Annotated in this window: 54 protein-coding genes and 3 pseudogenes (1 of these 57 running past the window's edge); 25 read left to right on the top strand and 32 right to left on the bottom strand. The window is 57.9% G+C overall.

Going from position 1 to position 57011, the window contains the following annotated elements; genetic code table 11:
• The first annotated feature begins 382 nt into the window (after positions 1 to 382).
• Complete coding sequence (rssB, locus tag VC35_RS04605; protein ID WP_046038062.1) at positions 383 to 1564, top strand: two-component system response regulator RssB; 1182 nt, start codon at positions 383 to 385, stop codon at positions 1562 to 1564.
• Positions 1564 to 2046, top strand: coding sequence for an anti-sigma factor antagonist RssC (gene rssC / locus VC35_RS04610; protein WP_046038063.1), 483 nt, complete (start codon positions 1564 to 1566; stop codon positions 2044 to 2046). Before rssB ends, rssC begins: the two co-directional genes overlap by 1 nt.
• Before the next feature lie 229 nt (positions 2047 to 2275).
• Here the strand turns inward: rssC and tal are convergent, their stop codons facing one another.
• Together tal and VC35_RS04620 are read right to left on the bottom strand one after the other, a co-directional pair.
• On the bottom strand, positions 2276 to 3202 hold the full coding sequence (gene tal, locus VC35_RS04615) for a transaldolase (RefSeq protein ID WP_046038065.1): 927 nt from the start codon (positions 3200 to 3202) through the stop codon (positions 2276 to 2278).
• A 201-nt stretch (positions 3203 to 3403) separates the two neighbouring features.
• Positions 3404 to 4369 carry a glycosyl hydrolase family 5 gene (locus VC35_RS04620; protein WP_046038067.1) on the bottom strand — a complete coding sequence of 322 codons (966 nt, stop codon included), beginning with the start codon at positions 4367 to 4369 and terminating at the stop codon, positions 3404 to 3406.
• Between the two features lie 291 nt (positions 4370 to 4660).
• On the opposite strand from VC35_RS04620, the gene VC35_RS04625 reads away from it, so the two are divergent.
• The 8 genes from VC35_RS04625 to VC35_RS04660 are packed head-to-tail and all read left to right on the top strand — an operon-like array spanning position 4661 to position 14184.
• Entirely contained in the window at positions 4661 to 5101 is a 441-nt protein-coding gene (locus VC35_RS04625) for a low molecular weight protein-tyrosine-phosphatase (RefSeq protein WP_046038070.1), read from the top strand.
• A 39-nt stretch (positions 5102 to 5140) separates the two neighbouring features.
• Entirely contained in the window at positions 5141 to 7369 is a 2229-nt protein-coding gene (locus VC35_RS04630; protein ID WP_046038072.1) for a polysaccharide biosynthesis tyrosine autokinase, read from the top strand.
• Positions 7370 to 7409: 40 nt separating this feature from the next.
• The gene (locus VC35_RS04635; protein WP_046038073.1) at positions 7410 to 8492 is read left to right on the top strand and encodes a glycosyltransferase; all 1083 of its coding nucleotides are present in this window, start codon (positions 7410 to 7412) and stop codon (positions 8490 to 8492) included.
• A gap of 15 nt (positions 8493 to 8507) precedes the next feature.
• Positions 8508 to 9620, top strand: coding sequence for a polysaccharide pyruvyl transferase family protein (locus VC35_RS04640; RefSeq protein ID WP_046038076.1), 1113 nt, complete (start codon positions 8508 to 8510; stop codon positions 9618 to 9620).
• Positions 9617 to 10846, top strand: coding sequence for an MATE family efflux transporter (locus VC35_RS04645; RefSeq protein WP_046038078.1), 1230 nt, complete (start codon positions 9617 to 9619; stop codon positions 10844 to 10846). The genes VC35_RS04640 and VC35_RS04645 overlap by 4 nt, the downstream gene beginning before the upstream one ends.
• Entirely contained in the window at positions 10837 to 11940 is a 1104-nt protein-coding gene (locus VC35_RS04650) for a hypothetical protein (protein ID WP_046038080.1), read from the top strand. The genes VC35_RS04645 and VC35_RS04650 overlap by 10 nt, the downstream gene beginning before the upstream one ends.
• 12 nt (positions 11941 to 11952) lie before the next feature.
• Entirely contained in the window at positions 11953 to 12990 is a 1038-nt protein-coding gene (locus tag VC35_RS04655; protein ID WP_046038082.1) for an acyltransferase family protein, read from the top strand.
• Between the two features lie 27 nt (positions 12991 to 13017).
• The gene (locus tag VC35_RS04660) at positions 13018 to 14184 is read left to right on the top strand and encodes an SGNH/GDSL hydrolase family protein (RefSeq protein WP_046038083.1); all 1167 of its coding nucleotides are present in this window, start codon (positions 13018 to 13020) and stop codon (positions 14182 to 14184) included.
• A 56-nt stretch (positions 14185 to 14240) separates the two neighbouring features.
• Here the strand turns inward: VC35_RS04660 and VC35_RS04665 are convergent, their stop codons facing one another.
• Together VC35_RS04665 and galU are read right to left on the bottom strand one after the other, a co-directional pair.
• Complete coding sequence (locus VC35_RS04665) at positions 14241 to 14657, bottom strand: mannose-1-phosphate guanylyltransferase (protein WP_046038085.1); 417 nt, start codon at positions 14655 to 14657, stop codon at positions 14241 to 14243.
• Positions 14658 to 14705: 48 nt separating this feature from the next.
• On the bottom strand, positions 14706 to 15539 hold the full coding sequence (gene galU / locus VC35_RS04670; protein ID WP_046038087.1) for a UTP--glucose-1-phosphate uridylyltransferase GalU: 834 nt from the start codon (positions 15537 to 15539) through the stop codon (positions 14706 to 14708).
• 392 nt (positions 15540 to 15931) lie between these two features.
• Here galU and galE point away from each other — a divergent pair, with 392 nt between their 5' ends.
• The 6 genes from galE (at position 15932) to VC35_RS04700 (ending at position 22136) form a co-directional block, all read left to right on the top strand.
• Positions 15932 to 16948, top strand: coding sequence for a UDP-glucose 4-epimerase GalE (galE, locus tag VC35_RS04675; RefSeq protein WP_046038089.1), 1017 nt, complete (start codon positions 15932 to 15934; stop codon positions 16946 to 16948).
• Between the two features lie 232 nt (positions 16949 to 17180).
• Positions 17181 to 17417, top strand: coding sequence for a hypothetical protein (locus VC35_RS04680; protein WP_046038091.1), 237 nt, complete (start codon positions 17181 to 17183; stop codon positions 17415 to 17417).
• Between the two features lie 90 nt (positions 17418 to 17507).
• The gene (locus VC35_RS04685; RefSeq protein WP_472978131.1) at positions 17508 to 18623 is read left to right on the top strand and encodes a polysaccharide biosynthesis/export family protein; all 1116 of its coding nucleotides are present in this window, start codon (positions 17508 to 17510) and stop codon (positions 18621 to 18623) included.
• A 14-nt stretch (positions 18624 to 18637) separates the two neighbouring features.
• Entirely contained in the window at positions 18638 to 19303 is a 666-nt protein-coding gene (locus VC35_RS04690) for a YjbF family lipoprotein (RefSeq protein WP_080925255.1), read from the top strand.
• Positions 19300 to 20061 carry a capsule biosynthesis GfcC family protein gene (locus VC35_RS04695; protein ID WP_046038095.1) on the top strand — a complete coding sequence of 254 codons (762 nt, stop codon included), beginning with the start codon at positions 19300 to 19302 and terminating at the stop codon, positions 20059 to 20061. The genes VC35_RS04690 and VC35_RS04695 overlap by 4 nt, the downstream gene beginning before the upstream one ends.
• Entirely contained in the window at positions 20058 to 22136 is a 2079-nt protein-coding gene (locus VC35_RS04700) for a YjbH domain-containing protein (protein ID WP_046038096.1), read from the top strand. Before VC35_RS04695 ends, VC35_RS04700 begins: the two co-directional genes overlap by 4 nt.
• 329 nt (positions 22137 to 22465) lie before the next feature.
• Here VC35_RS04700 and VC35_RS04705 read toward each other — a convergent pair whose 3' ends face one another.
• From VC35_RS04705 to VC35_RS04715, 3 genes are all read right to left on the bottom strand, one after another.
• A complete protein-coding gene (locus tag VC35_RS04705; RefSeq protein ID WP_046038098.1) occupies positions 22466 to 23860 on the bottom strand; it encodes an undecaprenyl-phosphate glucose phosphotransferase in 1395 nt (464 codons plus the stop codon).
• 392 nt (positions 23861 to 24252) lie between these two features.
• A complete protein-coding gene (locus VC35_RS04710; RefSeq protein WP_046038100.1) occupies positions 24253 to 24912 on the bottom strand; it encodes a winged helix-turn-helix domain-containing protein in 660 nt (219 codons plus the stop codon).
• Between the two features lie 270 nt (positions 24913 to 25182).
• Complete coding sequence (locus VC35_RS04715) at positions 25183 to 25947, bottom strand: winged helix-turn-helix domain-containing protein (protein ID WP_046038102.1); 765 nt, start codon at positions 25945 to 25947, stop codon at positions 25183 to 25185.
• Between the two features lie 558 nt (positions 25948 to 26505).
• On the opposite strand from VC35_RS04715, the gene VC35_RS04720 reads away from it, so the two are divergent.
• Positions 26506 to 27339, top strand: a complete 834-nt coding sequence (locus VC35_RS04720; protein WP_046038104.1) for an undecaprenyl-diphosphate phosphatase — start codon at positions 26506 to 26508, stop codon at positions 27337 to 27339.
• A gap of 55 nt (positions 27340 to 27394) precedes the next feature.
• Here VC35_RS04720 and dusA read toward each other — a convergent pair whose 3' ends face one another.
• Positions 27395 to 28399 carry a tRNA dihydrouridine(20/20a) synthase DusA gene (dusA, locus tag VC35_RS04725; protein WP_080925261.1) on the bottom strand — a complete coding sequence of 335 codons (1005 nt, stop codon included), beginning with the start codon at positions 28397 to 28399 and terminating at the stop codon, positions 27395 to 27397.
• 107 nt (positions 28400 to 28506) lie between these two features.
• On the opposite strand from dusA, the pseudogene VC35_RS04730 reads away from it, so the two are divergent.
• A pseudogene (locus tag VC35_RS04730) lies at positions 28507 to 28734 on the top strand (site-specific integrase); the annotation flags it as partial.
• A pseudogene (locus VC35_RS29445) lies at positions 28728 to 28934 on the top strand (transposase); the annotation flags it as partial. The pseudogenes VC35_RS04730 and VC35_RS29445, both read left to right, overlap by 7 nt.
• A 316-nt stretch (positions 28935 to 29250) precedes the next feature.
• On the opposite strand, the gene VC35_RS04735 reads toward VC35_RS29445, so the two are convergent.
• From VC35_RS04735 to VC35_RS04770, 8 genes are all read right to left on the bottom strand, one after another.
• Positions 29251 to 30894 (bottom strand): hypothetical protein, encoded by a 1644-nt coding sequence (locus VC35_RS04735; RefSeq protein WP_046038107.1) that lies wholly within the window; start codon positions 30892 to 30894, stop codon positions 29251 to 29253.
• A gap of 383 nt (positions 30895 to 31277) precedes the next feature.
• Positions 31278 to 32417 carry a dTDP-4-amino-4,6-dideoxygalactose transaminase gene (gene rffA, locus VC35_RS04740; RefSeq protein WP_080925257.1) on the bottom strand — a complete coding sequence of 380 codons (1140 nt, stop codon included), beginning with the start codon at positions 32415 to 32417 and terminating at the stop codon, positions 31278 to 31280.
• Positions 32418 to 32431: 14 nt separating this feature from the next.
• A complete protein-coding gene (locus VC35_RS04745) occupies positions 32432 to 33184 on the bottom strand; it encodes a class I SAM-dependent methyltransferase (RefSeq protein WP_046038109.1) in 753 nt (250 codons plus the stop codon).
• A 17-nt stretch (positions 33185 to 33201) separates the two neighbouring features.
• On the bottom strand, positions 33202 to 34164 hold the full coding sequence (locus tag VC35_RS04750; protein ID WP_046038110.1) for a lysylphosphatidylglycerol synthase transmembrane domain-containing protein: 963 nt from the start codon (positions 34162 to 34164) through the stop codon (positions 33202 to 33204).
• Between the two features lie 133 nt (positions 34165 to 34297).
• Positions 34298 to 34534, bottom strand: a complete 237-nt coding sequence (locus tag VC35_RS04755; protein ID WP_052960539.1) for an acyl carrier protein — start codon at positions 34532 to 34534, stop codon at positions 34298 to 34300.
• 294 nt (positions 34535 to 34828) lie between these two features.
• Entirely contained in the window at positions 34829 to 35455 is a 627-nt protein-coding gene (locus tag VC35_RS04760; protein ID WP_046038112.1) for a hypothetical protein, read from the bottom strand.
• Positions 35455 to 36351, bottom strand: coding sequence for a DapH/DapD/GlmU-related protein (locus tag VC35_RS04765; RefSeq protein WP_046038113.1), 897 nt, complete (start codon positions 36349 to 36351; stop codon positions 35455 to 35457). The genes VC35_RS04760 and VC35_RS04765 overlap by 1 nt, the downstream gene beginning before the upstream one ends.
• Before the next feature lie 2 nt (positions 36352 to 36353).
• Entirely contained in the window at positions 36354 to 37304 is a 951-nt protein-coding gene (locus tag VC35_RS04770) for a glycosyltransferase family 2 protein (protein WP_185754737.1), read from the bottom strand.
• A gap of 424 nt (positions 37305 to 37728) precedes the next feature.
• Here VC35_RS04770 and VC35_RS29890 point away from each other — a divergent pair.
• A pseudogene (locus VC35_RS29890) lies at positions 37729 to 37848 on the top strand (DUF6124 family protein); the annotation flags it as partial.
• A 107-nt stretch (positions 37849 to 37955) separates the two neighbouring features.
• Positions 37956 to 38174, top strand: coding sequence for a hypothetical protein (locus VC35_RS04775; RefSeq protein WP_046038115.1), 219 nt, complete (start codon positions 37956 to 37958; stop codon positions 38172 to 38174).
• A 67-nt stretch (positions 38175 to 38241) separates the two neighbouring features.
• Here VC35_RS04775 and VC35_RS04780 read toward each other — a convergent pair whose 3' ends face one another.
• The 6 genes from VC35_RS04780 to VC35_RS04805 all read right to left on the bottom strand — a co-directional run bounded on the left by VC35_RS04780 (position 38242) and on the right by VC35_RS04805 (position 43920).
• Positions 38242 to 39003: a transporter substrate-binding domain-containing protein gene (locus VC35_RS04780; RefSeq protein WP_404942344.1), complete on the bottom strand. Its 762-nt coding sequence runs from the start codon at positions 39001 to 39003 to the stop codon at positions 38242 to 38244.
• Positions 39004 to 39119: 116 nt separating this feature from the next.
• Positions 39120 to 40043: a copper homeostasis membrane protein CopD gene (gene copD, locus VC35_RS04785; RefSeq protein ID WP_046038117.1), complete on the bottom strand. Its 924-nt coding sequence runs from the start codon at positions 40041 to 40043 to the stop codon at positions 39120 to 39122.
• 3 nt (positions 40044 to 40046) lie between these two features.
• Positions 40047 to 40430, bottom strand: a complete 384-nt coding sequence (gene copC, locus VC35_RS04790) for a copper homeostasis periplasmic binding protein CopC (RefSeq protein ID WP_046038119.1) — start codon at positions 40428 to 40430, stop codon at positions 40047 to 40049.
• 52 nt (positions 40431 to 40482) lie between these two features.
• Positions 40483 to 41394: a copper resistance protein B gene (locus VC35_RS04795; RefSeq protein WP_046038121.1), complete on the bottom strand. Its 912-nt coding sequence runs from the start codon at positions 41392 to 41394 to the stop codon at positions 40483 to 40485.
• Positions 41395 to 41404: 10 nt separating this feature from the next.
• The gene (locus VC35_RS04800; protein ID WP_046038123.1) at positions 41405 to 43111 is read right to left on the bottom strand and encodes a copper resistance system multicopper oxidase; all 1707 of its coding nucleotides are present in this window, start codon (positions 43109 to 43111) and stop codon (positions 41405 to 41407) included.
• Positions 43112 to 43191: 80 nt separating this feature from the next.
• Positions 43192 to 43920, bottom strand: coding sequence for a murein L,D-transpeptidase catalytic domain family protein (locus VC35_RS04805; protein ID WP_046038125.1), 729 nt, complete (start codon positions 43918 to 43920; stop codon positions 43192 to 43194).
• Between the two features lie 81 nt (positions 43921 to 44001).
• Here VC35_RS04805 and VC35_RS04810 point away from each other — a divergent pair, with 81 nt between their 5' ends.
• The gene (locus VC35_RS04810; RefSeq protein ID WP_046038127.1) at positions 44002 to 45759 is read left to right on the top strand and encodes a L,D-transpeptidase family protein; all 1758 of its coding nucleotides are present in this window, start codon (positions 44002 to 44004) and stop codon (positions 45757 to 45759) included.
• Between the two features lie 143 nt (positions 45760 to 45902).
• Here VC35_RS04810 and VC35_RS04815 read toward each other — a convergent pair whose 3' ends face one another.
• Positions 45903 to 46370, bottom strand: coding sequence for a hypothetical protein (locus VC35_RS04815; RefSeq protein WP_046038129.1), 468 nt, complete (start codon positions 46368 to 46370; stop codon positions 45903 to 45905).
• A 212-nt stretch (positions 46371 to 46582) separates the two neighbouring features.
• Here VC35_RS04815 and VC35_RS04820 point away from each other — a divergent pair, with 212 nt between their 5' ends.
• Complete coding sequence (locus VC35_RS04820; RefSeq protein WP_046038130.1) at positions 46583 to 48154, top strand: sensor domain-containing diguanylate cyclase; 1572 nt, start codon at positions 46583 to 46585, stop codon at positions 48152 to 48154.
• Between the two features lie 163 nt (positions 48155 to 48317).
• Here VC35_RS04820 and VC35_RS04825 read toward each other — a convergent pair whose 3' ends face one another.
• Positions 48318 to 48644 (bottom strand): hypothetical protein, encoded by a 327-nt coding sequence (locus tag VC35_RS04825; protein WP_046038132.1) that lies wholly within the window; start codon positions 48642 to 48644, stop codon positions 48318 to 48320.
• Between the two features lie 361 nt (positions 48645 to 49005).
• Here VC35_RS04825 and VC35_RS04830 point away from each other — a divergent pair, with 361 nt between their 5' ends.
• Entirely contained in the window at positions 49006 to 49836 is an 831-nt protein-coding gene (locus VC35_RS04830) for an arylamine N-acetyltransferase family protein (RefSeq protein WP_046038133.1), read from the top strand.
• Positions 49837 to 49891: 55 nt separating this feature from the next.
• On the opposite strand, the gene VC35_RS04835 is transcribed toward VC35_RS04830, so the two are convergent.
• Together VC35_RS04835 and VC35_RS04840 are read right to left on the bottom strand one after the other, a co-directional pair.
• Positions 49892 to 50197, bottom strand: coding sequence for a BrnA antitoxin family protein (locus tag VC35_RS04835; protein ID WP_046038134.1), 306 nt, complete (start codon positions 50195 to 50197; stop codon positions 49892 to 49894).
• 3 nt (positions 50198 to 50200) lie between these two features.
• A complete protein-coding gene (locus VC35_RS04840; RefSeq protein WP_046038135.1) occupies positions 50201 to 50482 on the bottom strand; it encodes a BrnT family toxin in 282 nt (93 codons plus the stop codon).
• 254 nt (positions 50483 to 50736) lie between these two features.
• Between VC35_RS04840 and VC35_RS04845 the strand changes: the two genes are divergently transcribed.
• A complete protein-coding gene (locus tag VC35_RS04845; protein ID WP_046038137.1) occupies positions 50737 to 52254 on the top strand; it encodes a nucleobase:cation symporter-2 family protein in 1518 nt (505 codons plus the stop codon).
• 68 nt (positions 52255 to 52322) lie between these two features.
• Here the strand turns inward: VC35_RS04845 and VC35_RS04850 are convergent, their stop codons facing one another.
• The 6 genes in view from VC35_RS04850 to VC35_RS04875 are tightly spaced (at most 27 nt apart) and all read right to left on the bottom strand, a layout consistent with a single transcriptional unit that may run on beyond the window.
• Complete coding sequence (locus VC35_RS04850) at positions 52323 to 53555, bottom strand: dienelactone hydrolase family protein (RefSeq protein WP_046038139.1); 1233 nt, start codon at positions 53553 to 53555, stop codon at positions 52323 to 52325.
• Between the two features lie 27 nt (positions 53556 to 53582).
• Entirely contained in the window at positions 53583 to 54371 is a 789-nt protein-coding gene (locus VC35_RS04855; protein WP_046038141.1) for an SDR family oxidoreductase, read from the bottom strand.
• A complete protein-coding gene (locus VC35_RS04860) occupies positions 54368 to 54961 on the bottom strand; it encodes a cysteine hydrolase family protein (protein ID WP_046038143.1) in 594 nt (197 codons plus the stop codon). Before VC35_RS04860 ends, VC35_RS04855 begins: the two co-directional genes overlap by 4 nt.
• Complete coding sequence (locus tag VC35_RS04865; RefSeq protein WP_046038145.1) at positions 54961 to 55494, bottom strand: aromatic-ring-hydroxylating dioxygenase subunit beta; 534 nt, start codon at positions 55492 to 55494, stop codon at positions 54961 to 54963. Before VC35_RS04865 ends, VC35_RS04860 begins: the two co-directional genes overlap by 1 nt.
• Complete coding sequence (locus tag VC35_RS04870) at positions 55484 to 56815, bottom strand: aromatic ring-hydroxylating dioxygenase subunit alpha (protein ID WP_046038147.1); 1332 nt, start codon at positions 56813 to 56815, stop codon at positions 55484 to 55486. The genes VC35_RS04865 and VC35_RS04870 overlap by 11 nt, the downstream gene beginning before the upstream one ends.
• 17 nt (positions 56816 to 56832) lie before the next feature.
• Positions 56833 to 57011 carry the 3' end of a PDR/VanB family oxidoreductase gene (locus VC35_RS04875; RefSeq protein ID WP_046038148.1) on the bottom strand. 766 nt of this gene lie beyond the right edge of the window, so 179 of the gene's 945 nt are visible here — the last part of the coding sequence; the start codon falls outside the window, past its right edge — the gene reads right to left on this strand; it ends in the stop codon at positions 56833 to 56835.

The following is a 57011-nucleotide window of genomic DNA, read 5'->3' on the forward strand; positions in this document are numbered from 1 at the left end:
CTTAACTGACTGGCATTAGGCATCAAGGCCGCCTTTTTTTGTCTGCGAAGACCCGCATGCGCATGAAATCACGCTTTTCGCTGTAGTCCCGAGCGGTTTGACTGATGGGTTCGAACCTTCCATTGGGTTACGGATTTGTCTGTTCTTATAACTCTCGGTGATTTGACAAATAAAGACCTCAAGCGACCATCGGCGTGAGCTTGAAACGCCCCGCGGATGGGAGTACCGTCTGCGCCTTAGAAGGGCACCTCTGGTGTACATGTGTGTAGGGCAAATGCCCGAAAGCGGTGCGACAGAGAGGCTAGAAAGCGAATCCAGTAGTCAGTGCCGGGCCAAAGTCCCCGCCTGCTACGCCAACCTAATTCTGGCGCCGTTTGCCCACATGCCAAAAACCAGTGCCACGCTGCTGATAATCGATGATGACGAAGTAGTGCGCGCGAGCCTCGCCGCCTATTTGGAAGACAGTGGTTTCAGCGTCTTGCAGGCCAGCAATGGTCAGCAGGGTCTTCAGGTATTCGAGCAAGACAAGCCCGACTTGGTCATCTGCGATCTGCGCATGCCGCAGATGGGCGGACTCGAACTCATTCGCCAGGTGACCGAACGTTCGCCGCAAACGCCGGTGATCGTGGTGTCGGGTGCGGGCGTGATGAACGACGCGGTCGAAGCCCTGCGCCTGGGCGCAGCGGACTACCTGATCAAGCCTCTCGAAGATCTGGCCGTGCTCGAGCACTCCGTGCGCCGGGCCCTGGATCGTGCGCGTCTGTTGCTGGAGAACCAGCGCTACCGCGAGAAGCTGGAGAAGGCCAACCGCGAGCTCGAAGCCAGCCTGAACCTGCTCCAGGAGGACCAGAACGCCGGTCGCCAGGTGCAGATGAACATGCTGCCGGTCAGCCCCTGGACCATCGACGAATTCAAGTTTGCTCACCAGATCATCCCGTCGCTGTACCTGTCGGGTGATTTCGTCGACTACTTCCGGGTCGACGAGCGCCGGGTCGCCTTTTACCTGGCTGACGTTTCCGGTCATGGCGCCTCTTCAGCCTTCGTCACCGTGCTGTTGAAGTTCATGACCACGCGCCTGCTGTTCGAATCCAAGCGCAGTGGCACCTTGCCGGAGTTCATGCCTTCAGAGGTCCTTGGTCATATCAACCGGGGCCTGATCAGTTGTAAGCTGGGTAAACACGTCACAATGGTCGGTGGAGTCATCGACGAGGAGACCGGTTTGTTGACCTATAGCATCGGCGGTCATCTGCCGTTGCCAGTGTTGTACACGCCAGACAGTGTTCGTTATCTGGAAGGGCGTGGTCTGCCCGTGGGCCTCTTCAACGAAGCCACCTACGAAGACCACGTGCTGGAACTGCCACCGACGTTCAGCCTGACGCTGATGTCTGATGGCATTCTGGATCTTTTGCCAGAACCCACACTCAAAGAAAAAGAGGCGGCGTTGCCCCAACGGGTCAAGGCTGCGGGCGGCACCCTGGATGGGTTGCGGCAGGTTTTTGGATTGGCCACGCTAGGGGAGATGCCGGATGATATCGCCCTGTTGGTGTTGAGCAGGAATCTTTGATGAGTACCGGTAGAATCCAGTTCGCCGAGCAGGATGGCACCTTCGTCCTGAAGTTCGTCGGTGAAGTTCGCCTGACCCTGTGTTCGGCGTTGGATGCGACTATTGAGCGGATCTTCAGCGCGTTGAATTTCAACACGATCGTGATCGATCTGACCGAAACCCGCAGCATCGACAGCACCACGCTTGGCCTGCTGGCCAAGCTGTCGATCCTGTCGCGGCAGAAGGTCGGCCTGCTGCCGACCGTCGTCACCACCCACGAAGACATCACGCGTCTGTTGCAGTCCATGGGCTTCGAGCAGGTGTTCAACATCGTTGATAAGCCGGTGCCGTGCCCGGAATGCCTGGATGACCTGCCAGACCAGGATCAGTCCGAAGAAGTGGTGCGGATCAAGGTGCTCGAAGCGCACAAGATCCTCATGGGCCTGAACGACACCAATCGTGAAGCCTTTCATGACCTGGTGAATGCGCTCGAACGCCATTGATTGAGATAAACCTGTGGCGAGGGAGCTTGCTCCCGCTGGGCTGCGAAGTGGCCCCAAGGCCACAAATTTCTTAGTGTCAGAACTATCTCGTTAGCAGAATTTACGACTGCTGCGCAGCCGGACGGGAGCAAGCTCCCTCGCCACAAATGATCATTTGATACTCAAGAAACACCCACAAAAAAGGGCGAACCCACCAAGGTTCGCCCTTTTTGCATTACACCCACTCAGGTCACAGCTTGGCCTGCAACAGCGCCTCGAGCTTCTCCTGGTCCCGCGCGAACTGACGAATGCCTTCAGCCAGTTTCTCGGTCGCCATCGCATCTTCGTTGGACAGCCAGCGGAATTGCGATTCGCTGAGGCTCAGGCGCGCTTCACCGGCCTGGCCTGGCGCCAGTTTACGCTCCAGCTTGCCGGTATCCGCGGCCAGCTTGTCGATCAGGTCCGGGCTGATGGTCAGGCGGTCGCAGCCGGCCAGTTGCTCGATCTGGCCCAGGTTGCGGAAGCTCGCCCCCATGACCACGGTCTTGTAGTCATTGGCCTTGTAGTAGTTGTAGATGCGCGTCACCGACTGCACGCCCGGATCATCCGCGCCGGTGTAGTCGTTGCCGTTGGCTTTCTTGTACCAGTCGTAGATACGGCCCACGAACGGCGAAATCAGGAACACCCCGGCGTCGGCGCAGGCGGCTGCCTGGGCAAAGGAGAACAGCAGGGTCAGGTTGGTCTGGATGCCTTCCTTTTCCAGGATCTCTGCAGCGCGGATGCCTTCCCAGGTGGAGGCGATCTTGATCAGCACGCGGTCGCGGCCAATACCGGCCTTGTCGTACAACTCGATCAGGCGATGCGCACGCTTGAGCATGGCATCGGTGTCGAATGACAGGCGCGCATCCACTTCGGTGGAAATGCGGCCCGGGATCACCTTCAGGATTTCTTGCCCCACGGCCACGCCAAAACGGTCGCTGGCCAGGCCCACATCGCCCTTGCAGTCATTGACGCTGGCGTTCAGCAGCTCGGCATACGCAGGAATGGCCGCGGCCTTGAGCAACAGGGAAGGGTTGGTGGTGGCGTCCACGGGTTTAACGCGAGCGATAGCTTCGAAGTCGCCGGTGTCGGCAACCACGGTAGTCATTTGTTTGAGTTGTTCCAGCTTGGAAGTCATGGGCGTGCTCTGTCCTATGGGTCTGATGACATTACCCGAGCGCTGACAGCCACTCAAGGGTGTGTACGTGTATCGACGGCCCCTGCGGCAACAACCTGAAAACGGTTGTTTGAAAGGTGGGGCCTGGTAATGATGAATACGATGCCGAAACGCGGCACAGGTTCAAAGCAACTGACCGTCAGTGCGCCGTGGACATGCGTCCTACTGCGGATTCAACTGGGTCGAGACCGCCATTTTCGCAGGTTTCGCTTGGCCGTCGGAGGTCAGGAAACCGAAGTTTCTCTCACGGTCGTTGCCGCCCGTTTCACTGTTTTTCCACTCGTAGATCGATGTCAGCGGGATATCGAGCTTCTTGACGTCGGCGATGAAGGTGCTGATTTTTCTGGCCTGCGCTTCGATCCCGCCGTTTGAGCTGAGGGAGGGAACGCCCCATTCACTGATGACGCCCGGTAGATTGAAGTTTTGCTGAATAAACGCCTGGGCCTTGCTGATCTGCGCGCCCGACATGCCGTAGGGGTGATAAGAGATCGCACTCAGGCATTGGGGGTATTCACTGACAATTTTGTTCAGCGCCAATGCTGAGGTCGTGCCGGCACTCGGTGGCCGGGCGAAGCCAAAGCCGATCAGCAGCGTCGATTGCGGTTGGTCCTGAAGCGACTTGCATAGGGCACTCATGAACGGAACAAAGGTCGTGTCGAGATTTCGGGTTGGCCAGTACTTCGCCAGGTCCGGTTCGTTCCATATTTCAATCGCGACGAGCTGCGGCCCGTATGACTGCTCCAGCCCCTTCACCGAACTGGCGAACGATTCGCCGGCAGCCACGAGTTCACTGGTGTTGTCGGGCGCGGAGGTCAGCGCCTTGGTCGAGCGTACGGTCATCAGTACCGGCAGGTCGGCGGACTTGGCCGCGGCGAAGGCATCGCTGATCTGCTTTTGATACGCCGCGCCGTCCAGGTTGTTGGTCCATACGCCAAAGCGCACGAATCCGAAGCCTGCGGCCTTGATCTGCTCGGCGTCGGTGGGGGAGAAGGTCTGGATCTTCACCTGGACACCGATGGTTTTGTTGGCGGCAAGTGCGGGGAACAAGTCACTGGCGTAAACCTGACTGGCTGCACCAAGCATTAACAGGGTTGAGGCGCTGAGCCGTTTGAAACGTGCTGATTTCATGCCTGAACTCCTGGCGGGTAATGACATTTTCCAATCGTTGACTCGTTACTTTCATTTGGATGCTCGCGAGGGTGCGAAGTGCACGAATGTTATTTTTTGTCAGGTAGTTAGTTCCGGAAAATCACAGTTATTTTTGGTCCGGTAATTCTGGTTGGGTCGCTTTTGGGGGCTGTGGTACTTAATGCACTTGTATTAACAGGGCGAATCTATTTCTCAGTGCCGCAAGGTCTTGTGGGTTCACTAAAGCCCACTCGAAATGTTGGCATATTGATATTGCACGGGAAAGTAACCTTGTTCAGAAAGATCCTTGTCGTCTGTGTGGGCAATATCTGCCGAAGTCCGACAGCAGAAACTTTGCTGCGTAACGCGCTGGCCCCTTCAGCGATCACGGTGACCTCGGCGGGCCTTGCCGCACGGGTTGGCGAGGCCATGGAACCGTCGGCCCTCCAGGTTCTGGAAGACCACGGGCACAACGCCCAAGGGTTTAAGGCGCGGCAAATTACACCGGACATCGTCAATGAATCAGACCTGATTCTGGTCATGGAAAAAGAGCATGTAAAACAAGTACTGAAGATTGCCTCTCATGCCAGGGGCAAAGTGTTTTTGCTCGGAAAGTGGCAGAGCGAGCGAGAAATACAGGATCCGTATCGTCAAGGAAAGGCCGCTTTTATTCATGCCCATGCATTGATTGAAGATGCTGTTAGCTCATGGGCGCAGCGCCTCGGACATTGATGAATATTCTTCAGATCAGTGAATGGTAAGAACAGACTTATGCAGTTACCGTCAGTAATCGGCACCCGTGACAACGATCAAGACAGCATTGATCTTCTCGGCATATTTGGCTCTTTGATTGACCAGAAATGGTTGATCGGCGCGCTCACCGGTGCCTTCATGGCGACCGGCGTTGCCTATGCGGTTTTGGCAACTCCCGTGTACCTGGCGAACGCGCTGGTGCAGGTCGAGCCGAAGAAGAACGACATGCTCGGGTTTTCCGATCTCAACAGCATGCTCGGCGGGCAATCGCCGTCGGTGACCGAAATCGGCATCATCAAGTCCCGCGCGGTGATCGGCAAAACGGTCGATGATCTTCGACTTGATATCGACGTCACCCCCAACACCTTCCCGGTCATCGGCGGTTTTCTCGCCCGACGTTATCGCGGCGAGACCGAGTTCAGTGTCGCGGCGCCGCGCTTGGGCCTGAACAGCTACGCCTGGGGCGGTGAGCGCCTGGAGATCGCCCGGCTCAATCTGCCGAAAGAACTGCTGGGCAAGAAACTCACGCTGATTGCCGGCGAGCAGCATCGATTCCAGTTGTTCGATGAAAACGACAGCTTGCTGGTCGAAGGCGTCGCTGGCGAAGCGTTCAAACAGGACGAAGTAGAGGGGCAGATCGCTCAGCTGTCGGCGAACCCTGGCACCCGCTTCGAAGTGGTGCGCAATCCACGGATCGTGACCATCCAGAGTTACCAGGATGCGCTGGATATTTCAGAGCAAGGCAAGGAATCGGGGATCATTCGTCTGGCCCTGGCCAGCAGTGACGCGGCCGAGGCGGTGAAAATCCTCAATAAAATCGCTTCGTTGTATGTGCAGCAGAACGTGCAACGCACGTCGGCGGAAGCGGCGCAGAGCCTGGAGTTCCTGCAAGGCCAGCTGCCGCAGGTCAAACGCGACCTGGCCAAGGCCAGCGATGCGCTCAACGGTTATCAAACCCGCGGCAAGACGGTCAACATTTCCCTCGAAACCCAATCGGTGCTGGAACAGGTTGTCAGTCTGGATACGCGTATCTCCGAACTGAAAATGCAACAGGCGGAGATGGATCGCAAGTTCACCAAACAGCATCCGGCTTACCGCGCGCTGATGACCCAGATCGGCGAATTGACCCAGCAGCAGAAGGTTCTGGAGGGCAAAGCCCAGGACCTGCCTGCCACGCAACAGGAACTGCTGAACCTGACCCGCGATGTCGAAGTGGCGTCGCAGATCTACACGCAACTGCTGAACAAATCCCAGGAGCTGGACATCGTCCGGGCGGGGGCTGTGGGCAACGTGCGATTGGTCGACACCGCGGATGTCGACCTGACCAGCCCGGTCAAACCGAAAAAAGCCCTGATCGTGCTGATTGCAACCTTCCTCGGTGCCTTTTTTGGGGTAGCGCTGGTGTTGCTGCGCAAGTCCCTGAGCCGAGGCCTGGAAGGTCCGGAGGCCATCGAGCAGCTCGGCTTGCCGGTGTACGCGTCGATTCCATACAGCGCACTGCAACAGGAAGAGGACGGCAAAAAAGTTCGCGCCAAGGACGGGACGGACAAGCCGGCGTACCTGTTGGCCCTGCGTAACCCGACGGACCTGTCCATCGAGTCGATCCGCAGTTTGCGCACCTGCCTGCACTTTGCGGGGCTGGATTCGACCAACAACCGGATCATGATTTCCGGCCCGAGCCCACAGGTCGGCAAGACCTTCGTCTCCTCCAACCTCGCAGCGGTCATGGCGCAAAGCGGGCAGCGGGTCGTACTGATCGATGCCGACATGCGCAAAGGCCATCTGCACAAGACGCTGAACACACCGATCACCAACGGCTTGTCGGACCTGTTGGTCAAGCGCTGCAGCATCGAGCAGGCGATCAATAGAGTCGAAGTCGACAACCTGCATTTCATCAGTCGTGGGCAGGTTCCGCCCAATCCTTCAGAACTGCTGATGCACGCCAACTTTCGTGAACTGCTGGCGCAACTCAGCGAGCTGTATGACGTGGTGATCATCGACACGCCACCGCTGCTGGCGGTGACGGATGCGGCGATTGTCGGTCGCGAAGCGGGGATCAGCCTGATTGTCACGCGGTTCGGGGTGAACCCGGCCAAAGAGATCGAACTGACGATTCGTCGATTCGCCCAGAACGGCATCGAGTTGAAGGGCGCGGTGTTCAACGGCGTCGAGAAGCGCGCAGCCAGTTACTACGGCAACGGCAGCTACGGCTATTACAACTACGAATACGCGTCCGACAAATCCTGAGTGTCAGTGATTGTCCTTTCATGTTTGAAGTGGGTGAGTTGTGAAAAAAATACTGCACGTGGCAGAGACGATCAAAGGTGGCGTCGCGACGGTGATCCGCACGATTTCGGCTTCGCCCGAAGGCGACGCGGCAAGCTATGAGCTGGTCTATCTGGTCCCGCAGGATCAGGAAAAAGAACTGCACGGGATTGCCGGGGAACAGATCCGCACCTTCGCCCGGACCGGGCGCAATGTGCCGTCGTTGCTGCGCTTCGCCTGGCGACTGACCCAAGTGATGCTTAAGGAAAAACCCGATGTCGTGCATTTGCACAGCACCTTTTCCGGCGTTATCGGGCGTTGCGTGTGCGTGCTGTTGCGACCTTGGCGCAAGCCGAAGATCGTCTATTGCCCCCATGCCTTTTCGTTCCTGATGGAAAGCTCGCCGACCAAGCAGAAAGCCTACGCGTGGATCGAGCGGGTATTGCAGAAGGTCACCGACGTGATCATCTGCGTCAGCCAGTACGAGCTCGACAAAGCCGCGCAGTTCGGCATTGAGCGCAAGCGCATGAAGCTGATCTACAACGGCATCCATCACAAGGATGACGCGCCGAAAGCCAACGGTCCCGAGCCGATTCATCTGCTCTTCGTCGGCCGTCTCGATTATCAGAAAGGCTTCGACGTGCTGCTCAAGGCTTTCGCCAGAGTCCAGCGCAGCGACCTGAAACTGACGGTGGTGGGCAGTGCCGTGAACGAGGATTCGGTCGAGTGCCCTCCGATGGAAGGGGTTGAATACCTGCCGTGGGTGACGCCGAGCGAAGTCCAGGCGCTGTACCAGAAAGCCGATGCGCTGATCGTCCCCAGTCGCTGGGAAGGCTTTGCCATGGTGCCGCTCGAAGGCATGGCCATGGGCTTGCCGGTGATTGCCAGCAACTGCACGTCGCTGCCCGAATTGGTCACCAACGAGGTGTCCGGCTACGTCTTCCCCAGTGGGGACCACCAGGCGCTGGCCGATGTGCTGACGAAAATCCAGAAGCCGCGCTTGCTCGACCTTGGCAGCGAAGGGCGCAGCATTGTCCGCGAGCGCTTCAGCGCCGCGTTGATGATCCGCCAGACCTATGACCTGTATCGCGCCCCCACTTTTTAAGTAGAACTCAAGCTTATGAACGTAACGATTTTGCATGGCTACAGTGCGTCCAACTCCGGTGACGGTCTGCTGGTGGATCTGGCCATTGCCCTGGTGCATCGAAACTTTGGTGACGACACCTCGATCAGTGTCGTGGCCTCCGATCCAGAGTCCTTCAGCTACTTGCCGCACCCGCGTTTTGACGCGCCGGTCATGGCGGCCAAGGGGCTGGGGCGGGTCAAACAGGCGGTGTTCCTCAACCAGTCCTACGCCGGTCTTGCTGATCTGTTGAAGAAAACCGATTTGATCGTCGGCGTCGGTGGCGGCTACATGCGCTCCAAAAGCGCCTTCGAACACATCAAGTTGAAACTGGGTCACGCCAAGCAACTGGAAACCGCAATCCTCAGCAAAGTGCCGTCGGTGTACCTGCCGCAAAGCATCGGGCCGTTCCACGGCGAGAGCAGCAAGATCGTCGAGCATTACGCCAGCGCCGATGCGGTGTTTGTGCGTGACAATCGCTCATCGGCGATTTTCGATGCCTGTGAAAATGTCTACCGCGCGCCGGATCTGGCGGTCCAGTCATTGGCCAGCAAGATCCTCATGCAGCCCAAGTTCACCCGTTGCGCGTCATCGCCGGCAACGGTGTGCGTGGTGCTGCGCAAGCCGCCGGAGTGGAGCAAGGAGAAGAAGGTCGCCTACGTGGCCAACCTGAAGTTGCTGCTGCAGCGTTTGAAGAACAAAAGCAAAGTGGTTTGCGCGGTCCAGAGCGCTGTTCGCGGCAACGATGACGGTGCGTTCTATCGCGAACTGGGCATTACCGAAGACCTGCTGCCATTGAAAGCGACCTTGGCCAAATATCAGCCGGACCTGGTGATTTCCGTGCGCCTGCACGGCGCCATCGAATCGCTGTTGTCCGGCGTCCCGGCGTACCACATCAGCTATGAGCGCAAAGGCTTCGGCGCCTATCAGGACATGGGCGTGGAAGACTGGGTGATCAACGGCGGCGACATCAATGTCGACACCATCATCGACACGGTCTACGCACCGAACGCACTGTCCAGTTTCGGCAAACGCCTGACCGACACCTGTCGCGAGATCGAGGCAAAAACCGTGGCCATGGACGACATCATCAAAGGTATCGTTCGATGATATTTCGGCTACTGCTTCGCGGCGGGGCATTGGGCGCGAAGTTTTTGCTGGTGCTGGCGATCACCCATTTCCTCGGTTATGAGGCGTTGGGTTTTTACGGCGTGGTGGTCGCTGCCTCGTTGATTGCGTCGAAGTTCTACAGCGTCGGCTTCAGTTCCGAAATCAATCGGCTGATCAGCGTCGGTGGCAGTTCGCGACGGGTCGTCGACAGGGTCCTGCTGCTGTACCTGGCCGTAGGGCTGTTGTTGTCGGTGGTGACGGTGTTGGTTTATTCGCTGTTCCAGGCAGTCGAGGCGACGACCGCGCTGATCCTCTGCGTGACGCTGGTTTTGCTCACCGAGCACCTGTCCTTCGAGATCAACTCCTTCGTGTTTTCCGCGCAGAAAGCCACGGCCGGTGCGTTGTTGTTTTTCATCAAGACCGGCCTCTGGGCGCTGTTGGCGGTGGGCGGGATGATGCTCGGCTGGGTGTCCGGGATCGCCAGTGTGCTGTGGTTGTGGGTTGCGGCCAACGTGCTGGTGATCGTCGCCGGTTACCTGATAGTGGTGAACGTGCACAAAGGCCGGGTGAGCGGGACACTGGCCACGGCAACCGTGTGGAAGGCCGGGTTGCCGTTCTATCTGGGCACAGGGTTAATCGCGTTGAGTCAGTACGCCGAGCGCTTTCTGATCGTCGATCTGGAACCCTACGCCAGTCTCGGTAAATACGTGTACGCCTGGTCGGCGGCCAACACCTTGCAAGCGCTGTCCTATGCGGTGGTGGCGGTGGTCGGCATTCCGGTGCTCGCCAAACGTTTTCAGGCGGATCAACAGCCGTTCACGGTCCGGCAATTGTTCGTGAACAAATGGGTCATGCGCTCGCTGGTGGTGTCCGCCGCGGTGGCGGTGCTGATTTATCTGTTCTTCAATGTCGTGCTCGATTACGTCGCCACGAGTGTTCCGCGTCCGGACAACGCGATCCTTGGCGTGCTGATTTTTTCCTTCGCGTTGCGCGCGATCGGCGACATCGTCTGGGGTGGTTTGATTGCCTCGAAGAACAGCCGGGTGTCACTGGCCAGTGCGGCGATCTGCTTGCTGGTTTCGGTGCCGGTCAGCTACCTGCTGATCAAGCACTATTCGATCTACGGCGCTGCCTGGGGCAACGCATTTGCGATCATCGTGCAGCTCGGCGTGATTGCCGTGTTGACCCGTGTGACCCGGCCGAAAGGGGCTTTGGCATGGGGTTGAAGCTGCCACTGATCGAGTTTCGCGGCAGAAAGCTCGACTCCTCGATTTCGTTCCTGATCCTGTTCACCGGGTTGTTTCTGTCGGTTGCCATGCCGCTGTTGATCCCCCGCGATCCAGGTCCGGATGCCATGACCCTGTGGTCGTCCTACGCGCGTGCCGACAACTGCAATTTCTGGAACCCGTTCTCGCCGGATCGCTCTTCCTATGAGTGTTCCGCGTTTCTGCTGCGGCCCACCGGGATCAATCTGACCAATGCCTGGGCCTACGGCATGTTCTGCAATTTTTTCCTCACGGCGATTCCGGTGGTGGTCTTCCGGCGCATGCCGCTGGCGATTTTCGGCACGCTGTGTCTGTGGGGCATCGTTCGCTCGTTTTTCCTTGAAAACCTGACCAAGGAAATCATTGTGTCGGTGGCGGTGTTGAGCATTTTGCTCAGCTCGTTGACGCGCAAATATCGCGGCGGATTTTTCCTCTCGGCGGTGATCTACGGCGTGCTGATCCGGCCCTACTGGATTCTGTTTTCACTGTCCTGGGTCGGCGTCTGCGTGATGAAGAAGTACGTCTCGCGCTTCACCTTCTTCCTGATGCTGTTCCTGTTCTACCTGGCGGTCGCCATGGCGATCCAGGTGGCGCTCGGGTTTCCGGTGTCGTCGATTCGCGCCAGTAACAACGAACTGCGCACGGCGGGCGAGGAGGGTTCCAAGTCGTTGATCGTCTCGTGGCTCAGCGGCAGCGACTTTGTCTCGCAGGCGCTTGACTCGATGATCATCTTCTTCCGGTTGTCGTTCCCGGTGGAGCTGATTTTGCTGTCGGGGCCGGGGCAGGTGATCTTCGTGGCGTTGATGATCATGACCGCGTTGCTGCTGTTCAAAGTCATCACCTCGACCGATTACAAAGGCGCGCCGATCCAGACCAAACCCAAGGAACTAATCGCGATTCCGCTGGCGTTCCTGCTGGTTCAAGGCCTGTTCGAGCCGGACTTCGGCTCCTTCGCCCGGCACTTCTCGATGGTGGTGCCGGTGTTGTTCGTGGGCCTGGGATTGATGCTGCGGGCGAACAAGCCAGTGCAGGTTGAATCAAGAATTCTGAATTGAGGCAGGTGCTTTATGTCGAGCAAGAAAAAGTCCCTGGAGATCGAAACCCTGCGTGGCCTGGCGTGCCTGCTGCTGGTGCTCTATCACGTCATCGGCCCGTTGGGCGGTGGTTTGAAAATAGACCTGGGCTCGCCGTTCCGGGTGATTGCCGATTCGATGGTGTATGTGCGCATGCCGCTGTTCACCTTCATTTCCGGCTACATCTACTCCATCTACAAAATCCGCGGGAATGACTTTTCGGCGTTCTTCAGCGGCAAGGTGCGACGCTTGATCGTGCCGCTGTTTTGCGTGGGCGTGCCGTTCTCGGTATTGCAGGCGGTGGGCCCGGGGGTGAACAAGGACGTCGGTGTGATCGACGCGTTGTTGGCGTTCTGGGTGCCGGTCAACCACTTCTGGTTCCTGCAGGCGGTGTTCATCATTTTCATGTTTGTCGGCCTGCTGGAGTGGCGTGGTTTGCTGCGTTCGGCGACGCGTTTGTACCTGCTGTTCGCGTTTGCGGCAGGGGTGTTTCTGCTGCCGCCGTTCAAGCTTGATGCGTTTGGCATCAACGGTGCGATCTACCTGCTACCGTTTTTCGTGGCGGGGATGATTGGCCAGGAAAATGTCGATGCGTTTAAGCAACGGTTCAAGGTGATCGGGCCGTTGGTGTTTGTGTTGATCTCGCTGACGCTGCTGTACGTGGCGGCGATTGATCGCGACTTGATCGTCGACCGCCGCAGCTTGATCGGTTTGACCGTGGGTTGCGTGTCCTGCATTGCGTTGCTGTCCAGTGACATGCGCTCGAAGTGGCTGACCTGGCTCGGCGGGTATTCCTATGGGATCTTCCTGTTCCATGTGTTGTTTGCCGCCACTTCGCGGTTTGTCCTGGGGCGTTTGGGCGTGAAGGACGAAAGCCTTCTGGTGCTCGGTGGCTTGGCGTGTGGCTTGCTCGGGCCGGTGGTTCTATCGATGGTTTTCAGTCGATTCAACTTCACCTCCGTGCTGTTCCTGGGTGAGCGCGCGGCGGCTAAAAAACCGCCGGCAAACGTCGCCCCGGTGCCCCAGACTTGAGGTTTGTCCGAGTGAAGGAATCGATGCATGTTGGCAGTTGATGACGTCCAGCCTGTTGCGGCGTCAGTGGTCGAAGTTGGTGACGCTCGTGAACGGTTTGGCCAGTGGCGCGAAGGGAAGGGTGGGAAGGTCCTGTCCATCTCGGTGATCGGCGACAGCTACAGCGCCGGGCAGGATTTCTATCTGAACAAACTGGTGCAGCGGCTGGCCGGGGAGGCGGGTTTCGCCGGCCCCGGCTATGTCGGCTTCAATCATGGCGCGGCGCTTGGCGGTACCCACTTCAAATACACCCGCAGCAGTGAAAAGTACTTCGGTGGTGACTGGCAGGTGTCCGCCCTCGGCGAGGCCAGCCCCGACAGTCGCACCCTTACCGGTCGACCTGGTGCCTGGTTGCAGATCGATGCCAACCCGACAGCGTCCATCAACACGGCTGTCACCCAAGCGAAATTGCTGTACCTGGGAGACGGAGAATCCAGTGAGGTGCGCTACCGCTGGGCTCCGTCGCAAACCTGGCAACCATTGACGCTCGCAGGCTCCGGAGTACAGGAACTGCCACTGTCCGGCACCTCGGCAGCGAAAGACTGGGCGTTCCGGCTGGAAGTGGTGAAAGGCGCGCCAACGCTCTTCGGTCTGTTGATGAGCAACGATCAGGGCGGCGTGCGGGTGTCCAAGCTGGCAGCGTCCGGTGCGGCGTCCGCTGACTTCTACCACCGCGATATCCGTTGGCAGGCGCAGTGGAAGGCGGTGGTGTCGAAGATTCCCGCCGACATCTACCTGATCATGCTGGGTGGCAACGATCAGGGTTTTGGCGTGAAGCCCGAGCAGTACCTGAAGAATATTCAGGGTTTGGTGGGGATGGTCCGCGAGATTCAACCAGCCGCGAGCATCAACCTGATCCTGCGTCAGGACACGACGCGTTCCAGTGCTTACCCGATGTCAGCCTATGCGCAAGTCCTGGAGCCCTGGGCACGCAAGGAACATCTGGGTTACGCCAATCTGCAGTGTGCGTTTGGCACCGATTTCAAGCGCTACGCCGCCACCATGATCGGCCCGGACAAGATTCATCCGGTTCCGGCCACGGGTGGGCAAGTGATCGCTGATTACTTCTATCGTCTTCTTGTCGGTGGCAACACCGGGGTATCAGCACAGGACACCTGTAGGAGCGAGCTTGCTCGCGATGGTCGTCAACGATAACGCGCGAATCCTGAAGAATTGCGGTGTCATTGAGTTTTTCGCGAGCAAGCTCGCTCCTACAGGGCAGCCGATTCGAAGTGCTCCAGATGAGCGAGCAGCTCTGCTGTCTTGAGCGGCATCAGTTGCGTAGCACAACGGGTCTCCACGTTGATGATGATGGCCGGGTCGTTGCAGCAAATGCGCACTCGGAACCGCCAGTCGCTGAAAATCACTTTCAGTCCATCGCGGTCATCGATTTCCAGCGCCTGCCCGCGGTAAAGCCTTTTCAGGTGAGCGAGGAGGGGATAGGGGTCGAGCATCGACCGGCGGATGTCTCCGGAAGACGGAAACATACCGATTCGTTCCACCAGCAGAGTGGGGCCGAGCCAGGACTCGTTGGCGCTCGGCAACCGCTGATGTCGCGATAACGAGGACATCACCCCGAGGTTGCCCACCTCCATTTCAATGTATGCCGAGAGTTTTTCAATGTTCATGGTTGGCCTGCCTTGAATGAAGTGTGGGCGTGGGGTGCTGGAGCCGTCTTAGCGGCCCTTGAGGTACACGTTTTCGTAGCAGAAGTTGGTCGCCTGCAAGTATCCCTCGGCGTCGCCGCAATCGAAGCGCAAACCCTTGAACTTGTAGGCCAGCACACAGCCGTTCTGCGCCTGTTTCATCAGCGCGTCGGTGATCTGGATTTCGCCGCCTTTACCCGGTTCGGTGTCGGCGATCAGGTCGAAGATATCCGGCGTCAGAATGTAGCGGCCGATGATCGCCAGGTTCGACGGGGCGTCTTGCGGGGCCGGTTTTTCCACCATGTTGTTGACCCGGTAGATCCCGTCGGAGATCGGCTCGCCGGCAATCACGCCGTACTTGTGGGTCTGGTCGCGCGGTACTTCCTGGATGGCCACGATCGAGCAGCGGAATTTCTTGTAGAGCTGGATCATTTGCGTGAGGACGCCATCACCTTCCAGGTTCAGGCACAGGTCATCAGCCAGTACCACGGCGAAGGGTTCGTCGCCGATCAACGGACGGCCACTGAGAATCGCGTGGCCCAGGCCCTTCATTTCCACCTGACGGGTGTAGGAGAAGGTGCAGGTGTCGATGAGCTCGCGGGTTCCGGCCAGGAATTTCTCTTTCTCGGTGCCGCGAATCTGGTGCTCCAGTTCATAGCTGATGTCGAAGTGGTCTTCCAGCGCGCGCTTGCCCCGCCCGGTGACGATCGCCATGTGTTGCAGGCCGGCATCCCGTGCTTCTTCAACGGCGTATTCGATCAACGGCTTGTTGACGATCGGCAGCATTTCCTTGGGCATGGCTTTGGTCGCCGGCAAGAAACGAGTGCCATAGCCAGCAGCGGGGAACAAACATTTACGAATCATAAAAAAATATCCTGGACAGTCATGGAACACAGCCAACGGGTGCGCGCAATAACGAGTGATTGCAAGTTTCAATGATTATTGAAGGCTTACTTTAATACCTGAGTCTGGCCACTAGTGGCAAATAGCAATGTGCGGATAACACGACAATGTTATGAGATGTCGGGTTGATAGTTGTTAGTTATTTTTAGTCGGTATCTGTTGATAGTGGTGAGTGCGTCGGAATGCTAATAAGTATCCCGCAATACAGTTTGGCCTGAAAAAATATTTATTGCCAGCCGTTGAACTAATTTTGTTTTGTGTTGTTGTCGCTCTTATTTGTGTGGTTCAGCACACACCTTTAACAAGAGGGGCTTGACACGCAACTTCGCACTTTTCCCACTATGGACCGCGCTATGAAAATTCTGGTAACGGGTGGAGCTGGTTATATCGGTTCGCACACCACGCTCGCGCTGCTTGAGGCAGGCTATGAAGTTGTTGTGCTGGATAATCTTTGCAACAGCAGCGACGCGGCATTGCACGCGGTGGAAGCCATTTGCGGCAAGAGTGCGCTGATGATTCGCGGTGATGTGTGCGATCGGGCCTTGCTGGACCGGATTTTCCAGCAGCATGCCATCGATGCCGTCCTGCACTTTGCCGGTCTCAAGGCCGTTGGCGAGAGCGTGCGCAAGCCGCTTGAGTATTACGAGACCAACGTCAGCGGCAGCATCACCCTGTGTCAGGCGATGGCCGCTGCCGGGGTGTTTCGCCTGGTGTTCAGTTCGTCGGCCACGGTATACGGTGAGCCGGAGCAGATGCCGATCCGTGAGGATTTCCCCACGGGCAGCCCCACCAATCCCTACGGCCAATCCAAGCTGATCGTCGAAAATGTGCTGCGCGACCTGGCCCTGGCCGAGCCGCGCTGGAGCATCGCGCTGTTGCGTTACTTCAACCCGATCGGCGCGCATGACAGCGGTCATCTGGGCGAAGACCCGAGCGGCATTCCGAATAACCTGGTGCCCTACATCAGCCAAGTGGCGGTTGGCAGCCTGCAAGAGTTGTCGATCTTCGGCAACGATTACCCCACGGTCGACGGTACCGGGGTACGCGACTACATCCACGTCGTGGACCTGGCGGACGGGCATCTCAAGGCCTTGCAATCCATCGCCGGGCGCACCGGCATTCATACGTGGAACCTGGGCACGGGCGATGGCTACAGCGTGTTGCAAGTGCTGCGGGCGTTCGAGCAGGCGTGTGGTCAGCCGGTGCCCTATCGGATGATGCCGCGTCGCTCGGGTGATATCGCCGAGAGCTGGGCCGACCCTTCCAAGGCGGAGAAAGAGTTGGGCTGGAAGGCCACGCGCAACTTGCAGGACATGGTCACGGATACCTGGCGCTGGCAATCGAATCACCCCAAAGGCTACCTGGGATGATGGCGTTTTAGCCTAATGTTATTTCCGGTCAGGTTGTTAGATATCGTCGGGAAAATACACTGGCTATGCCTTTTGCAAGTCCGTAGATATAAACCTGCCGTTCGACTTTTATCAGTTGGGTAAGACTGTGAAAGAACAACGGATCTTGTTCGCACTTTTCGCGGACTTGAACTCTACCACCTCTAACGAACTACCCGATTTCGATCAGGTTGAATGTTAGAAAGGAGTTGATATGAAGAAAGTGATGGCAATTGCCCTGTTGACGATGTTGAGCAACTGGGCGTCCGCGGTAGAAGCGCCGCTTACAACTGCGACCAATGTGTTGGGTAACGTGGCGGCGACTCAAGCCACTGCAGCCAGTACTGCAATGGTCGCCAGTGCTGTAGCGGCGTCCAACAGTGGTGGAAGTGCAAACGGCGGTACGACGGGTACGACAGGTACCACGGGTACAACCGGTACGCACAACTAACTGAAACACCTGTTGGTGCAGTACAAGGTCGCCCGATGAAAATCGGGTGACTTTGTTTTTAGATTCGCCCTTGAATAGCGTAGTGCCATTATGACTCGTAGTTTTTCTCTTTTAATGTTGGCAAGCATCGCTTTACAAGGTTGCATGTTTTCCCCCGGCCAATACCTGAGCACCAGTGATATCACACGCCAGGGCGCCAGTGAGAGCAGCCGGGTCGAGCTCATTCCGATCACGCCCAAGCTCATCTCCATGAACAGGGCCACGCAAAAGCGTGAGTCCGTGCCGACGGAACTATTGGCGGCCCCGGCCGAGTACCGCATCGGCAGTAACGATGTCCTGTACATCACGGTCTGGGATCACCCGGAGCTGACCGCACCCTCCGGCGCGCAACAGCAGATTGATGCCAACGGTCGCCTGGTCCGTGCCGATGGCACGCTCTACTACCCGTTTATCAAAGAGGTCCAGGCGGCTGGTAAAACCGTCCAGCAACTGCGATCGGACATCGAAGAAAGGCTGTCGGCCTTCATCGCCGACCCGCAAGTGGATGTCGCCGTGTTGCGCTTTTCCAGTCAGAAAGTCGTGGTGACGGGCGCCGTTTCGAAGGCCGGTCCGCAAGCGATTTCCACCAACCCGCTCAGTGTGGTCGAGGCCCTCGGTTCTGCCGGTATCGATACGGCGAGTGCCGACTTGTCCGGCCTGTTGCTGACGCGAAACGGACGGGTCTACACGCTCAATCTCGACACGCTCAACCAGCCGGATTCCGAGTTGCAGAACGTCTACCTCAAGGGTGGCGATCAGTTGTATCTGCCGTACAACGACAAAAAGCGCATCTACGTCATGGGCGAGGTCAACCAGCCCCGCGCACTGAGCTTCAAGACCGCCACCATGAACCTGTCCGATGTGCTGGGCTCGGTCGGCGGATTGAGTCAGACCACCTCCAACGGTAACGCCGTGTACGTGATCAGGGGTGTTGAAAACCTCGATGTGGAACCGGCGAAGGTCTACCAACTGCAAGCCGAATCACCGACCGCGATGGCGCTGGCCACGCACTTTGAAGTACGTCCCCAGGACGTTGTCTACGTAGGTCCTGCCAACGTGACTCGCTGGAATCGCTTCATCAGCCAATTGGTGCCGTCGGCATCGATTGTCGGTACGGGCGCTTCCGCGGCGAAGAACATGAGTGAAGTCAGCAGCAACAGCAAATAAGGCCGGGTCCGATCGTGAGAACGTTGAATGTTGGCGTCTGCTTGATAGCGGCCTTGATGTTGTGTGGCTGTAACCCGCTGATGGTCGCTTCGTTGACCAACCTCAAATCGGCGGTGGCGGGGCCAGATGAGCTGGACGTGACGGCGGCCCAGGTGGCGGATGTGCGCTATCCCCAGCTCAAGCTGACCACACCGTCCGGTTCCGGTGTGCTGGCGCTGGTGCGTGAGCGCGGCGACCTGCAGTTCTGGGTCGCGTCCGGCAAACAGGTTCTGCTCATGCGCGATGGCCTGGCGGTGCGCAGCATCGGCCTGGGCCTGGGCGACGATCTGGACGGGACCCGCCTTGCTGACGTCGAGCCCTTCAAGCAAGGCCTCCATCAAGTGCCCGATGGCTACACCAGCCAGCGCTGGATCGATCTCTACCAGGGCCAGGAAGTCGGGGTGACCTTGAGCAGTCGCTTCTCCCGCAAATCCATGGAAACCCTGGAAATCCTCAACAAGGAATATGCCGTGCTACGTGTCGATGAGCAGATTGACGCGCCGGCCATCGGCCTGCGTGCGACCAATCGTTACTGGGTCGATCCCGTTGACGGTTTCATTGTGCAGAGTGAGCAGCAACTGACCTCGCAATTGCGGGTCAAGATCGTGCAACTGACTCCTGACCGCAGGCATGCCCGGTGAAGCGGGTCAGGGCTCTATCGGCGTGCCTGCTGTTGATCACCGGCATCAGCCATGCAGCGGTCACCGTTACCGGTGACGTTGCCAATCCGGGGGCGGTCGAGTTGCCGGCGGGCGGGCGATTGCTGGACGTGATCAGCGTGGCACAGCCCAATGCCGAGAGTTACTGGTTGGCGGGCGTATTGCTGCGTCAGTCTCTGATCGAGCAACAGACCCAGCTCAAGGCCGGGGTGCTGTTCGATCTGGACGTGTTGCAGCGCATGGCCGTGCTTTTCGACAGGCCGAGCCGGGCTGCCCTGGCGGTGCGGTTGGCCGAGCAAGTCAGGCGCATGCCGGTCACCGGGCGCCAGGTGGCTGTTCTGGACCCGGTCGCCGTGGAAGTCGGGTTTGCCCGCAACATTCGCCTGGACGACGGCGACCGCCTGATCTACCCGTTGCGGGTCGACGAAGTCGAGGTGCTAGGCGCTGTCGCCGAGTCGTGCCGGTTGCCCTATCAACCACTGCAAGAGGCCCGCGAATACCTGCAGGGCTGCACGCCGCTGGTCGATGCGGACGCCGATTACCTGTGGTTGATCCAGCCCAACGGCGTCACCCGGCGCGTCGGCATTGCCCACTGGAATCGCGAGAGCGGGCAGATACCTGCCGCCGGCAGCAAGATTCTGGTCCCGGTCAAAAACGATGACCTTGATCCGCCTATCCCTGAACTGAATCAGCAGTTGGCCGAATTTGTTGCCACGCAGTTGGCTGAGGTGGTTCGTTGAATTTACGTTTTGCAGCCGTATTGTTATTGCCCTGTGGTCTGGCTCATGCAGAACCACGCATTACCCAAAATGATTTCGGTGGCGCGGGCTTGTTGCAGACGCCGACGGCGCGCATGGCGCCGGCCGGTGAGTTGAGCCTGAATGCCAACCGCACCGAGCCTTATAGTCGCTACAGCGTTTCACTTCAGCCACTTGAGTGGCTGGAAGGCTCGTTTCGCTACACCGCGATCACCAACCGCCCTTACGGCCCCGAATCGTTGAGCGGCAACCAGAGCTATAAGGACAAGGCGGTCGACCTCAAGGCCCGCCTGTGGGAAGAAACCCATTGGGCGCCCGAGGTGGCCTTGGGCTTCCGGGACATCGGCGGTACAGGCCTGTTCTCCAGTGAATTCGTGGTGGCCAACAAGCGCTATGACAATTTTGATTTCAGCGCCGGCATTGCCTGGGGCTACCTGGGCAACCGCGGTGACTTCGAAAACCCGCTGGGCTACCTCGGTGATCGCTTCAAGACCCGGCCGGCCAACGAAGGCACCGGTGATGTCAACGCCGGGGCCTATTTTCGCGGGAGCCCTTCCTTTTTCGGCGGCGTGAGCTATCAGACGCCCTGGGATCGGCTCAGCCTGAAACTCGAATACGAAGGCAACGATTACAAGCACGAGCCAAAGGACAACCAGATCAAGCAGGACTCGCCGATCAACCTCGGTGCGGTGTTCAAGCTGACCGACTCGATCGACCTCAGCGCTGCGTGGGAGCGTGGCAATACGGCGATGTTCGGCGTCACTTTCCATACCAACTTCGCCAGCCGTAAGGCGCCGGCCAAGACGTTCGATCCGCCGGCTGAACCGTTGCCAGCGAAAGCGCCGAGCACCGAGATGGAACAGGTCAACTGGGCCGATGTGTCCCGACGCCTGCAGCAAAATGCCGGGTACAAGGTCGAGCGCATCAGCCAGCGTGATTCCGAGTTGATCGTGTATGGCGAGCAGCAGCGTTACTTCCATTCGGCCAAGGCCGTTGGCCGGGCGAGCCGGATTCTGGATAACAGCGTCAACGACGATATCGACTGGTTCACCGTGGTGAACAAGCGCTACGACCTGCCGCTTGAAGAGACCAGCGTGCCTCGGCAAACCTTCCGCGAAGTGATCAACAACGAGGAGCCGCTGCAAACGCTGCACCGCACCACCGAAATCAATCCGGCGATGCCGCACAACGAGAAAGCCCTCTACACCGAAGCGCTGCAGCCATTCGCTTATGGCGTGGGGCTGGGCTTCAAGCAGAACGTCGGTGGCCCCGATGGCTTGCTCTATCAGTTCAGTGCCGACGCAGACGCCGAGTACCGCTTCAACCGCAACACCTGGTGGAGTGGCTTGCTCAGTGCCAACCTGATCAACAACTTCGACAAGTTCACCTATGACGCACCCAGCGGCTTGCCCCGCGTGCGCACGGACTTGCGCCAGTACATGACCACGTCCGATGTCACCATGCCGTTGTTCCAGGTCAGCCATGCCGAGCAGTTGGACAAAGACCTGTATGGCATGGTGTACGGTGGCTACCTGGAGTCGATGTTTGCCGGCGTCGGGGGCGAGGTGCTGTTCCGTCCGACCGGCGAGCGCTGGTCGGTGGGCGCGGATCTGAACTACGTGCGCCAGCGGGAGTTCGACCAGGGGTTTGGTTTGCGTGATTACTCTGTGTTGACCGGTCATATCACCGGCTACACCGACTTGCCCCACGATACGCTGGCAGCCATCAGCGTCGGGCGTTACCTGGCAGGTGACTGGGGCGGCACGCTGGATATCTCGCGGGAGTTTTCCAACGGCGTACGGTTTGGTGCGTGGGCAACAATCACCACCGCAACCGGCCCTCAATACGGCGAAGGTAGTTTCGACAAAGGCATCTACCTGTCCGTTCCGTTCGACGAACTGATGAGCATGTCGACCATGCGCCGCGCCAACCTCGTCTGGTCGCCACTGACCCGGGACGGCGGTGCACGGCTCAATCGCAGCTACCAGTTGCACTCCATGACCGACAGCCGCGACGACGACATGTTCTACCGCAACTTCGAGAAGATCACCGAGTAACCTGTAGGAGCGAGCCTGCTCGCGATGGCGTCGGCACATTCAGCATTGATGTTGACTGACCCGCCGCCATCGCGGGCAAGCCACGCTCCCACAGGGGGCTTTTGGTGACTCAGAAATCTGGCTACACACCCGACTCCTGTGGGAGCGAGCTTGCTCGCGATGGCGTCATTACATCCAGCTTTGATGTTGACTGACCCAACGCTTTCGCGAGCAGGCTCACTCCTACAGTGGTCTTTTGGTGATCCAGAAATCCGGACAGTCCCGAATCACAGCCACAAAAAAGGGGACTTGCGTCCCCTTGCGGTGTTGCCTTGTGCAGCGTTAAACCATCAGTAGATGTCCTTCGACAACAAGGTGAACGGCGTCTTCACCAGAATCTTCAGGTCCAGCCACAACGACCAGTTGTTGATGTACTTGAGGTCTATCTCGACACGCTTCTGCATCTTGTCGATGGTGTCGGTCTCGCCACGGCAACCGTTGATCTGCGCCAGGCCAGTGATGCCCGGTTTGATTCGATGGCGCGCCATGTAGGCGAGAATTTTCCCGGAGTAGTAGTTGTTGTGCGCGATGGCGTGAGGGCGCGGGCCGACCAGCGCCATGTGTCCTTGCAGCACGTTGAACAGTTGCGGCAACTCGTCCAGCGAAGTGCGACGGATGAAGCGTCCGACGGCGGTGATGCGCGAGTCGTTACGGCTGGCCTGCTTGACCTCATGGTCATCGTGCACGCGCATGGATCGGAACTTCCAGACCTGAATAATCTTGCCGTTCCAGCCATGGCGGTCCTGCTTGAAGAACACAGGGCCAGGCGAGTTGAGCTTTACGGCCAGGGCAATGACCAGCAGCACCGGGCTCAGCAGGATAATGGCCAGCAGGGCCACGCTTTTTTCCACCAGGCTTTTACTCAGCGCGGCAGTGGGCCGGCTGGTCAGCGGACTTTCGTTCAGGTAGATCGCTGGCAGGCCGTCCACGACTTTCACCGAGTGATTGAGCAGCGTCAGGCTGTTCAAGTCCGGCACCCAGACCACGTCAACGTTGGCATCGAGCAAATCGACGTACATGGCTTCGATTTTTGCCGCTTCCGACAGGGGCAGCGTGATGTACAAACGACGGATGTCATGGGTCTTGATCAGTTCCAGCAGGTCCTCCTGGGCGCCGAGGATGCGCGGTGCGCCTGGCTCCAGGGCAGGAAGGGCACCGTTGCTGACCAGGCCCACCAACGGCAGGTTTTCGAGGTCGCTCAGCTTGTTCGCCAATCCCAGCGCCAGTTCACCGGTGCCGACGATCAGGGTTTTATGCTCGCTTTTACGTGACCGCTGGTAGAACTTCGAGAACGCATGCAGCGGCGCATACAGCAACGCCTGGCCGAGGAAACCGTACACCGCCCAACCCAGGATGACTTGCCGGGAAAACAGCTCATCGGCCTTGCAGATAAACGCGATGCAGGCCAGCGCGGCCATCGTCATGGACCAGCCCATGAACAGGCGTCCCAGCCCTGACAGATAATTGTCTCTTTTGCGGTACACGCCGCTGAACGTATAAGCCGGAACCGAGGCCAGTACCGCGAGCGTTGCGCACATTCGGTAATAGAACTCGACCGTTCCGGTGTGCCGTTCAGCCAGTATGAACAACAGAGAAACTACAAAGCCCTGTGCCAGCGCCCATTGCCCCCAAAAGGTAAGTCCCTTGAGGCCGGTGTTTCGATTGATACTAAGAGTAAGATCCATACAATATCCCCAAAAGACGTCCATTCAGGTTTCGACAGTTGAAATCCGAGTTGTTAAGTAGACTTGTTATTGTTTTTGGAGCGAGTGTCCTGAGGTAACAGCGTCGATATGCCGAACTGTCGTCAGTCAATAGACTAAGTTATTGGTGGGGATGCTGTCTGACGAGTTCTAACAAGATGGCAAAGTGCCAACTATTAAAACTTTAGAAAGGGTCGAGCGTTAGAAAAGGTCGAATGGAAGAGGGTGAGCAATTAGAGTGGTATTTGGTATTGTAGGAGGGGTGGGGATGAGGGGGGTCTGACTAGCGCAGAGGTTGAAACCAAACAGAGTGCTATTTTTATTGTTGTAATCGCACTGTTTCTGTTTGTTTTATTCGCTAAAGGTGGAGGTGTTTACGCCACGACTTCCTGGATCAGGCAATAGCCGCGATTTCTTACTGCACGGAACAGTCGCTCACCGTTACTGGCACTTTTGAATTTTTCTTGCAGTCGACTCAGGCACATTTCCAGGCCGCGATATTGTTCCGGCTCCCTGCCGATGCTGAGGATCAGTTCGTCTCGACTTACGACACGCTCTTCATGGTGCAGCATTTTCTTTACCAGCGCGGCTTCCAATCCGGTCAGGCTGATCTCGATGCCCTCTTTTACCAATGCGCTTTGATCCTTGTCGAGTTGCCAGGCTTCGCTGTAAGGAGTGTCGCCGTCGATTGTTCGCGTAATATCATTGGCTGCCCCGGCTGTTGCCGGCATGCAGTGGAATGGATTCGCCGATTGCGCTGCCAGCCATTCGGATTCCAGGGTGGCCAATAGTCGCTGTGTATCATGTTCGATACTACGCGCGACGTTTTTCCTTGAAACGCTTGGGTAGCTGAACTCCATCAGCACAGGAGCGGAAGAGGGTGAAGCAACACCTTCAATAAACATTTGTGCCTGGGAGGTGCCAAACGAGTTGAAGCGCTTACTGGACAGGATGGTCTCAAGTTCACGCTGCGACGTAGTGCTGTGGGTCACGACGACAAAGTATTTTCTTGGGAGGGTTGTACTAGTTTCCATGTCTCTCTCCTGAAGTACACACCAAATTTGGCTAAAAGATGATCGGCAGGGGAGTAATGACTCCCTCGGAAGTAATCGAAAGGCAGGGTCTGGGCCCAAATTTGGCCCTCGATAGGTTCCACTCGATCTACAGCTATAGAATAAACTTTTCTTGTTATGGTCCAATGTTGCCACGGTCATGAAATCGATAAGTGCCTTTGGTATGAAATACAAAAAAACGATGAGGCCGAGACCTTTGTGTCGTTGAGGAAGTCGCCTGATGAACTAATACTAACGCGCCATCCCGTCTGTGTGTCGGGGGGTTGAGATCAGCCCCCTCATCAACCGGTAACCATGCCCCCGGATGCTCTGGATGGCGTTTGTGCCATACATGTCCTTGATTTTTCCACGAAGGCGACTGATCGATTTTTCCAATGCCCTGGGGTCATAAAAGTTGGTGTTGAGTCCCATGATGTTGGCGATTTCATCGTGACTTAGTATGTGGTTACTGGTTTGCGCAAAGGCTTCCAGGATCTTCATTTCTGCAAAGGAGATGTCCAGCTTCTTGCTGGTACCCAGTAGACAAATACGGGTGGGGTCCAATATCAAATTGATATCTCTTTGCCATTCTTCACTGCTGAAGAACTCGGCGAGCAACTCAGAGCTTTCATCGGAAAGGGTATTGAACTTGATGCAGTAGTCGGCCCCCGCAAGATAGTACTTGATCTTGTTGTAGGTGCCTCGGCCCGTGATGACCGCGCAAATGATGGGTTTCAAGTTGCCGGTGCGCAGGTTTTCCACTAGTGCGAGGCTTTCCTCGAGGGCCTGGGGGCTGTCGATGATGATGAAGATGGCGCGATACGAACCAGAGCGTTCATTCTTCTTGAATGAACTAGTGTAGGAGTTGGCATCTAGTGCCATATCGGTCCGCACATGCCTTGCGACTAGCGCTCTAAAATGTTCAGCCACGCCACGGGTACGACCCAGAGTGAGAACTCCGGGTTCATCGTTTGTCTGGCGCTGGCTTCTAGTCGCTAAGTTCCCTGTAAGCATCATGCATTGACTCGAATAGGTGCTGACATCGGGATGTTAAAGCACCGGTTCTCATCTGTGACTGACAATTGGTAACATTTACGCGATTTTTAGACGTGGCTCCCGAGTTTTTTAACAATAGTTAAGCTTTTCAAGCTTTTAGTTGATTTTCTCGGCGGGCTAAACTAGTGGGATAGCGTCGTTAGATGGTGGCAATATGGAATTGTGCCACTATTTTGAAACGATGGCGATTTGTTTTTTATGTCCTTTTGCCACTGTTTGGCCTGCTGCGTGCCACCATTCAAGCCAAGATGCTGAATCCACTAAGAAACACAAATAGTGTGAGAGCGATCACACTTTATTCAGTGGCGAGACTTTTTTCTACTAAATAGCTAAATATTTTCCCGAGGTGTTCGTACGCGGACGATTATTAACATGGCTTGAGTGTGTCTTTTGATAAGACATATTCTCCCTCGCTACATCAGGTAGTGGGTGTGGATGTCTCGATTGTTTTGCTTGAGCTACTCAATATCTGAGTGCAGTTGACGGATCGTTCCCAAGGAACGGTCTGACGGAGGATTAATGGATTTCTGGACCCTTTTCAAAGTGTTTATCCTGGGCGCGGTAGAGGGCCTGACTGAGTTTTTGCCCATCTCCAGTACGGGCCACCAGATTATTGTTGCGGACTTGCTGGACTTTGGCGGTGAACGCGCCATGGCGTTCAATATCATTATTCAGCTGGGCGCAATTCTTGCCGTTGTCTGGGAGTTTCGCCGCAAGATTTCAGAGATAGTCAAAGGACTGCCGACCCAGCGCAATGCACAACGTTTCACACTGAACTTGCTGATCGGTTTTCTTCCGGCCGTCGTTCTGGGTGTCTTGTTCGCCGACCAGATTCATCACTACCTGTTCAACCCGATCACCGTGGCAGTCGCATTGGTCGTGGGCGGCATTGTCATGTTGTGGGCGGAGCAGAGAGACCACGTGGTGCACGTCGACCATGTCGACGACATGCGCTGGTCGGATGCGCTGAAGGTGGGTTTCGCGCAATGCCTGGCGATGATCCCGGGCACTTCCCGCTCCGGATCGACCATTATCGGCGGCCTGCTGTTTGGCCTGTCGCGCAAGGCCGCCACCGAGTACTCGTTCTTCCTGGCGATGCCCACCATGGTCGGTGCCGCGGTGTATTCAGGCTACAAGTACCGGGAGCTGTTCCAGACCAGCGACCTGCCGGTTTTCGCCCTGGGCTTCGTCACAGCGTTCTTTTTCGCCATGATCGCCGTACGCGGCTTGCTCAAGTTCATTGCGAACCACAGCTATGCCGCCTTCGCGTGGTACCGGATCGTTTTCGGATTGTTGATCCTGGCAACCTGGGCATTCGGTTGGGTGAACTGGACGGCGGCGGCCGCCAGCTGACAGGTGCGCCAGGCGGGTCAAGCCGCCTGGCTGAAAAGGCGAGAACAACCGGGCATTAACGCCCTTCAAGCAACCCGGCAGCTTGATCCAGCAAGGCCAAGGGCTCCTTGGCCTTGTGGATATCCACCGACAACAACTGCCGAAACTTGCGCGCCCCCGGGAACCCGGTGCCCAGCCCAAGCACATGGCGAGTGATGTGGTGCATCGAACCGCCAGCGTCGATGTGTGCAGCGATATACGGCCGCAACTGCGCCAGTGCTTCGGCACGGGTGATCACCGGCGCCGTGCTGCCGAACAGCTGCTGGTCCACCTCGGCCATCACGTAAGGGTTGTGATACGCCTCGCGGCCCAACATCACACCGTCGAACGTCTGCAAATGCTCGTGGCAGGCCTCCAGCGTCTTGATTCCGCCGTTGAGGATAATCTCCAGCTCGGGAAAATCCGCCTTCAACCGCGCCGCCACGTCATAACGCAGGGGCGGGATGTCACGGTTCTCCTTCGGCGACAACCCCTCCAGAATCGCAATCCGCGCGTGCACGGTAAAACTGGTGCACCCGGCATCCCGCACCGTGCCGACGAAATCACACAGCTCCTCGTAACTGTCCCGCCCGTTGATCCCGATACGGTGCTTGACCGTCACCGGAATCGACACCGCATCACGCATCGCCTTCACACAATCGGCCACCAACTGCGGATGCCCCATCAGGCACGCGCCGATCATATTGTTCTGCACCCGATCACTCGGGCAGCCGACATTCAGGTTCACCTCGTCGTAACCATGCTCCTGCGCCATGCGCGCACACGCGGCCAGGTCCAGCGGGACACTGCCGCCGAGCTGCAGGGCGAGCGGGTGCTCGGCTTCGTTGTGTCGCAGGAAACGCTCGTGATCGCCGTTGAGCAGGGCACCGGTGGTGACCATTTCGGTGTAGAGCAAGGCGTTTTTCGACAATAGGCGCAGGAAGAAGCGGCAGTGGCGGTCGGTCCAATCCATCATGGGTGCAACAGAAAACCTCCTGGATACCGAATCGGCTGGATAGGCTAGGTTTTCTGTGGGTTTCATCGGCATTTCGCGACTTCTCATTTGCTGCGGTTTACTACGGTTTTTGCTTAATATTGAGAGAGCCTTGCTGCAATGTAGCAACGCAAACCACTCGTGTAGCAAAATCCATGGAGTCAATCACCGTTCGCAAGCGCAAGGATGGCTCTGCAGCGTACACAGCACTGATCCGCATCATGCAAATGGGTGTGACAGTTTATCAGGAAAGCCAGACCTTCGATTGCAAGACCACAACCCAAGCCAGGCTCAAGCGGCGCGAAACCGAGCTGGTCGAACCTGGTGCAATTGCCAAGGCCAATCGCATGGGCGTGACGGTCAAGGAAATGATCGAGCGCTACCGGGTATTGGCTTGCTAACCGCTAATGCGTTAATCGCCTCGATCGGCGATGCGAGGGACTTTAACAAAGGACGGTAATTGGCTGCCTGGTTAGGCCTCGTGCCTAGGCAGCACTCCGGCGGTGGAAAGCCGACGTTGTTAGGAATGAACAAACGAGAAGGCGCGTACCTACGAACCTTGATGATTCATGGCTCCCGCTCCCCCCACAAAAGCGAGTACCAACCGGATTGCCGGCGTCTTTCACGCCTGCATGGACGAGTCGTCGAGGTTTCATCGACGTAGATCACACCACTGATTGCACAGGCAATTACTTAGTGGGGGAAAGACAGGAAAGGCCGTGGTCGGCACCGTTCGCGCCGGACCAGGCAGTTGGAATGCGTGTAATCGATTGAGGCGTTGACCAGCAGGGGGGGGCGTCCATGAACGCCGGAACGCTGGTCGCGCGATTGCCTGATGCATCGAAACCCCTCGGCGTCCCGTTTCCGGGGGCCGAGGGCGCTAATGCCGGTAACGCTAGTCAGATTTTACCGAAATTGACACAGCAGTAGCCCATGTCGTCCTTCTCCTGCACCTGCCGGAAATCATACGGCACCCATTCGCAGCGCGTAATCAGGCCTGGGCTATTCAATCCTTTGAGAAATGGCAGCAGTCTGCCGTTACTCAAGTCGCCACCGTAACCGGTCTCAGACACATAGAGCACATGGATCGGTTTCTTGTCGCGCAAAAAGGCAAAATATGTCATGTGGTCCACTACGACATTTTCTGCCGACTCCGCAGGAATACCACATGACACCCCCAGCTTACTGATTGAATCCAAGTGAAGCTGAGACCCCAGCACCGGAATCGAAAGCGGCTGCCCGGGCAAACTCGATTGCGCGAAGGAGGAGTTGCGTGTGATACCAGGGGTCACGAGGGTTAACAGTGTCACCATCGACGCCATGGAAAGCAGCATTAACAGTGAATAGGCTAATAGTGTGGGTGTGTTACTCCGCTTCACTGCGCGCCGGGAGTGCATCAACAGGGCTGCGATGATGATCGACACAGGCATGAATTGATTAGCCGCATAAAAATTCTGGATGTTGTAAAAAAACGCATTGATTAAATCTGCGCCGACCAACAACAGCGCCAGCACGACAGACGCAGACACTTGGCGGCGAACCAATTGCAACAGAAATACCGCGATACTTACAATGTGGATTCCGATAATAAACGTGTACAGAGAGTAATAAATGGCAAGATTGAGGTACGGCAACGCTTCAAAGCTACCGACCATAGGAGGCAGCCAGCCCGATTGAAAAGTTTCATTAAAGGTCAGATGTATCAACAACCGGTCAGGAAAGCTTATTAAGTTGTTGTATGCGGCGCTGACAAACTCAGCCGGTGCAGAGAACAGCATACCCGGTAACAATGTGTTGAACGCCAGCATTTTTTGAATGTTCGGCGCATCCTGACAGCCCGCCAGCGCGCTGAAATAGTGAAAGTTCTGAATGCACAGAACCACGACGAACAGCCACAAGCCATAGCGAATCGCTTTGTGGTACGTTGCCGTCGCGAACCACACGGCCGCTAGCGCGAATGGCGCATAGAACATGCTCTTGGGGTGAGCATAGAAAAATAATGTCAGCAACAATGCCAACCCAACAGTCATCGCCACCTGCGCGCGCGCAGGCTTCTGCTCCTTGAAGAAGAGTGCCAACAAACAAAGCACCAGGATCGGCAGCATCAGAAGTTGTTCAGGACGCGACAAGGCCCACAGATAGGGTAGGACACCCAGTGAAGCCACCGCCACCAATCCAGCGAAACGCTGAAGAGCCCCTCCAACATCACGCGCCTGCGCCAAGCACCAATACGCGAGCAAGGCAAACCAGATCAGCGATAAAGAAATCCCGCTCACTCTCAAGCCAAAAGGACCCAGGTGGGCATAGATCGCCGACAGTAATATACCGGCCGGATAAAATACCCATGAAACTGTCCGCCCTGCAGTTGTTGTGCATTGTGGATAAAGGGTGACCGCATTTCCGTCCTCCAGAAATAGCCGCGCAACCCTGAATTTTGTCATGACTTCATCGGAGTAAACCGGAAGAAATACCCCGCTCAGTAATACAGCAAAGAACAATGCCAGAACAATTATTGGAATTTTATTTGTTAAAACATCTCTCATTCTTCAATACCCAGTCGATTTAAAAATCGATTATTCTATCTTCGTCAGTAAAGGCTTATTAATCGGCGCCAATGATAGCCCAATCCCAGCATTGAACCTGCATTGTATCCATCGAACCTGAAAGCTCTCTGGAAACTCCGGGTAAGCCCTCAGGTGTGCTGAAATGCGCTCTGACTACCTGAAGCGAGCCTATAAAATCACTTCGTTACGCCAGTTCGCCCGGTAATCCTCCATTTTTAGTACTCGCCAAAAGTAGAGGTCAGGCCACTAGTGTGCTGAGCGGTTAGTTCATTTATCTACTGGTAAGGATATACCGTGCGTCCAATGTCATGGGTGCAGCTACGCAGTGTGCAGATCAGCAATTGCACGCTGCGTGTTCCTCTTCAGGATACGGCGCGCTGTAGCGAGTCGACGATACCTGCCTGTTGTTCCGTTGTCAGCCCCATCCACAGTGGCAAGCGAATCAAGCACTCCGACAGGGTGTCTGTATTTGTCATCGCGCCATGTTGTCGGCCGTAGCGCAGTCCTGCCGGTGAGGAATGCAGCGGTACGTAATGGAACACCGGGTGGATATTGTCGTGTTTAAGTTTATCTAGCGTGCGTTGGCGATCGATGCCGGGAGCAAGCAAGACATAGTACATGTGTGCATTGTGTGTGCAATCTGCCGGAATGATCGGGCGGCGTACTGCGCCTGTCGATTCAAGCCCTTCGAGCGCTTGGTGATAGTGGTTCCAGCTGTCCAGGCGATTTTGTGTAATCGACTGTGCCTCTTCCAGCTGGGCCCAAAGAAAAGCGGCGGTCAATTCACCTGGCAGGTAGGAAGAACCGACTTCCTGCCAAGTGTACTTGTCCACTTCACCTCTGAAGAAACGGCTGCGGTCCGTACCTTTCTCCCGAATAACCTCGGCGCGTAATGACAGTGTCGGGTCGTTAACCAATAGCGCACCCCCTTCGCCGGATATCACGTTCTTGGTTTCATGGAAGCTATATGCGCCCAGATCACCAATACTGCCCAAGGCTCTTCCTTTATAGGAGGCCATGACCCCCTGCGCAGCATCCTCAACCACGCGGAGACCGTGCCGGCGGGCGATCTCCATAATCGTGTCCATTTCGCATGCGACGCCAGCGTAGTGAACCGGAACGATTGCCTTGGTGCGAGGTGTAATCGCAGCCTCAATCAAGCGTTCGTCCAGATTCAGTGTGTCTTTTCTGATATCGACAAACACCGGTACTCCACCGCGCAATACAAAAGCGTTGGCAGTGGAGACGAAGGTGTAAGAGGGCATGATGATCTCATCCCCAGGTTCAATATTCAGCAATAGGGCTGACATTTCCAGAGCAGCAGTACAAGAGTGCGTCAACAGTGCCTTTTCGCTGGCGGTGTACTGTTCAAGCCACTGATGGCAACGTCGAGTGAAGGGGCCGTCACCAGCAAGCTTATTAACGAACTTTGCTTCTGCAATATAGTAAAGTTCCTTTCCCGTCATGAAAGGGCGATTGAAGGGGATTTTAACGTCGCTCACTGTAGGTCTCCAGATTATTGTTTTTTGGCTAACAGCAAGAGTGAGCCGCCGAGAGGAAAGGTGATACCTACCTTCAAAAGGTCAAACTCTATCTTCATAACGAATTCAAGGAGCCGATTGGTCCGGTCAGAAATATCGAACTCGCTGTTTACTTGCGCATTTTTTTGACCGGGGCGCTGTCGTGCCAGCCACATCAAGGAGACGAGCAGGGTGACAAAGGATGTGACGTATTGAACCTCAAGGCCGGCGCGGCCAACCTTGTCGACAAGCTCGCGTCGAGTGTAGCGGCGCACATGACAGGCGCGTTCATCCGCCGCGGACCACAGCCACCGGTGCTGGGGAACGGTCAGCAATAGATGACCATCCTTATGCAGTGCACGGGAAAGGTTCGCCAGTACCTGTTCATCTTCATTGATATGTTCGATGACATCAAAAGCGCCAATTACATCAAATCGCTCTGCATCGTTCATGGCGCGCGCGTCCAGCTTTTCAAAGCTTGCGCCGGGCACGCGTCGACGTGCGTGCATCTGGCCTTCTTCGAAAAACTCGGTGCCGGAGAGTGTCGTTTCGGGAAATTCCTGGTGAGTCCCTTCCAGCACAAAGCCGGTACCACAACCAATCTCCAGGAAATTCCGGATTTTGCCGATGCGAGATTTCAGCACCCAAATGATCACGCGGTTACGGGCGCGAAACCACCAGTGGCGTGCCTCTGCCAGGGCAAGCACCTCAAAGGCGGACTTGGGGAGCGGGGTGCGATCTGGGGGCATCAATCTGGCTCTCTGTTTTAGTTTCTGTCCTTCTGGCGATTTTCCCGAATAGTATCCCACAAGTAAATAAAGCCACCGCAAGTGGCAGGGATCAGGGCCATTAGAATGTAGTTTGCCAGGGAGGCGCCTACAGCTATATTGGCTGGTACGTCTAGTAGACCATAAAAATAAACAAAAAAACCTTCGCGTACCCCAAGTCCGCCCACTGTTATTGGAACCATGGTCAGGATGGCGATGACTGGATAGAGAGCAAAGTGCTGAATGAAGGGGATGTCATAGCCATAGGCACGAAATACCAAATACACTACCGATATCAGGGATATTTGATAGCAGCAGATAAAAAGCAGGGATGACGTGAGCGCCTGCCGGTAGGGGAAGTTTATCGTGCTGGCATGAAGCTTTTGAATATACATCAGCAATAGAGCAAGTAACGAGTTTTTGACGGTGCGGTGGCTATAAAGTGCATGGATTTTTTTGCTGGTCAATATAATTTGGGTCACTACGGCTATGCTGCTAACGGCACCGACGGTCATGATGAGCAGCGTGTAGTTGTCTGATGCAGGTAAGAAGGGCAAGGCAAAAAGGGTAAAGGTACATAACACCAATAGTCCAATCATGCGCTCAATAATTACCGTACTGCCTGCGGTACCCCGCTTTTTCGGGTGGCGTCGTTCGATGTGAAGCATACGAAAGGCATCCGCTCCCTGTGTTGAGGGTAAAATCAAACCTTGAAATTGAGAGATCAGATTTATTTTCCAGAGGTTTGTTAACGCTTCGTCAATCGAATTGAGCCGCAGGAACACTTGCCAGCGGTTGGCAGAAAAAAAAGAACTCAAAGTGATTGGGATAATAGCAGCCAGCGCAAGGTAGTGCCATGCTGTAATGTCGCTGATTAATGCCGTTAGTTTAAGGTCAAATGTGTGTATGAGAAATGCACAGATAAAAAACGCGATCAACAATTTCAAAAACGTTAAAGGCATGCAGGGTGCTCAACGTAGGAGGGTGAGGCTAACGCTTTGTAGATAATAGGTTGGCGAACCCTGTCACGGTCGAGAACGGCATGAGGGAGAGTGAACATATTGTCTGCCTCCCCTACATGACAAGGGATGTCGGTTATTGCAGTTTTGATTTTATGTAAGCGGCCAGGTCATTGATGGTTTTAAGGTCTTCAATATCCTCGTCAGGTATCTCGATGACGTAGTGATCCTGGATAGACAGAATGATATTGAACATGCCGAGAGAGTCAACACCCTGGTCGCTCAGGCTAATATTGTCGCGTAGCGTTGAGGCATCTGCTACAACATCAGCCTGGGAAATGATGTTGATAAGTTGTTCTTTTGTCTGGGGCATGGTTAGTAATTCATCGTATAGGTGTTGAAGTTACCCCGGCCGGTACGTTTGTACTGCGGGAGGGAAGCTTGGTGGCATTGCTGGCAGTTGACGAGGTTGTCTGCAGGCTACTGAGCTGAGCGGTGGTCATGTTGCCACACTCCATGCAACAGAGGGGGGCTGCTCTGTTGCCTGCTTCAAAAAGATGTAGCACATTAGCAGCTGTCGAGAGAGGCGTGTAGTGTTGATCGTCGAGCCATAAACCTCGCTGAACCGGCACCTCGCCTTACTGCAAGGTTCGTGTGCAGCGGTAGGCTACTCGACTTTGAGGGCGCTGAAGTAGAGCATGCCGATATGTTCTGCATTGAGCTCAATGCGACTACGGGTCAATCGAGTGCCCAGCGTCTGCTCAAGTGTCAGCCCTACCCCGCTCAAGTCAGAACACGGCGGCCACTTCGGGCTTTCCCAGCGACAGAAAACCCACTGGCTGCCACTGGGTATGCTCAATTCCTTGAGATGCAGTGCCTTGTTCATGGATACCAGCACTTCGATCGGAGAGAAGTCATCTGGCATGGTCGTCAGGCTCACTGACCGATGGGCGGGTGTGAAAACACATTGTTTTTCAACCAGCGACTCGTCGTAAGCACATCGTGTATCGGCGCAACCTTCGGCTTGGATCAATTTGCCTTCATGATCAATACCATCGAGTTGAAAGGTGAAGGTAGCGACAGCCTCACCCGGCAATGATCGAGGGGTTGATCTAGGCCACCAGTGACAGGTGAGTAGGTGGTTGGTCATTCTACTGATTCTGAAGTCCAGCTTTTCGATCCGTGCGTGCGGTGCGTGGCGAGTGATGGCCTGCATCGTGGCATTGAGCATGTCGGACCCTTGTATGTAGGTTCGTTCGCCTTTGAATCCCAGTGATAGCTCGGTGAAGTGCATCACTTTTGTTTCCTTAGGTGGGCTGTCATGTTAGCCCTGTGATTGATTGCGAAGTTTCCAGAAACGACGCTGTTTGGCGCGATGTCGCTGATGACAACCGAGCCCATTTTTATTTGTACCGCGTCGCCAATCACAAGGCCCTGTGCGATGGAGCAAGAGGCGCCAACCCATGCTCCGGCCCCCAGGCGTGTGCGTCCTGCAACAACGGTGTTGCCAGAAATTACCGAGTTCTTGCCAATCACGGCGCCATGACCAACATTGGTCATGATGCCGATCTGGCAATTTTCTCTGATGGTTGTCGGCTGCTGGAACAAGGACCTGGCGATTACAGCGCCGGCAAGTATCTGGCAACCCGATTCAATGCGTACACCGCCCTGATGTTTGACCACCATCAGCGTGCCGTTGTCGTTGCGTAGCGTGATCAAGCCCTCGGCGCCTACCACTGCATTTGAACCGATGTAGACATTGTCCCCGATCTCGACAGGGCCTTCGATCACCACATTTGCTGAAATTTCGACATTGTTACCCAGTGTGGCCCGTGGCGAGATAACCGCGCTGGGGTGCAGCGTGCAATTTTCGCCGATGGTCGGTGTTTGCGCCGTTGCGTACTTTGCATCTTCACCCAACCGGTTGTAGAGGTGGAAAAAAGAGGTGCGTGGGTCGGCACAGAATACAATTGATTTTTCAGACGCTAATTCTTCATTTTTTAAACTTTCGGGGCACAGGACACACGCGACGTTGGGTGAGGCCAGGGCTTTTTGCAAATAGTGCAAGTTCTGACAGTAGACCAGTGCGCCTGGTGTTTGCGCATCGATTTCGTCGAGGTGTGCAAAGACCCCATCGTTCAAAATGTGTTCAGCAGGGAAATAATCCACGACGCGGTAAGCGGATGTCATCATTACTCCACATGCTCTTCAATAATGGGGAATTGACTAAGGTGGGTTGCATTTTCGACCAGTCGTCCGAGGTACTCGCCTTGCACACCCAGGGCCAGAAGGATGTTACCGGCGAGGAATGACAGCAGGATCGCCAGCGACGCCCAGCCTGGCACTACATGATCGGTCAGGAGGGTGCGCAGCAGAACATACATAGCGAAAAAAATGCTCGACGCACTGACCAGAAAGCCCCAGATCGACACGTAGCGAAGTGGCAACAGGGAGTAATTGACGATAAGGAACGAAAGCGTTTTGAACATCTTGCCAAGGGTGTAAGTGCTCGGGCCGCCATCGGCGCGTGGCGCGTGGCGAATACTCACGTTCGCCATCATGCTGACGGGCACCGAATTAAAAAGCATCGCGGCGATATGTGGGTGTGAACCCTGATATCTGACGAGCTGTCTTGCCACCTGTTGACTCATGGCCCTGTAGCTCGAGAGGCTGAAACCGGTCGGTTTGCCCATGACCTTGCTAACCAGTTTCTGGTTGATGCGCGAAGCCATGTTGCGCCAGGCGCTGTGTTGTTTTTCAGCCATTGGGATCTTACCGATGACGACATGCTTGCCAGCTTGAAGTTGATCAATAAACAGTGGGAGGTCTTCGGGGAAGCACTGCAGGTCATCGTCGATTGTCACGACATAGCGTTTGCCGGCATAGCCGATGCCGCACAGCGTAGCGTGTTGTTGTCCCTTGTTCTTCGCGAAGCGAACGACTTTGACTCTGCGGTCTTGTTCGTGAAGTGCCAGAGCGGCAAGCCACGTCTGGTCCGGGCTCGCGTCATCGACAAGAATAATCTCCCAGTCGTCGCAAATCTGATCAAGAGTTGCGCGCGCACGCTCGTAAAATTGCGGGAGCGTACTTGCGCTTTTATAAACGGGTACCACCAAGCTTACTGAGACGGTTTTATTAATCACCTTGAGCCTCATCCTGATCATTCGGTTGTGCGATGACGCATGCTGCTAACGGGTCCTGCCTGGATTTTGCAGGCTCGTAGAGTTGTTGTTTGCTACTTGGCATCGCGCGCAGAGGGGGGGAGGGTATGCTATATGCCATCCGATTGGTAATCCTCAGGGAGCCGGTCACCGAACACATGAACAACATTACTGCTCATGCAAGGTGGACCATCAGGCTCTACCAGCAGCCAGGCGTCGGACAACTGTGGACAGGGCACCGAACGAAGCATGTTGATTGGTCGGTTGAAGCCGCGGATTTTAAGCTATGGGGGGAAAGGTGTCACGGTGCTGGAAACTTTGCCTCTCGTTTTCAATCTGTTCGGGGGTGTAGTGGTCTGATTACCCCCCCTGAAAAAATTTAAGCAGGCGTTTTTTCATGTCTGGTCTGGCGCTGTCGATTCAGCAACTGGCGGTGGTGGAAGAGTTGTTGGTGAATCGAGCATTGGACAATGTCGATCCACAAGGCAGTGGGTGTGAGAGATCGCCAGGTGCGCACGGTTTCTGAACCAACGCTGTCACCCCCTAAAGTTTCATGTTGTCAGGCACAACCGAGGAATAGGATGTCCGCCAAAGGTCATGTCCCCCCGCGCCTCAACCCACAGGAATCAAAAAATGATCGCAAACCTCGTCAAAGTCTCGCTGATGGCCGGTGCTTTGTTGTTGAACGCCTGTTCGGGTGTGAACACCCACAGCGATTATTCGGTCGACTCCGTGCAACCTGCCGGCTTCGGCCCGGGGCCTACCAGCAACCCCGACAAAATGAATTTCCACGGCAGCGCGCTCGGCAATAGCTTTGGCGAATACGGTTCAGGTTTGCTGCACGACGACTGATACGCGCTCCGCAATGAAGAAGGGCGCTCCTTTGGGGGCGCCCTTTTTTGTGCGAAAAAACGATCCGTTACTTGGCGTCAGGCACCGCCAGCCACTGGCGCAGAATCTTCTGGTAGTTGCCTGTCGCCTTGGCCAGGTGCAGCCATTGATCGACGTACAGCTTCCAGGTGATGTCGTCGCGGGGCAGCAGGTAGGCTTTTTCGCCGTATTGCATGTAGTGCGTGGGGTTGACCGCGCACAGGCCCGGTTTGAGCTTCTGCTGGTACAGCGCCTCCGATGCGTCGGTGATCATCACGTCGGCTTTTTTATCCAGCAGTTCCTGAAAGATGCTCACGTTGTCGTGCAGTTGCAATTGGGCCTTGGGCAGGTAGGCGTGGACGAACGCTTCGTTGGTGCCGCCGGCGGGTTCGACCAGGCGAACCGAGGGTTGGTTGATCTGTTCGACGGTCTGGTACCGCGCCTGTTCTTCGCAGCGCACCAGGGGGATTTTGCCGTCGACGTCGAGGATACTGCTGAAGAAGGCTTTTTTCTGCCGTTCCAGGGTGACCGAGATGCCGCCCATGGCGATGTCGCACTTGCCGGCGAGCATGTCGGGCATCAGGGTTTTCCAGGTGGTGGGCACCCACTCGACCTTGACGCCAAGGCTGTCGGCCAGGGCGCGGGCCATGGCGATGTCGATGCCGGAATATTCGCCGTCCTCGGCTTTGAGGGTGTAGGGCTTGTAGTCGCCGGTGGTGCAGACGCGCAGTTGTCCCTGTTGCATGACGCTGTCCAGATGCGAAGGTTCTGCCTGGGCCCCAAGGGAGAGTGCGAGCAAGCCGCCGAGCATCATTGCTCTTTTGATTTTCGTCATTGTTGTCGGGCTTTTGTGCTGGAGTGGTTTTGAAGCAGAGAGTGTAGTGAAACTTTCACTGGTGTGAAAAATCAACGCCCCTTGAAGATTGCTCATTCCACTTCCGGGCTCAACGTCCCCAACCACGCCACCAACCCCACAATCAATACCGCCGCGGCCATTTCCACCACCACACTACGCCGAAGTGCATGGGCCGCCACGCGATATTGGCCCTCCCGCAACGACCGCTCCAGCAAGGGGCCAAGATGAAAGCGGTTCAACGCCGCCAACACCAGCATCCCGGCAAACAGCAGCACTTTGATCGCCAGCAGAATTCCGTAGTGGCTGAGTAAAACCTCATCGAGTTTGGGCCCGACGATGAACAGGTAGTTCACCACGCCGGTCACGGTGATGATCACAACGACCAGCGCACCGACAAGCTCAAATCGCATGACTGCGCGAGCCAGCAACCGTATCTGTGCTTCGGTTTGCAGGGCCCTGGGTTGCGCCATCAAGGCAAACGCCAGCAACGCGCCGAGCCAGGCGCCGGCCGCCAACAGGTGCAGGATGTCCGCAGTAAAGTGCCAGAAACGGCGACTGCCTTCGTCCATGGCGCCATGCCCGCTCCAGGCCAAACTGGCGAGGGTGATGCCGCCTGCAACGGAGGCGATCACCAGGCTGATACCGGGTGCGCGTGGGTTGAGCATCAACGCCAATCCCGCGACCGCAAATGCAATCATCCGCACGGCCCAGGCCAACCCGACATCTGTCTCGAACAGCATCATTTCGAGGTGAGGGCGCAACTCGGTAACGTCTGATTCGCCGCTCATGGCGCGGACCATCAGCACCATGCCGGCGACGGACAGCAGGGCGCCGAGTCCGGCTGTTGCCGTCAACAATCGGCGAAAGGGCAGCACCGTCCCGGATAACCGTTCCTGTCCCTTGAAGCTGTAGAGCCCGAACAGCGCCACGCCAAACAACAGCATCAAATCCACATACAACACAAACCGCAGCACGACGTTGGCCGAGTCGCTCATCGATCATTTCACTTTGAAGGTAACGTTACCGGTAATCGGGTGGGTGTCCGAGGACACCGCGCGCCATTCGACCTTGTAGGTGCCGGCAGTCAGGGGTGTTGTCGGGGTGATGAACATGCTCTTCGGGTCACTGCCGCCGCTGACTTTGGCCTTGACCGGCATCGGGGCATGGGCCATGCCGGCCATTTCGGTCATCAGCAGTTTGGCGCCGGAAAACTGGGTGACGAGGTTTTCGGAAAAGTGCAGTTCGATCTTGTCGGGTGGCGTACCTTCTGCGCCTTCCGCTGGGGTGGAGGCGAGCAGTTTGGGGTGTGCTTGAGCGAGGGTGCTAACAAGCAGGCCGCTGAGCAACGCGATTGCGACGGCGGTGGGTTTGATGATGCGCATGCAAGGTCCTTTACCGCTCGAGGCGGTTGTTGTTGGTTTGAGATGAATCTGTTCAGAACCACATCCGAATACCGAGCACGAGGCGGGTTTCGCTGCGGTCCTCGCCTTCATCGTCGGCGTAGTCGGCGGTGTTGCCGTAGGTGCGGTTCCAGGTCACGCCGAGGTAGGGCGCGAACTCCCGGCGGATTTCGTAGCGCAGGCGCAAACCAGCCTCGGTGTTGGACAGCCCGGCGCCGATACCCCGTTGCGGATCGTTTTTGCCGTAGGCATTGAGTTCGACGGTCGGCTGCAGGATCAGCCGATTGGTCAGCAGGATGTCGTAGTCGCCCTCCAGCCGCACGGCGCTCTGGCCGCCTTCGCCGATGAAGGCCGTGGCTTCGGCTTCGAAGTTGTACAGCGCCATGCCCTGCACGCCGAACGCGGCCCAGGTTTGCGGGGTGCCGGGTTTGAAGTCCTGGCGCACGCCGCTGACGACGTCCCACCACGGGGAAATGGCGTGGCCCCACAGGGCCTGGATTTCCGCGTCCTCGGTCACGCCGTTGGTGCGCTCGCCTTCGGAGCGCAGCCACAGGCGATCGATGTCACCGCCGACCCAACCGGACAAATCCCAGGCCAGGGTGCTGCCGTCATCGGCGTCCTGCCACTCCAGTTTGTCGGCGAGGAAGAATGAATTGAGCGTGCTGTCATGTACGTGGTGACCGGCGGGATCGGCATACACCGCAGCGCGATCGGCATCGGTCGGCACCGGGATCGGCGTACGGCTTTCGCTGGGGGCGGCGGGCTGCATCTGGCCGTCGTCCATGCCTTGCATCTGACCTTCGACCATGCCTTGCATCTGACCTTCGACCATGCCTTGCATTTGGCCGTGGTCCATCTGGCTGTGATCCATTCCTTGCATGTCATCGCTGGCGGCCATCGCCGTCGAGGTCGCGAGTGCGAAAAAAAACGGGGTGAATCGAATCATGGGGTGCGCCTCATTCTTCCACGCGAACTTCACGGAACATGCCCATTTCCATGTGGTACAGGAGATGGCAGTGATAGGCCCAACGGCCGAGCGCATCGGCCGTGACCCGATAGCTGCGCCGGGAGCCGGGTGGCATGTCGATGGTGTGTTTGCGCACCATGAACTGGCCGTTCTCGTCTTCGAGGTCGCTCCACATTCCGTGCAGGTGGATGGGGTGCATCATCATCGTGTCGTTGACCAGGACGATTCGCAGCCGCTCGCCGTACTTGAGGCGCAGGGGCTCGGCATCAGAGAACTTCACGCCGTTGAACGACCAGGCGAATTTTTCCATGTGGCCGGTCAGGTGCAACTCGATGGTGCGGCCAGGCTCGCGGCCGTCCGGGTCTTCGAAGGTGCTGCGCAGGTCGGAATAGGTGAGCACGCGACGACCGTTGTTGCGCAGGCCCATGCCGGGGTCGTCGAGTTTCGGTGAGGTGGACATGGCTTGCATGTCCACCAGCGGGTTGTCGGTTTCCGAGGCCGGGTGGGACTGCATGCCGGGCATGTCGCCCATGGCCATGTTGCTGTGATCCATGCCCGCCATGCTGCCGTGGTCCATGCCGCCCATGCCCATGTCATCCATGGTCACCAAGGGGCGCGGGTCCAGTGGCGGCAGCGGCGCAACCTGTCCCGCTTTCACCGCCAGGGTGCCCCGTGCGTATCCGGTGCGATCCATCGCCTGGGCGAACAGGGTGTAGGCCGCTTCGGTCGGTTCGACGATGACGTCGAAGGTTTCGGCCACGGCAATGCGAAACTCGTCGACGCTCACCGGTTTGACGTGCAGGCCATCGGCGGCGACCACGGTCATTTTCAGGCCGGGGATGCGCACGTCGAAGTAGGTCATGGCCGAGCCGTTGATGAAGCGCAGCCGCAGCTTTTCCCCCGGGCGGAACACTCCGGTCCAGTTCGAATCCGGCGCCTGGCCGTTCAACAGGTAGGTGTAAGTGGCGCCGCCGACGTCCGCCAGGTCGGTGGGGTTCATCTTCATCTCGGCCCACATCTTGCGATCGGCGACGGTCGGCCCCCAGCCTTTTTCGCTGACGTCGTGGATGAAGTCGCCCACGGTGCGTTTGTTGAAGTTGTAGTAATCGGACTGTTTTTTCAGGGTCTTCATCAGGCTGACCGGGTCTTCGTCGGTCCAGTCGCTGAGCATCACCACGTAGTCGCGGTCGTACTGGAACGGCTCCGGGTCTTTGGCGTCGATCACCAGCGGGCCGTAGACGCCAGATTGCTCCTGAAACCCCGAATGGCTGTGATACCAGTAGGTACCGTTCTGGCGCACGATGAACTGGTAGACGTACATGCCGCCCGGCTCGATGCCCTTGAAGCTCAGCCCCGGCACGCCGTCCATGTTGGCCGGCAGCAAGATGCCGTGCCAGTGAATGGAGGTGCTGTCCTTGAGTCTGTTGCGCACCCGCAGCGTCACCGTATCGCCTTCACGCCAGCGCAGCATTGGGCCGGGGATGCCACCGTTGATGGTCATCGCGGTGCGCGGGCTGCCGCTGTAGTTGACCGGGGATTCGCCGATGAACAGCTCGAAATCATTACCGGCCAACACCTGGGGTTCGCCGGGGCTGCTGATCGCCCAGACCGGCGTGCGCCATAACCCGAGGCCGCCGCAGAGCCCGCCGATGGCCAGGCCTTTGACGAAGGTGCGTCTTGAAGTGTGGGAGTGCATGCCGTGTGTTCCGCCCGTCAGCCTGTTGAACTTGTCGACGAGGCTAGCGGGCGGTGCCTTTCAGCAGGCTGAGGCGGGGATTACAGTTTTGACAGGTTGGGCGTCGCTTTCTGGCTTGAAGTGGACTTTTCCCTTGAGGCCACGGTGTCGCCGCCGCAGTTGATGTAGGAAGACGACTTCAGCCAGCGTTGGTCCGGGTAGTAGGAAAACAACAACTGCCCGTCCTTCATCGAATCGATCAGCCGATGGGCAATTGCAGGCCTGACGGCCGGGCATCCCAGGCTGCGGCCGATGCGGCCATTGGCGCGGGCCAGCACCGGGCTGACATAGGGCGCGCCGTGAATGACGATGGCCCGGTCAAAGGCGTTATCGTTGAAGCCGGGCTCCAGGCCTTCCATGCGCAACGAGTAACCGTTCTGGCCGAGGTAGCTTTGCTGGGTGCGGAACAGGCCGAGGCTGGTGGCGTGGCTTTCGTTGCGGTTGGAGAACAGCGTGGCCATGTTTTCACCGCTGTTGCGGCCATGGGCGACCAGTTCGTGAAACAGCAACTTGCGCCGCTTAAGATCGAAGACCCACAGGCGTTGTTCGGTCGAGGGCAGCGAGTAATCGATCACCGCCAGTCTTTGGGCGGGGGCAACACCTTGGGCACGGCTGCATTGGGTGGCGCGAACGGCCAGGGCAATCACTTTGGCGTCGGCGCCGGGTGCTGCTTTGACCAGCGCGTTTTCAAGCGAATCGGCGTAGGCTGACGTTACTGAAAGGCACGTCAGTAAAATGGCAAATAAAAGGCCAAAGCGGTTTAGCGCCATAGTCGGGTCTCATCATGATAATTTCGAGTCTAGCAGCGAGTGGAAAGCTAGCCGTTTGAAACGGAGGATTAAGGATTATCCATGGTGCAATTAACAAGGTCATTCGTCATAAGCCGCATGTTTTTTATGGGCTTTCTGATCAGCGGTGCGGCGTTTGGGCAAACTTCGCCGATTGAGCCGGTATCTGCGGCAAGCAGCGCAAATGATGCCGCGGCGCCCGACGACGCAGTCGGCCAAGCGATTCAGGCGACGCTAGAACCGCTGCGGTCGGCTTTTCCGCCGCTGCTCACCTCCAGGCGTCATCAGCGTGTCGATGTCAGCCGGGTGGTGCTGGATTTCTATATGCATCGCAACTATCGCGCCGCGTGGACGGACGATCGTGACGTGGCGCAATTGCTCAAGAGCCTCGAAGACACCCGTATCGACGGCCTGAATCCGGCGGATTTCCGTATCTCCGAACTGGCCCAGGCCCATGAATCGCTGGTGGCCGCCATGCCTTCCACGGCGCAACGGGCGATGTTCGACATGGCGGCCACCCGCACCTTCATCACCGCGCTGCTGCAACTGCGGCGGGGCAAGGTCGATCCGGCGCGCTTGGACATTCACTGGAATTTCGATCCGGCTGGCGGTGATGCCCGGGAGGACATGAACAACCTGTTTGCCGCCCTCGATGCCCATGACGTGGCGCGTGCATTCGCCGATGCGCCGCCTCAGGAAATGATTTACCGCAATTTGCGTGAAGGCCTGGCCCGGTTGCGCCAGGTCCGGGACGCGGGTGGCTGGCCGAAAGTCATCGAAGGTCAATCGCTCAAGCCCGGCATGGACGGGGTGGCGGTCACACAATTGCGTGCGCGTCTGGTGGTGGGCGGTTACCTGGACCCGCACCTGTCGAAAAAGGCCGGTTACGACGACAAGGTCATTGCCGCGGTGAAGAGGTATCAGACCGAGCAATACCTGGGGGCCGATGGCGTGGCGGGGGCGGCGACGCTGGCGGCACTGAACGTGCCGGTCGAGGCGCGGATCGATCAGGTGCGGGTCAACATGGAGCGCGCCCGGTGGCTGTTGTACAAGCTTCAGGGAACCTTCGTGATCGTCGATATCGCCGGCTACAAGGTGGCGATGTACCGCGACGGTCTGCCGATCTGGCATTCACGGGTGCAGGTCGGTAAACCGGTGCGCAGTACGCCAGTGTTCCAGGCCGAAATCACCTACATCACGTTCAACCCGACCTGGACCGTGCCGCCGACCATCCTCAAGCAGGACGTGATTCCGAAAGTCCAGAACGATCCGGGTTATCTGGCGGCCAACCGGATTCGCGTGCTTGACCGCGAAGGCAATGTGCTCGATCCGTCGGACGTTGACTGGAGCAATCCGCGGGGCATTCACCTGCGTCAGGATGCCGGCCCCGACAGTTCGCTGGGGCAGGTGGTGATCCGTTTCCCCAACGACTATGCGATTTACCTGCATGACACGCCGCACCGCGAACTGTTTGCCAAAACGGTCCGGGCCACCAGTTCAGGCTGCATCCGCGTGGAAAACCCGCTGCAACTGGTCGAACTGTTGTTCAACGACCCAGTGCGCTGGAACAGCGCCGGCATTCAGAAGCAGTTGGCCAATGGCCGGACCGAGAACATCCTGCTGCCGGTGAAAGTGCCGGTGCTGTTGGCCTATTGGACCGTGGACCTGAGCAATGACGGACGGGTGACGTTTAAGCCCGACATTTATGATTACGATGCCAGGGTGCTGCAGGGCTTGAGTCAGCCTGCGAAGTTGCCAGCCCTGGACTTGCGTCGCGTAGAGATACCGCTGGTGGTGACGGGGCAGAACCAACAGCAATGACCAAACCCGGACACTGTAGGAGTGAGCCTGCTCGCGATGAGGGAGGCACATTCAGAAGTGATGTGACCGACAGTCCGCTATCGCGAGCAGGCTCGCTCCTACAGGATTTGTGGCACTCGATAGACTGGCATTCAGCTAATCCCCTAAAGCGCCAACCCTTGTTGCACCACGACAAGCAGATCGGTTTCCGTCAGCGCCACCGCATCCAGCTGCGCGGTGGCCTGCTCGATCGTTTGTAGCCACCAGTGTGTTTCACCGTGTTCGTCCACGGTGCGCAACAGGGCGAGTTCGTTGCCTGTCGTGTGGATCTCGACCCGCCCCTCGCCATCGGCGGTGAAGCGTGCAACCGGGTCAAAGGTAATGCTGTGTTCGTTGCCGGTGATCACCAACTGGTCGATGGCGTAGTCGTAAGCGTCGCCATCGGGGTGACTCTCGAACACGTGGGTGGGGTTGCGCCGCAGGACCAGGCCCGCTTCGGTCAAGGGCAGCAGCCAGGCCTCTATCCGTTGATACAGTTCGTAGACCTGGCCCGGCCAGCCATCGATCGCCTGATCCGCGCTGGTCAGCCGTGTCTGTTTCAATTTTGCGGCGAGCTCGTCTGCTTTGCTCATGTCGATTCCCTGTTTTGAGGTCAGTCTAATCGTAGCTCGTTGACGCACAGGTAGCGCTTGCCCCGGATCATGTTTGCCGCTCAGGCCGGGCAGGTGTGATACCTCTGGGCAAGTGGCCACCCATTTATCCTGGATAACCCCGTAAACTACGGCCCACAAAGACTGAGGGCTTTGGGTTGTTGCCCGCGCCTTGCCCCCGACAGGATGAACTTTTGCCCACGCGCTTTAACGACCCGGACCACACCCCTGGCATCGCATTGAAACGCATACCGTTGCGCAAGGCCGCGGTATTGTTCATTGCCACGGTGTGCCTGTGCCTGTGCGGTTTGCTCTACCTGCAACTGGAACAGTCCCGTCGCCATGACCTGAGCCTGGCGCAAGTGGCGTCTTCGAACCTGACGCGGGCCATGGCGCAGCAAGCCGAAGACACCTTCATGAAGGCCGACCTGGTGCTGACCAGCCTGGTGGACTGGATTCAGGTCGACGGTTTCGGCCCGGACCAGCGGCCACGCTTGCAGCAGACCTTCGCCCGGCGGGTGCTGGCGCTGGATCAGTTGCACGGCATCCTGCTGTTCGACCAGAAGGGCCAGTGGGTGGTGACCTCGTTTGAAAACCTGCCGCGGGGGCCCGGCGTCGCCGATCGCGAGTACTTCAAGTACCACCAGCAGAACGTATCGTCCGTGGCGCATATCGGCCCGGCCATCCGCAGTCGGGAAAACGGCGAGTGGATCATTCCGATTTCCAAACGGGTCAACGACAGGAACGGGCATTTCCAGGGCGTGTTGCTGGCCGGCATCAAGATGTCGTACTTCGACCAGTTCTTCAAAAGCTTCAGCCTCGACGACAACGGCTCGATGTTTCTCGGCCTGACCGATGGCACGTTGTTGGCGCGTCGACCTTTTGTAGAAGCGCAGATCGGTGTATCGCTGGCCCAGAGCGAGATCTTCCAGAAGTTCCTGCCACTGGCCACCTCCGGCAATGCGATGTTCACGTCCATCATCGATGGAGTGACGCGCATGTACGGTTACCGACAGCTGGAGGGGTATCCGCTGGTGGTCACCGCTGCGTCGTCCACGGAGTCCATTCTCGCGGGCTGGTACGACACGGCGTTTCGCTCCAGCCTCATCGTTGCCCTGGTGTTGCTGGGCGTGGGGCTGTTCGGGTGGGTGTTCCTGCATCAGGTGCGTGTCGGCGAGCGGGTCGAGTCGGATTTGCGCAGGGCCCAGCAAGCGCTGGAGCTGATCGCCACCCACGACAGCCTGACCGGGCTGGCCAACCGCCGACTGTTCGAGCGGGCGCTGGACGTCGAGTTCGGGCGCGGCGCCCGGCAGGCCAGCCCGTTGAGCCTGATCATGCTCGATATCGATTACTTCAAGCGCTACAACGACACCTACGGCCACGTGGTGGGAGATCACTGCCTGGCCGAAGTGGCGCGCGCGCTGAAGAGTTGCTGCCACCGCAAGGCCGATCTGGCGGTGCGTTACGGCGGCGAAGAGTTTGCGGTGCTGCTACCGGACACCGACATCCATGGCGCCATGACGATTGCCGAGCAGATCCGCCGCAGCGTCATCGACAGGCACATCAGTCACACTGGCTCGCCCAATGGCTGTGTGACGGTCAGTCTGGGTTGCTATTCGTTTGTGCCGTCGGGGCGTGACAGCATGGACGTGTTCGTCGAGCGGGCGGATGCGGCGTTGTATCAGGCCAAGCATTCGGGGCGAAACCGCGTGGCAACCTTGTCGATGGCCGGCGGTGTCGAGGCCTTGATGCGCTCTGACCGCTGAAGTGCTTGTGCTGCGGGTGGTCCGCCTCCCGGGCCCGGCGGCCGTTCAACCTGACCATGCGTCTGTACGGCCCGAAAGCCGAGGCGCTGAATGGCAAATGGAACCCGCCGGCGGTCAAGCCGATGTAAGCCTCAGGCGACAAAAAGCGGCCAATGACGGCGGGTCATTGGCGGCTTTGGCCTGTCCAGCTACCCGTCCCGCCGCCAGCACCGCCGGTTCCGCCACCGGGCGCACCAGTGCCGCCGCCCGCGCCACTGCCCGGACCATTGACGCCGGTAGTGCCGCTTGACGAACTGGGGCCGCGACTGCTGCTGTTGTTGCCCGAGGGTTCACTGGGTCGGTTGTTATCAGGCAGCAGGGTTGAATTGCGGGTTGCGCCGGGTGCCGTACCGGGCGCGCCAGGGACATCGCCGGGCGCCGCAAAGGTGGCCAGGGACGTGGCCGACAACAATCCGGCCAAGAGCAGTGAAGTCATTCTGATGTTCATCATGGTCGTCTCCAGGGATGAGTCGTTACCTGATGTTGGTGTGAAGGGGCACGCGGTGGGTGCCGACCGGTTGACGAGTGGCGCGGACTTGACCGTAACCGGCACTGGGCCGCAGTGGGGGAGGCACCTCATCCTTAGGAGTGCCCGTTCAGGAAGAAGTTGCGGATCGCTTCGTTCAACGTCAATAACCTGCGCGCACGGCTACCGAAGCTGCTGACCTGGATTGAACCGGGTTCGCGCAAGCGGCGTTGATTATCCGCACAAGGCGATTGGCTAAATCAATTGTCGGCGACAGTGCTTGATCCCGTATACATAGCGGCCACTGGCGGAGCAATCCGCCGCTTGCGTGCAAAAGGATTGAACGATGAGCGAGCCACGCCTGACCGACCCAGCCTTGTATCTGCGACGCCTGGGTTTCGATGCACCTCCGGCACCGATCCTGGAAACCTTGCGCCAACTGCAACTGCGCCATACCGGTGTTTTCCCGTTTGAAAACCTCACCACGTTATCCGGCGAACCGGTGCTGATCGACTTGCCGTCCATCGAGCAGAAGGTCTTGCACGATGGTCGTGGCGGTTACTGCTACGAACTCAACAACCTGTTCCTGGCCTTGCTTCAGGATTTGGGTTTCGACGCCCGTGCCATCAGCGGCCGGGTAGTGATGGGCCAGCCGGAGGGTGCCTGGACTGCCCGGACCCATCGCCTGAGCCTGGTCATCATCAATGACGTGCGCTACATCACCGACGTCGGCTTCGGCGGCATGGTGCCGACCGCGCCCCTATTGCTTGATACCCGCGCCGAACAACCCACCCCGCACGAGTCGTATCGCATCGACCTCCACATCGACGGTTTTACCCTGCGGGCCAACGTCGCGGGCGAGTGGCGAGCGATGTACATCTTCGACCTGCAACGCCAGGAAGACATCGATTTCGCTGTGGGCAACTGGTACGTCTCGACCCACCCCGAGTCGTCTTTCGTCAAGCAGTTGATGGTGGCGCGCACCGGGGAGGGCTGGCGGCGCACGCTCAACAACGGCAGCTTCGCGATTCACCGGGTTGGCCATGACAGCGAGCGGCGGGAGGTGGCGGATGTTCAAGAGTTGATTGGCCTGCTGAGCAGCGAGTTCGGCATTCGCGTACCGGAACAGGCGCAATTGGCGCGGACGCTGGAACGATTGATCGCAGCACCGCAGTAGCTGGCTGATCCTGGACATCACAATGGGCTGATCCGATTGATCGGCCCTTGGTGTTTCAGGGCCGGACACCCGGCTCCATCACCCGTTGGATTTCGCGCAAGGCCTCTGCCAGTTTCTGCTCCAGGCCCTTGAGTTCGGCAGGGGTGAGGGGTTGTTTCAGGTGCGCGCTTTTGCCTTCGTTGAGCAGGGCTCGGCGCAACGTATTGTTGATCGCCGTCTGGTAGCCGTACCCCTCGTGTTCTGCCAGTGCCCGGGCGGCTTCGATGACAGCGTCATCGAGCATGATGGTAATGCGGGTCTTACCTTTGGCGGGCACCACGGCCCCGCGCCTGGCGTTGCTGAAATCGTATTCGTCTTTCATCGGTCATGCCTCCAGATACTGACGGCGCTCGCTTTTGGTAGCGACGCGCGCGGATATGATTCGAACGAAATCCGGATCGCGGTGGGTGTACACGACAACCAGTAACCGGCCTTTGGCATCCAGCCCCAGGGTGATCCAGCGTTGTTCCTCATGGTGGTTGTCCTCGATGGTCAGCGCTCGTTCGTCATGGAATACCGGTTCAGTCTCGGCGAGGCTGATGCCTTGGTGCTTGAGTTTGTTGGCTGCGTTCTTGGCCTTGTGGAACTGAATTTCGAATGACTTCATTATGCATACTTTATATGTATAGAGAAGAGGCGGGCCTTGCCGATGGTCGCCAGGAATTCAAAAGACTAGTCAGCACCCGGTGGTGGGCGGCGAGGGATGTATTTCAAGGTTTTTGGCGGGGCCAGGAGGGTGGGTGTCAGGCGGAAATGGACAAGTATCCATTTTGTGATCGATAAGTTGTATACAACTCTATAGACATTTGTCCCGTGTCTTGCATACAGTGTGCGCATAACAAAAACTAGGGAACCCCCTCCATGAAAACGCCCCATGTTTCACACCAACGGCCCGAGGACGAAAATCTTGGGATCGGCGCGAATATGGCTTATGGCCTGCAACATGTTCTGACCATGTATGGCGGTATCGTCGCGGTGCCATTGATCATCGGCCAGGCGGCCGGGCTCTCGCCGGCGGACATCGGTTTGTTGATTGCTGCTTCATTGTTTGCGGGGGGGCTGGCAACACTGCTGCAAACCCTGGGTTTACCGTTTTTTGGTTGTCAATTGCCGCTGGTACAGGGCGTATCCTTCTCTGGCGTCGCGACCATGGTGGCGATTGTCAGCAGTGGCGGGGAGGGCGGGTTTCAATCGGTGCTGGGGGCGGTGATAGCGGCGTCCCTGATCGGGTTACTGATAACCCCGGTGTTCTCGCGTATCACCAAGTTCTTCCCGCCGCTGGTGACCGGCATCGTGATTACCACCATCGGCCTGACGCTGATGCCGGTCGCCGCGCGCTGGGCAATGGGTGGCAACAGCCATGCGCCGGACTTCGGTAGCATGGCGAACATCGGTCTGGCGGCGGTAACGCTGATGCTGGTACTGCTGCTGAGCAAAATCGGCAGTGCGACCATCTCCCGCCTGTCGATTCTGCTGGCCATGGTCGTCGGTACGGTGATCGCGGTGTTCCTTGGCATGGCGGATTTCTCGTCCGTGACCCAAGGCCCGATGTTCGGCTTCCCGACGCCGTTCCACTTCGGCATGCCGACCTTCCACTTCGCTGCGATCCTGTCGATGTGCATCGTGGTGATGGTGACGCTGGTGGAGACCTCGGCGGACATTCTGGCCGTCGGTGAGATCATCGGTACCAAGGTTGACTCCAAGCGCCTGGGCAACGGTCTGCGCGCCGACATGCTGTCGAGCATGTTCGCGCCGATCTTCGGTTCCTTCACCCAGAGTGCCTTCGCCCAGAACGTCGGGCTGGTGGCGGTCACCGGCATCAAGAGCCGCTACGTGGTGGCCACTGGCGGTGTGTTCCTGGTGCTCCTCGGCCTGCTGCCGTTCATGGGCCGGGTGATCGCCGCCGTACCGACCTCCGTACTGGGTGGTGCCGGCATCGTACTGTTCGGTACCGTCGCGGCCAGCGGCATTCGGACCTTGTCCAAGGTCGACTACCGCAACAACGTCAACCTGATCATCGTCGCGACCTCGATCGGCTTTGGCATGATCCCGATCGCGGCGCCGAACTTCTACGATCACTTCCCGAGCTGGTTCGCGACCATTTTCCATTCGGGCATCAGTTCCTCGGCGATCATGGCCATCGTGCTCAACCTGACCTTCAACCACCTCACCGCCGGTAACTCCGACCAGCAATCGGTGTTTGCGGCCGGTACCGAGCGAGTGCTGCGTTATCAGGATCTGGCGGCGTTGCGCGAAGGGGATTACTTCAGCGATGGAAAGCTTCACGACTGCGATGGCAAGGAAATTCCGGTGGTTGAGGTGGACCACGGGCATGGCGAGCCACACGCGGTGCATGCGAAAAGCAGTGAGCATGTCTGACGTTTGAACGAATGAAAAAAAGGCCGATCTGTTGAGTGACAGATCGGCCTTTTGCATTCATGCGGTCTCTATTGCTCGCTTTGCGTCCAGCGCCCCATCAACGTATTGGACGGCAGTTGTTCATCCAACAGCTTTCTCGCCGTTTCCACCCCTGCCACCGGCAGCCCTTCAGGGTTCAACAAGCCAATTTGCACTAGCACGCTGGCCTGGTCCCAGTAGATATGCTCGTGGTACAGCTTGTCCCCTCGGAACTTGATCACCCCCAGCATCGGAATCTCGACGTACTTCCCGGTCGGTGCCACGTTGGGCAGCATCCAGTCGATTTCGGTGCTGTGGGTGAAGCACATGATGAATTCGTCGACGATCTGCAAGGCGCCGATGGTGCGGGAAATAGGGATGAGCTTCATGTCCGGCGGATTGCCGTGGACAAAATGGTGTTGGTAGAAGCGGCTGAGTTCCCTGGCGCCGACGCCGCCGGTCATGGTCGGAATATGGTTGACGTAGGGTTCGGCGACCATGGTAGCCATGGTGGCGGGCACGTCGCGGGTGTCGAACTCGTGGCGGATGTGTTCTTCCCACAGGGCTGACAGGTTGAAGTGGGGGCCGATCTCGCGCTTGAGTGCGGCGATGCTGCGTTCATGGGCCATCAGCGAGGCAGGCTTATCGTAGTGTGGGCTGCCGGCTCGGGCGAAGGCATGGTCGACGCCTGGGTACACGTAGATTTCGGTTTTGTCGTTGCCAGCCAGGTGTTCGCTGATCCGGGCGCGAGCACTGGCGTCGCAGTAGCCATCGTTTTCGGCAAAATGCAGGACCAAACGGCCCTTGAGGTTTTCCGATTCGTGCAGCAGGTGTTCGATGCCCATGCCGTAGTAGCCGACGGCGCAAGCCACATCGGTGCGCGTGGCGGTCAGCCAGGCCAGCTTGCCACCCATGCAGAAGCCGACATAACCCAGGCCCGCGCCTTCGACTTCAGGCAGTGCACGCAGGGCTTTTAAGCAGGCGTCGATGTCGGTGATGGCCTTGTCCACGTCCAGGCGCTGGAACAGGTCGACGGCAACGGCAAAATCCGTTTCGGTGTAACCCAGATCAATGCCAGGCTGCTGGCGCCAGAACAGGTCCGGCACCAGCGCCACATAGCCTTCCTCGGCATAAAAATCGGCCACCGCGCGCATATTGGCGTTGACCCCGAAAATCTCCTGGCCGATCACCACCCCGGGGCCTTTACCGCTGGCCGGCATGGCCAGGTAACCGCTGAACGTGGCGCTGCTGTCCGTTGCCCGGATCTCAATCATCTTGCCCATGTCATCTACCTCATTCGGTTATCAGATTTATTGGCTGTCACGGTGTTGTTGGAACCACACGCGCGGCGACACGCCGCGGTCTGGTCCGAGAATCGAAAAGCCGCCGTCCACTGGTACATCGACACCGGTCATCCAGCCGGCACCGGCACTGCACAGAAAGGCCACAACGCTGCCGATCTCATGGCCCCGGCCGATGCGTCCGAGCGGGTGAAAGGGTGCCCCGACCCGATCGGCCAGCTGCGGGTCGTTGTCGCTGAACTCGGCGACGCTGGGCGACCAGGTCCAGGCCGGGGATACGCTCAGCACCCGGATTTGTTCCGGGGCCAGGGTCATGGCCAGGTTTTTTGTCAGTTGCAGGATGCCGGCCTTGGAGGCGGGGTAGAGCGCGCGCCCGGCCGCGCCGAACTTGCCGCCGGTGCTGCCGATGTTGATCACCACGCCGCCGCTGGGCAGATGCACGGCGGCCTTCTGGGTAAAGATCGCCGCCGACACCAGATTGACGTTGAGGGTTTTCAGCCACTGCGCGCGATCCGAAGCCAGCCCCTGATCGGCGTACAGGCAAGCGTTGTTGACCAGAATGTCGAGCCTGCCGAAGCGGGCCAGCGTGGCAGCGATGCACGCGTCGATGTCTTCGTCGCGCTCCACATCGCAGGCGCAAAATCCGCAACCCAACGCTTGCGCCAATGCCATACCACTGTCGGCGTTGCGCCCCACCAGCATCACCCGGGCACCCTCAGCCAACAGTTGCCGAGCGATATCCAGACCCAGCCCCTGCGTGCTGCCGGTCACAATCGCCACTTTGCCTTCGAGCATCATGACAAGTCCTCCAGAGCTTCGTTGACGTGACTGATACGGGCGATCAGCGCCATGCTCGCCAGTGATGCCGCGTGTGCACCGGTGTCCGCGCTGGCGCAGGCATCCGCTGCGACCGTCACCTCGAAACCGCAATCCACCGCATGGCGCACGGTGCTTTCCACCACCGAGTGGGTCGCCACGCCGGCGATCAACAGGTGCGAGGGATTGAATCGGCGCACCACGGTTTCCAGCGGCGAGCCATAAAACGCATTGATCCGGTTATGGGTGACGACGAACTCGTGGCGGCTGTTCAGTGGCGCCAGAGCGCTGAGGAACTCCGCGCCCCAACTGCCTTCCCGGGCCGCGCCAAGGGTGGCGACCGTGCGCAGGATCGGCGCGTTCTGGATCAGGTCGGCGTAGTCCGGTCGGAACGCCACACGCACGTGGACGATCGGCCAGCCCTTGGCGCGAGCGCCGGCGAGTAATCGGCCGGCCGCATCGAGCAGGGCGGCACGCACGCTGTCATCTGCCCCCAGCCCGACCCGAATCTTGCCTTCGGGGTGCAACACGTCATTCTGATAGTGCAGGGCGATCACCAGCGGCGTGTTCATCACACGAACACCTCAAGGTTGGCGAACACATCGTTGCAGTTGATGAGATCCACGCGTTTGAGCTGGATCTGCCAGCCACCACTGTCCCGGGCGGCCAATTTATAGGTGTAGCGACCGGCGAGCTGGCGTTGTTCCAGGCGCCATTCGCTGTACTGGAAGCTGGCGCTGACCACCAGCAGGCCCTGGGCGTCGAGACCCTCGACCATCACATTACCGACCAGGTGCGCGGTTTGGGTCTGCGGTTGCTGGGACCAGTTGCGGGCGTTTTCCACCCGACGGATCCGCACCTCGCGCAGCATGCGGTTTTCCCAGAACAGAGAGATATGGTCGAACGGGTTGGCTTGCTCGTGCTTGTGCGGCACCCAGTACATGCCGGTGTCGGTGAACAGCTTGTCCCACTCCCAGAAACGCCGTTCATCCAGCAGGCGCGCCTCCTGGTAAAGAAACTGTTCGATCTGGCGCAGGGTCTCGACGGGAACCTGGGCGGGAGTCAACTGGCGGGTGTCGACGTCGATTCGGCGGTCAAGCAGCATGGGTGCTTTCCTTGGCAATCAGGGTGGCGGTCATGAACTGTTTCCAGGCGGCGAACTGGTTGCGCATCGGCAGTTCGCTGGTGCCGTTGGTGGAGACTGCACCGTCCTCCAGCGGCTTATCGGTGCCCGCGTAGCGGTGCATGCTGATCCACTCGCCACCGCGGGTCATGTTGCCTTCCTGACAGCGAGCATAGACTTCGACGTCGTCAGGCATCACGTTGGAGGAGGGCGAGTTGATGACGTTGGCGTAGGTCAGCGCGCGGTCGAACACGGCATCCGGTGCACCTTTGCAGCGGAACGTCTGGATTTCGACCATGGTCTGGTCCACGGCGATGGGGCGGATGACCCGGAATTGCATGAACACCGTGTGCGGCGATCCGCTGCCGTAAATCACCGTGTTGTGGCGATTCATGCCCAGGATCTCCTTGGCGCGCTGCTCGCCGTAGGCCTGGCTCAGGCATTCGAAGTGGGCGCGGGAGACCTCGTCGCGCTCGGCGGCGGCCGGGTCGAAGATCGCTTCCATGTAGCCGTGGCCGTTGTGGTAGGCACGCAGCTCGAGTTTTTCCCAGAAGTCGTAGGGTTCGCCGTTACCGTCCATGATCAGCAGTTCGAAGGGCATTTCACCGATGGCTTGGGCTTCGTCACGCGCAGCGTCTACCGACGATTCGTGGGTCACGCGGGCGTGCATGGTGTCGTGCAGGTTCTCGTAGAACACTTTCCAGTTCGAGCGCTGCTGAACACGGAAGATGCCGCCGGCCACCTCGACTTCACCGACGGGCGAGCGGTCGCACAGGTTGTCGATGGAGGTGATGACGCCGCCCAGAAATGTTTTCAGGTCCGGTCCGAACGCCGCCTGGCTGGCGAACACGAAGCCGCGATAGGTCTCGACGCGGGCGACGCTGACCATGGAAAAATCCGGGTGCTTGGGGTCGTAGCAGGTGCCTTCGAAACCGCTCTTGAGCGGCGCCGACAAATGCTGGCCGTCGAGCTTGAAGGTCCAGGCGTGGTACGGGCAGCGGAAGAATTTGCCGACACTGCCGTCACCGTCAGCCACCAACTTGGCGCCCTTGTGCGGGCAGCGGTTGTACAGCACGCTGACCTGCTGGTTGGCGCCGCGCACCATGATCACGTCCTGATCGCCGATGCGCGTGGTGTGGTAGTCGCCGGGGTTCTTGACCTGGCTTTCATGGCCGACGTAGATCCAGGCATTGCCGTAGATGCGCTCCATCTCCAGCTTGAACAGGGTCGGGTCGGTGTAGACGCTCTTGTGTACGCTGTCCTCGCGGATCAAGGCAGCGATTTGCTCGTTGGTCGGTATCACGGGATGTCCTCGGCTTGTCACAGATCGAGCACCAGCAGCGCGCTGCTGGCACGGGAGACACAGGTACAGAAACTGCCGCTGGCGCGGTCGCGCTCCGACAGGCAGATGTCGCGGTGATCGGGCTGACCATCGATGACCTGGGCGACGCACACCCCGCAGTCACCCCGTCGGCAGTCGAACATCGGATCCAGGCCGG

This window comes from Pseudomonas fluorescens (assembly GCF_000967965.1).
GTDB lineage: Bacteria > Pseudomonadota > Gammaproteobacteria > Pseudomonadales > Pseudomonadaceae > Aquipseudomonas > Aquipseudomonas grandcourensis.

Coding starts and splice junctions, on each gene's coding strand:
- dusA (WP_080925261.1), bottom strand. CDS start 28,399: ATGAAACCCACAGAAAACCTAGCCTATCCAGCCGATTCGGTATCCAGG.
- VC35_RS04855 (WP_046038141.1), bottom strand. CDS start 54,371: ATGATGCTCGAAGGCAAAGTGGCGATTGTGACCGGCAGCACGCAGGGG.
- VC35_RS04805 (WP_046038125.1), bottom strand. CDS start 43,920: ATGGCGCTAAACCGCTTTGGCCTTTTATTTGCCATTTTACTGACGTGC.
- VC35_RS04775 (WP_046038115.1), top strand. CDS start 37,956: ATGATCGCAAACCTCGTCAAAGTCTCGCTGATGGCCGGTGCTTTGTTG.
- VC35_RS04650 (WP_046038080.1), top strand. CDS start 10,837: ATGGGGTTGAAGCTGCCACTGATCGAGTTTCGCGGCAGAAAGCTCGAC.
- VC35_RS04750 (WP_046038110.1), bottom strand. CDS start 34,164: ATGCCTTTAACGTTTTTGAAATTGTTGATCGCGTTTTTTATCTGTGCA.
- VC35_RS04840 (WP_046038135.1), bottom strand. CDS start 50,482: ATGAAGTCATTCGAAATTCAGTTCCACAAGGCCAAGAACGCAGCCAAC.
- VC35_RS04795 (WP_046038121.1), bottom strand. CDS start 41,394: ATGATTCGATTCACCCCGTTTTTTTTCGCACTCGCGACCTCGACGGCG.
- VC35_RS04830 (WP_046038133.1), top strand. CDS start 49,006: ATGAGCGAGCCACGCCTGACCGACCCAGCCTTGTATCTGCGACGCCTG.
- VC35_RS04735 (WP_046038107.1), bottom strand. CDS start 30,894: ATGAGAGATGTTTTAACAAATAAAATTCCAATAATTGTTCTGGCATTG.
- VC35_RS04850 (WP_046038139.1), bottom strand. CDS start 53,555: ATGGGCAAGATGATTGAGATCCGGGCAACGGACAGCAGCGCCACGTTC.
- VC35_RS04655 (WP_046038082.1), top strand. CDS start 11,953: ATGTCGAGCAAGAAAAAGTCCCTGGAGATCGAAACCCTGCGTGGCCTG.
- VC35_RS04630 (WP_046038072.1), top strand. CDS start 5,141: ATGCAGTTACCGTCAGTAATCGGCACCCGTGACAACGATCAAGACAGC.
- VC35_RS04715 (WP_046038102.1), bottom strand. CDS start 25,947: ATGATGCTTACAGGGAACTTAGCGACTAGAAGCCAGCGCCAGACAAAC.
- VC35_RS04720 (WP_046038104.1), top strand. CDS start 26,506: ATGGATTTCTGGACCCTTTTCAAAGTGTTTATCCTGGGCGCGGTAGAG.
- VC35_RS04835 (WP_046038134.1), bottom strand. CDS start 50,197: ATGAAAGACGAATACGATTTCAGCAACGCCAGGCGCGGGGCCGTGGTG.
- VC35_RS04865 (WP_046038145.1), bottom strand. CDS start 55,494: ATGCTGCTTGACCGCCGAATCGACGTCGACACCCGCCAGTTGACTCCC.
- copD (WP_046038117.1), bottom strand. CDS start 40,043: ATGAGCGACTCGGCCAACGTCGTGCTGCGGTTTGTGTTGTATGTGGAT.
- rssB (WP_046038062.1), top strand. CDS start 383: ATGCCAAAAACCAGTGCCACGCTGCTGATAATCGATGATGACGAAGTA.
- VC35_RS04860 (WP_046038143.1), bottom strand. CDS start 54,961: ATGAACACGCCGCTGGTGATCGCCCTGCACTATCAGAATGACGTGTTG.
- VC35_RS04745 (WP_046038109.1), bottom strand. CDS start 33,184: ATGCCCCCAGATCGCACCCCGCTCCCCAAGTCCGCCTTTGAGGTGCTT.
- VC35_RS04665 (WP_046038085.1), bottom strand. CDS start 14,657: ATGAACATTGAAAAACTCTCGGCATACATTGAAATGGAGGTGGGCAAC.
- VC35_RS04660 (WP_046038083.1), top strand. CDS start 13,018: ATGTTGGCAGTTGATGACGTCCAGCCTGTTGCGGCGTCAGTGGTCGAA.
- VC35_RS04825 (WP_046038132.1), bottom strand. CDS start 48,644: ATGATGAACATCAGAATGACTTCACTGCTCTTGGCCGGATTGTTGTCG.
- VC35_RS04640 (WP_046038076.1), top strand. CDS start 8,508: ATGAACGTAACGATTTTGCATGGCTACAGTGCGTCCAACTCCGGTGAC.
- tal (WP_046038065.1), bottom strand. CDS start 3,202: ATGACTTCCAAGCTGGAACAACTCAAACAAATGACTACCGTGGTTGCC.
- VC35_RS04680 (WP_046038091.1), top strand. CDS start 17,181: ATGAAGAAAGTGATGGCAATTGCCCTGTTGACGATGTTGAGCAACTGG.
- VC35_RS04780 (WP_404942344.1), bottom strand. CDS start 39,003: ATGCTCGGCGGCTTGCTCGCACTCTCCCTTGGGGCCCAGGCAGAACCT.
- VC35_RS04760 (WP_046038112.1), bottom strand. CDS start 35,455: ATGCACTTCACCGAGCTATCACTGGGATTCAAAGGCGAACGAACCTAC.
- VC35_RS04845 (WP_046038137.1), top strand. CDS start 50,737: ATGAAAACGCCCCATGTTTCACACCAACGGCCCGAGGACGAAAATCTT.
- VC35_RS04645 (WP_046038078.1), top strand. CDS start 9,617: ATGATATTTCGGCTACTGCTTCGCGGCGGGGCATTGGGCGCGAAGTTT.
- VC35_RS04755 (WP_052960539.1), bottom strand. CDS start 34,534: ATGCCCCAGACAAAAGAACAACTTATCAACATCATTTCCCAGGCTGAT.
- VC35_RS04810 (WP_046038127.1), top strand. CDS start 44,002: ATGGTGCAATTAACAAGGTCATTCGTCATAAGCCGCATGTTTTTTATG.
- VC35_RS04765 (WP_046038113.1), bottom strand. CDS start 36,351: ATGACATCCGCTTACCGCGTCGTGGATTATTTCCCTGCTGAACACATT.
- VC35_RS04705 (WP_046038098.1), bottom strand. CDS start 23,860: ATGGATCTTACTCTTAGTATCAATCGAAACACCGGCCTCAAGGGACTT.
- galE (WP_046038089.1), top strand. CDS start 15,932: ATGAAAATTCTGGTAACGGGTGGAGCTGGTTATATCGGTTCGCACACC.
- rssC (WP_046038063.1), top strand. CDS start 1,564: ATGAGTACCGGTAGAATCCAGTTCGCCGAGCAGGATGGCACCTTCGTC.
- VC35_RS04620 (WP_046038067.1), bottom strand. CDS start 4,369: ATGAAATCAGCACGTTTCAAACGGCTCAGCGCCTCAACCCTGTTAATG.
- VC35_RS04800 (WP_046038123.1), bottom strand. CDS start 43,111: ATGCACTCCCACACTTCAAGACGCACCTTCGTCAAAGGCCTGGCCATC.
- VC35_RS04815 (WP_046038129.1), bottom strand. CDS start 46,370: ATGAGCAAAGCAGACGAGCTCGCCGCAAAATTGAAACAGACACGGCTG.
- VC35_RS04710 (WP_046038100.1), bottom strand. CDS start 24,912: ATGGAAACTAGTACAACCCTCCCAAGAAAATACTTTGTCGTCGTGACC.
- VC35_RS04685 (WP_472978131.1), top strand. CDS start 17,508: ATGACTCGTAGTTTTTCTCTTTTAATGTTGGCAAGCATCGCTTTACAA.
- copC (WP_046038119.1), bottom strand. CDS start 40,430: ATGCGCATCATCAAACCCACCGCCGTCGCAATCGCGTTGCTCAGCGGC.
- galU (WP_046038087.1), bottom strand. CDS start 15,539: ATGATTCGTAAATGTTTGTTCCCCGCTGCTGGCTATGGCACTCGTTTC.